The following is a 57671-nucleotide window of genomic DNA, read 5'->3' on the forward strand; positions in this document are numbered from 1 at the left end:
GCAACAGTGGGGCATACAACTGGCATTTAACTGGAAAGGAGCTGTGCTAGCAGCGATGATCGTGGCTTTCCCACTTATGGTACAGCCCATCCGTTTATCTTTTCAGATGATGAATCCACAACTGGAGCAGGTCGCCAGTTCCTTAGGGGTTCACCCCTTCAAAGCCTTCTGCAGTATCAGTCTGCCACTGGCTTTCCCCGGTATTCTGATTGGTAGCATTCTCTGTTTTAGCCGCAGTCTGGGTGAATTTGGTGCCACCATTACTTTTGTAGGCAATATTCCAGATGAAACCCGAACTATTCCCATTGCAATCTATTCATTGTTACAACAACCGGATAGTGAGCAGATGGCGTTGCGACTGGTATTGTTGTCTCTTGGGCTGGCTTTTGTAGCCTTGCTGGCAAATTACTGGATCATGCAGAAATACCAGCGAAAAATTCAGGAGCGCTAATGCTGCAGTGTGAGTTTCATTATCAAAACAAAAACTTTAGTTTGGATGCAGCCATCCAGATGCAGCGGTCAGTATTGGGGATTATCGGGCCATCCGGTGCAGGTAAAACGACCTTCTTGAAACTGCTACTTGGACTCTATCAACCACAAACAGGCTTTATTCATTTAGATCAGCAGATCCTGACAGATACAAACCAGAAAATTCATCTTCCAGGACATCAGCGCAAAATCGCTTTGGTATTTCAGCAAGCGATGTTATTTCCACACATGAATGTGCAACAGAACCTGCTCTATGCCAAAAACTGGGGCAAACTGGAACAGGAAAAATTCCATTTAAATGAGATTACCGAAATACTGGAAATCGATCATCTGCTACATCGCCGAGTTCAACAATTATCAGGTGGTGAAGCACAGCGTGTTTCTATTGGACGGGCACTGTTATCCAGTCCTGAATTACTGCTTCTTGATGAACCACTCACAGGATTAGATAGCAAACTGAAACAGCAAATCTTGCCTTTTTTGACTCGGATTAGGAATGAAATACAAGTACCCATGATTTATGCGACCCATCATCATGAGGAGTTAGATCAGCTAGATGCAGAAATGATTGAATTAAAAGATCATCGGCTGAGTAATTTACCGTAATGGTTGATCTGAAAATGATAAAAAATAGAAAATAAAATAAATTTCAAATAATTTTGCTGGCGTATAATCATCAGCCATTATCGGATGCTACATGGAAGAAGATGACTGATACCACACAGGCCGAAATAACACGGTCTGCCCCAAAAATGGTTTTACCTATAGTCTTTGCTGTTGCTCTTGCACATTTTCTCAATGACCTGATCCAAGCCTGTTTGCCAGCGATCTATCCTTTGCTGAAAACCAACTATGACCTAAGTTTCGGTCAGATCGGCTTAATTTCTCTTGTGTACCAATTGACGGCTTCTTTATTGCAACCTTGGGTCGGCTTCTATACCGATAAATATCCAAAACCTTATCTTTTACCGATTGGTATGGGCTTTACTTTGTTTGGGATTCTGCTGTTAGCATTATCACAGAGTTTTGCAATGTTGCTGGCTGCCGCTGCAATTATCGGGATTGGTTCCTCGACCTTTCATCCGGAAGCTTCTCGCGTTGCACGTATGGCCTCCGGTGGCAAGCTTGGTACTGCACAATCAGCCTTTCAGGTGGGGGGTAATAGTGGTTCTGCGGTAGGACCTTTATTGGCTGCACTGATTATTATTCCAAATGGACAGGCATCCTCGGCATGGCTGATGCTGTTTGCCGCTTTCGGGATATTTGTCCTGTTTAAGGTCAGCCGCTGGACCATTACAAATAGTCAGACACAACTGAAAAAGATGGGTGGTGCAGCTGCGGCCAAACTGCAGGGAACCACATTAGTACGTGCGCTTGGTGTCATTGGTATCCTGATGATCGCCAAGTTTACCTATACGGTGAGCATCAGTAACTATTTTACTTTCTATCTTATTGATAAATTTGGTATCTCAATTCGAGATGCACAGCTCTATCTATTTGCCTTTTTAGGCGCCGTAGCAATGGGCACTTTCTTTGGTGGACCCATTGGTGATCGGATTGGCCGAAATGCAGTGATCTGGTTTTCCTTCTTGGGCATGGCACCATTTGCCTTACTCATGCCGTATGCCAACTTATTCTGGACTTGTATCTTTTCAATTTTTGCCGGCCTGATTTTGTCTTCAGCATTTTCGGCGATGGTGGTCTATGCTCAGGAAGCCGTACCAGGCCGCGTTGGAACGATTGCAGGACTGATGTTTGGGGTAATGTTTGGCATTAGCGGGATCGCAGCAGCTGGATTAGGTTATGTGGCAGATCATACCAGTATCGCATGGGTCTTTCAGTTGTGTTCATACCTGCCATTATTGGGTGTATTAAGCTTTTTCCTTCCTAAGACGCAAAAATAAAAATAGCATCAAAAGCTATCTTTAAAATTGAGAATAGCGCCTTTTTCAAACCTCAAAGATCACTCATCTTTGAGGTTTTTTATTATTTCATCTAAATCTTATAAAGGGGGAAATAGATAAAAATATGTGATTGATATTGCATTGTTTTACTGAGTAAATAATATGCTAGAGTGTGGTAAATAAAATATAATCAGATTTAAGAATTGGAATAATAATTGCTTGATATAAAGTAAAAAAATCAATTCAGTAGTACAAAGTTGGAGGGTGAGCGATGAAAGTAAGAATAATATCTACTCTCGCATTATTAGGTAGCATTTTCATATTCACGACCGCCAGTATAGCGGGTGAGGGCGGTTTGCATTTTGCTGAAAAGAATATTGCCAAAGCTGCAGAATACCGGGAGAAAAAGAAAGTAACGGTAGCAGATAGTGAAGTCCTACAGGCAAAAGCTGTCGAGGCTAAAATTCAAAACTAAATACTTAATCGATTTAGTTTTTCGTATATCCATAATAAAGCTCACCACATCATGAGATGAGTGAGCTTTTATCATTTATAGACCACTAATTGAAATTTATTTATATCGTTTCTTGCGTCACACTTAAGTGAAAATATATTTTTACGTTTAAACAAACATCTTAAAGTGCTGCTACGCCAGTTTCACTAGTCCTGATTCGTACTACCTGTTCTAGCGGAGTAACAAAAATCTTGCCATCACCAATTTTATCAGTACATGCCGCTTTAAGAATGCCTTCGATCACTTGATCGACTTTTTCATCTGGAACGGCTACTTCTACTTTTACTTTAGGAAGGAATTCAACACTATATTCAGCGCCACGATACATTTCAGAATGGCCCTTCTGGCGTCCGACTCCTTTGACTTCAGTGACCGTCAAACCATGGATATCCTGATGAGAAAGCTCAGTACGTACGTCATCGAGTTTGAATGGTTTAATAATTGCTGTTATTAATTTCATCTCGATCTCCTCGTCTTCTTTTAATAATTTAAAAATAGGGGATGGATGGAGAATAAGCAATGCTATTATTTTTCACTTCATATGAAATTCAATGGATTTATGTAGTGGCTTTACAACTTCATATTCTAAAAAAATTAAATCATCAGACTTTAAAATGAGCGTGTCTTGGACGATTATATATTACTTAAAGCAAGTCAGCTTTGGACCTCAAATTTTCATTTACCAGACTTCAACAGCACATGAACTAGAGTGTTTTTAAACTGAAATCTAATATTTGATGATATGTTGAAATGAATGAGAGTAAATACCAAAAAATTAACTGCTAAATTGCTCACGGCACATTGGACACGTGAGCAGGATATTATCCTAATCGAAAATAATCATCTGCCGATTGAACAGCTCAGTGAAATGCTGAAATGTAGCCAAGAAGATATTATGGCGCGCCGAAAAGTCTTGGGACTAGTAACGCGCAATAAACAATTAAGACGGCTTTTATAAAGATTGGATTAACCTTCCAGAATTCCACTGACGCCCGTTACAATCATATCAATGGCAATCGTACCGATTAACAGTGCGGCGACGCGACCCACGATATCGACATAGAGGTCAATATAATTGGAATATTTGTGCTGCAAATGATCATGCAGATATTTCATTAAGATGAGTAAGCTGCAGGTCAAAAATAAAGTGAAAAAAATCACCAGGATAGTCTGCATTAAACTGAGCTGTACGCCAGTAATAACCGAGGCTGAAATAGTCCCGGGGCCAATCATAAAAGGCATGGCAATCGTACCCGCCAGATGATTCGGCGCACCTCGCATCACCCCAATGGTATCGGCACCTTCAAAGACATAACGGTAGCCAATCACCAGAAAGATAATACCGCCAAAAATCTGGAAGGACTCAAACCGGGCATGCAGCACTTCATTAAAGAAAGCTTCGCCGGTTTTGGCAAAAATGATGAAGACAATAAAGCTGATCAGGCTACCCTGAATTAATGCCATATTGAAGACCTTTGCATCAGAATTACGGATAATTCCGAGCATATAGATACTCATCAAAAATGGATTGAGCAGCGAAAAAAACAGGGCAAAAGCATTTAAACTTTCTGACATCATTCAGTCCTTCCTTAGTTGAGTGATTCTAGACCTCACGATCCGGGAAAAGCGGACGTTTACCTGGGCTGATCCGGTTGATGTGCAGATACATCATATGGCGTTCATATTTATCCAGGATGTCATTAATCACTTGTTCCTTGCTATAACCAACCAGGTCATTACCCTGCGATCCTTCAAACAGGTAGCTTTCCAGGCGATAGTAATAGCGTTTGGTCCGCTTGCCGCGTGAACTAAAGTTTGGCGTGGCATAACGCACTGGCCAAATTTCATAAACAAAGTTTTCTTCTTCATCCAGCTGTATGGTCAGATCCAGATGATAAAGTTCAGGTTCTTCCTCAAGTGGTCTTTCCTGAATGTTCACATGAATGCCTTTATCAATTAATTCGGTCGCGACAGCCTCTATGGCTGGTTTACATACTTCATCCAGCATGGCCCGAGTCTGTGACAGACTTGGATGCAACATGACCCGGCTGAGACGTTTCTTCCAGTTAAAGATATCGACATTACCGACCACAGGCGCAGCATTCATGCTGGTACTTGCCTGACGGAAATCCTCAAGTCGCAAGGACTTATATAAACCGGCCATCACAAAGAAGATCACGAAGCTAAAAGGCAGACCCATGATAATCGTGGTATTTTGCAAGGCAGTAACACCGTTAGCCATTAGCATAGCTAGCGTCAACAGGCCAATTGCTATCGCCCAGAACACACTTAGCCAGCGCGGTGAGTCATGCTCAATATTGGTAAATTTAGTGGTAAAATTCCCCAATACTAGTGCTCCTGAATCCGCTGATGTCACATAGAACAACAAGCCTGTGATTGTGGCTACACCGGCAATAAACATAAAGCCAGGATATTGTGCCAGCAGGTCATAAAAACCATGTGCTGGATTTTCTAAAACAGTTGTCGCAAGCTGAGTATTACCATCAAAAATCACGCTGTATAAAGCACTGTTACCGAAAATAGACAACCAGGTCAGCGTAAATAACAGAGGAATAACCAAAGTCCCGGTGACAAATTCACGAATGGTACGACCACGAGAAATACGTGCCAGGAACAGACCTACAAACGGCGACCAGGCAATCCACCATGCCCAGAAGAACAGCGTCCAGCTATTCATCCATTCTTTAGGCTGCTCAAAAGGGAAACTGCTTAAAGAGAGTTTCGGAAACTGACTGAGATAATCACCAAAGTTCTGAATTAAAGCCGCTAATAAAAACTCGGTATTTCCCATAAAGAGAATAAAGAGCAGCAACCCAATTGATACGTAGATATTAATTTCGGATAAAACCCGGATACCTTTATTGACACCCGCAGTGACCGAAATAATGGTAATAATGACTGCAACAGCGATTAACGCCGTTTGTATCCAGATATTTTCTGGTAAACCAAACAAGATATGCAGACCGTAGTTCAGCTGAACCACACCAATACCACAGGTTGTGGCAATACCGAAAATCGTACCGAGTACCGCAGCTGTATCTACCGTATGGCCAATCGGGCCATTAATTCTTTTTCCAAAAATAGGATAAAGCGCAGAGCGAATTGTCAGCGGTAAATTATAACGATAACTGAAATAACCCAACGCAACCCCAATCAGTGCATACATGCTCCAGCCGGTTAGACCATAGTGAAACAGGGTCCAGACCATAGACTGACGTGCGGCTTCAAAGGTTTCAGCTTCACCGACTGGAGGACTCATATAATGCGACAGGGGTTCAGCGACCGAGAAGAACATCAAGTCAATCCCGATCCCGGCTGAGAACAGCATGGCCGACCAGCTCAGAAGGCTGAATTCGGGTTTAGAATGTTTTGGACCAAGCTTGATTTCGCCATAACGTGAGCAGGCGATAAAGACAATAAAAACTAGATACAGCGTTGCCGCCAGCAGGTAATACCAGCTAAAAGTACTACTCACCCAGTTTAAAATATTAATAATGACTAGATTGGCTTGTTCATTAAATAAAATCGTGATGATAGAAAACAGCAGAATAAGCGTCGCCGAACAATAAAAGACTACCTTATTCAGACTATCTTGCACCTCTTCGTTTTTCTTTTGCATAAATCTCTGACCATCGTTTTTGTTGCCGGATGATCTACAGTGCAGTGTGATTTAAAAGCAAAAGCCTGCCGTAAAGCTTCCTTGTTTTCGTGAATTACAAACATTTGCAAATCCAAAACAAACTGCGCTGTACATCAAGGGTGAGCTAGCACTATAATTTTTATTAATTGAACGTTCAATAAAAAAAGCGTTTATGAATTGTTACATCATTCAGCTATTTACTTTAGCTAAATGAATGTTTATTGCTTTATCCGTTATTCAGGTTAGTCCTATGCCAAAAGTTGGTATGCAATCGATTCGTCGTCAGCAACTGATCGACGCCACCTTAGCTGCAGTGAATGAGCTAGGTTTTGCAGATGCTTCAATTATTCAGATTGCCCAAAGAGCAGGTGTCTCAACCGGCATCATAAGCCATTATTTTCAAGGTAAAAATGGGTTAATTGAAGCCACAATGCGTTACTTATTGCAGCAGTTAGGTAAGTCAGTTGCGGAAATGCAGTCGCAAGTTGACGATGTGCCTGAACAACGTTTGCTGGCTATTGTGCGTGGCAACTTCGCTGCACCGCAAACAGATAAGGCGGCCAGGAAAGTATGGTTAGCTTTTTGGGCTAGTAGCTTGCATCAGCCTGAGTTACATCGTTTACAACAGATTAATCACTACCGTCTGCATTCCAATTTAAAGCATGAATTCATGAAAAAACTGGGTAAAGATCAAGCTGAAAAAGCGGCACAAGGTCTGGCCGCCCTGATTGATGGTTTCTGGTTAAGGGGCGCTTTGATCAGTGGCGAAATTGATCCAAAACTGCCGATTGAACTGTGTAGTGAATATATCCGGCAACAACTCAAATAACCAATCTGCGAGGGAATTCCATTGACAACATTTAAACTGCAACGTCCTTATATCCATGGACAATATGTCGATGCAACGTCCAATAGCACGTTTCAAACTATTAACCCTGCCACCGGTGAAGTCCTGGCTGAAGTGCAGGTATGTTCAAAAAATGATATTGATCGTGCGGTTGAATCTGCACAGCAAGGACAGAAAGGCTGGGCAGAAATGACGGCGATTCAACGTTCGCGTATCTTGAACAAGGCAGTCGCCATTTTACGTGAACGCAATGATGAACTGGCAAAGATAGAAAGTCTGGACAGTGGCAAAGCCTTTAGCGAAACATCAACCGTGGATATCGCCACGGGCGCCGATGTCCTCGAATATTATGCTGGGATTCTACCGGTTCTTGAAGGCCAGCAAATCCCGCTGAGAAGTAGCTCCTTTGTCTATACCCGTCGTGAACCTTTGGGTGTCGTCGCTGGAATTGGCGCATGGAATTATCCGATTCAAATTGCTTTATGGAAGTCCGCACCAGCACTGGCTGCAGGCAATGCCATGATTTTCAAAGCCAGTGAAGTTACGCCTTTAACTGCGCTGAAACTGGCAGAAATTTATACTGAAGCTGGTGTACCGCATGGTGTATTTAATGTGGTTACCGGCAGTGGTGAAATTGGTGGTTATCTGACTTCGCATCCTGAAATTGCCAAAGTATCGTTTACTGGTGGCGTTTCCACCGGCAAAAAAGTTATGGCGCAAGCAGCAAATTCTAGTCTAAAAGAAGTCACGATGGAGCTGGGTGGGAAATCTCCGCTGATTATCTGTGAAGATGCCGATCTGGATTTGGCAGCCGACATTGCCATGATGGCTAACTTTTATAGTTCCGGTCAGGTGTGTACCAACGGTACTCGCGTATTTGTGCCTTTGGCATTAAAAGCAGAATTTGAAGAGAAAGTTCTGCAGCGTATTCCTTATATCCGTATGGGTGATCCTTTGGATTATGAAACTAATTTCGGTCCGGTTTCCAGCTTCACTCATATGGAAAAAGTACTGGGCTATATTGAGCAGGGTAAGAAAGAAGGTGCGCGTTTACTGTGTGGCGGTGGCCGTGCTGAAGAGGAACAATTTGCCCAAGGGGCTTATGTCCTGCCAACCGTATTTACCGACTGCCGTGATGACATGACAATTGTACGTGAAGAAATCTTCGGTCCTGTCATGAGCATCCTCAGTTATGACACCGAGCAAGAAGCCATTCGTCGTGCCAATGATACTGATTATGGTCTGGCCGCAGGTGTCGTCACACCAGACTTAGCCCGTGCACACCGAATTATTCATCAGGTCGAAGCCGGTATCTGCTGGATCAATACCTGGGGTGAATCACCTGCAGAAATGCCTGTCGGTGGTTATAAACATTCGGGTGTTGGTCGTGAAAATGGTCTAGTCACTTTGCAGCAATACACCCAGACCAAATCGGTTCAGGTCGAACTCAGTCCTTTCCAGTCTGTATTTAGCGCATAAGGAGGACTTGATGAATTACGACTATATTATTATCGGTGCGGGTTCTGCGGGTAATGTTCTGGCCGCACGATTAACGGAAGATCCTGACACCAAAGTATTGTTACTTGAAGCCGGTGGCCCGGACTATCGTTTGGATTTTAGAACCCAGATGCCGGCTGCTTTGGCTTATCCGTTGCAAGGGCGTCGTTATAACTGGGCTTATCTGACCGATCCTGAACCCTATATGAATAATCGCCGTATGGAATGCGGTCGTGGTAAAGGTCTGGGCGGATCTTCACTGATTAATGGCATGTGCTATATCCGTGGTAATGCTATGGATCTGGAACAGTGGGCCAGCTTCAAGGGCCTGGAACACTGGAACTATGCGCAGTGTCTGCCGTATTATAAAAAAGCTGAAACTCGTGATATTGGCGGTAATGACTACCATGGCGATTCAGGCCCGGTTTCAGTTGCAACACCTAAGAATGGTAATAATGAGCTGTTCCATGCCATGGTCGAAGCTGGAGTACAAGCGGGTTATCCGCGTACCGATGATCTGAATGGCTACCAGCAGGAAGGCTTCGGGCCGATGGATCGTACCGTGACACCGCAAGGTCGCCGATCTAGTACGGCACGTGGTTACCTGGATATGGCCAAAGGTCGGGATAATCTCGCCATTATTACCCATGCCATGACCAACCGGATTTTATTTAATCGCAATCAAGCAATCGGTGTGGAATATTTTGAAGGTCAAAATACCTTGCAGCCGATTCAGGTCTTTGCGGATCGTGAAGTCCTGTTATGTGGCGGTGCAATTGCATCTCCTCAAATTCTGCAACGTTCTGGTGTAGGTCCGGCTGAGTTATTAAAAAGTCTGGATATTCCCGTGGTACAAGATCTGCCCGGTGTGGGTGAAAACCTGCAAGATCATCTGGAAATGTACTTACAATATAAGTGCAAAAAACCGGTCAGCTTATATCCAGCATTGAAATGGTATAACCAGCCGATGATTGGTGCTGAATGGCTGTTTTTAGGCCAAGGAATTGGCGCCAGCAATCAGTTTGAAGCAGGGGGCTTCATCCGTTCTTCAGATGAATTTGACTGGCCAAATATCCAGTATCACTTCCTGCCAGTTGCGATTAACTATAATGGGACCAATGCCATTCATGAGCACGGTTTTCAAGCCCATGTGGGTTCCATGCGCTCGCCATCCCGAGGTCGAGTTCGCTTAAAATCCAAAGATCCATTTGAGCATCCAAGTATTCTATTTAACTACATGAGTGCCGAACAGGATTGGCGTGAATTCCGTGATGCCATCCGTATTACCCGGGAAATTATGCATCAGCCAGCGCTTGATCCTTATCGCGGTGAAGAAATTAGTCCAGGTAAACATCTTCAGAGCGACGCAGAACTGAATGAATTCGTGCGCAATCATGCAGAAACTGCTTACCATCCATCCTGTAGCTGCAAAATGGGAGAAGATAATATGGCGGTCGTTGATGGTTACGGCCGTGTGCATGAAATGCAGGGTCTACGTGTCATCGATGCATCTATCATGCCGCTCATTATTACCGGCAACCTGAATGCCACCACTATTATGATTGCCGAAAAGCTAGCTGATCATATTCGTGGCAAAACACCATTAGCACCTTCTGATGCACCTTTTTATCGAGCAGCACATGCCTGATCTTAAATTCTCGGCATTACAAAGATTTAAAGAAAAGTCATTGTCATGGGCTATTGCAGTTTCAACAAAAAATCGCAATGCCAAAACTTATTTTGAAGAAAACGAATTAATAATTTTATGAAGATTTTAAAACAGGCTGTAGTTTTAGGGTGTACGGCTGCTTGTAGCCTGTCCATTTTCGCATATGAGCCTGAATCCAAGCAGATCACGACCAGTGGTAATTTAAGTGTTGTTTCCAAATATGTGTCTCGTGGCTTGACCAATGCACCTGAAGATGATGATCTGGCGATTCAGGCTGGATTGAATGTGGCTTATGGCAATTTCTATGTAGGATATTGGGGCTCAACGCTGGGCTATTCTTATGCTGAAGCCCAAGGCCGGAAAGAGCACAGTTCAGATAAATTCGAACATGACTTTCTGCTCGGATATACGCATAGCAGCCAGAATTATGATTTCGACCTGTGGAATGCAACCTACTATTATCCAGGCGGGAAAAATACCACAGGTAATGAGCTAGGTTTGAATGTCAGTCGGGCGTTAAATGAAAAAACCACAGTTTCAGGCAGTGTTTCAACCTATCTCTATGACGTAGCTTATGCAAATCAGGGCGATACCTTTTATACCCTAAATGTAAGTCATCAACTGAATGAACGCTTGACTGCCAATGCAACGGCTGCAGGAAGTTATTTCCGTGATGAAGGCAAATATGAAGGTGGTGAGCTGGGAGATACCGAAAAGAATCATGCTTTCCGTTATGCCTCTGCCGGGCTAAGTTATGTACTGTTACCTAAGTTGAGCCTATCCGGGGAATACATTTTCGGCGGCTATGACCGCTATGCGGATAAGCAGCGTGATCTGGCTGTCTTTGGCTTGTCTTATGATTTCTAGTCAATGGGCTTTCAACCCGGATTAAAGTCACCAATCATTTAGAAAATTACGCTAAAGGGATTATCTGACAATTTAATTCCCATTGTTCACAGGACAAAGTTTAGTAATTTTCTAAAATGAATCTATAATGGCAGCCATTCAGACCTCATTGCGCCGTAGGACAAAGTACCTTCGTGCTCAGTGCAGGTCATTTTCATTTGTTAAGTCAATTTCTCCTCCGTGATTCGGCTTATTTATTAATATTTGGATTGTTTATGTGTGCGTTGACACATAAGAACTTTAGGTGCCAACATGGAAATTAAAGTCAATTATCTTGACAACCTTCGCCAAGAGGCGAAGTTTGATGACTTTACTGTCATCGCTGACCAACCGATTCGCTACAAAGGCGACGGTTCTGCGCCAGGCCCATTTGATTATTTTCTGGCATCTTCAGCCTTATGTGCGGCTTACTTCGTCAAGGTATATTGCCTGGCACGTGATATTCCAACAGACAATATTCGCCTGTCTCAAAACAATATTGTCGATCCTGAAAACCGCTACAAACAGATCTTTAAAATTCAGGTTGAGCTTCCAGCCGATATTTCTGAAAAAGACCGTCAAGGGATCCTGCGTTCGATCGACCGCTGTACCGTGAAAAAGGTGATTCAAACTGGTCCTGAATTTGTCATTGAGGAAGTCGAAAGCATTGATGCCGATGCCCAAGCTTTATTGATGCCAAATCTGGCATCTGAAAAGAGCACCATGATTCCAGGTAAGGATCTGCCACTAGAAGAAACTATTGCTAATATGTCTTCAATTCTGGCAGGCCTTGGCATGAAGATTGAGATTGCATCTTGGCGTAATATCGTACCGAATGTCTGGTCGCTGCATATTCGTGATGCACAGTCACCAATGTGCTTTACCAATGGTAAAGGTTCTACCAAGGAAAGCGCACTGGCATCTGCACTGGGTGAATTCATTGAGCGTCTGAACTGCAACTTCTTCTATAACGACCAGTTCTGGGGTGAAGATATTGCCAATGCAGAATTTGTGCATTATCCAGATGAAAAATGGTTCCAGCCAGGTCCAAATGGCGAATTACCAGTTGAAGTGCTCGATGACTACACTCGTGAAATCTATGACCCTGAAGATGAGTTATTAGGTACGCATTTATATGATACCAACTCGGGGAACAAAGCTCGTGGCATTTGCTCACTGCCATTTGTACGTCATTCCGACGGCGAAACTGTGTATTTCCCATCGAATCTGATAGAAAACTTATACCTGAGTAATGGTATGAGTGCCGGTAATACGCTGGCAGAAGCACAGGTTCAATGTTTGTCAGAAATCTTTGAACGCGCGGTTAAACGTGAAATTCTGGAAGGTGAACTGACACTTCCGGATGTACCTGAACATGTTCTCGCGAAATATCCGAAGATTGTGGAAGGCATTAAAGGTCTGGAAGAGCAAGGATTCCCGGTACTGGTCAAAGATGCCTCACTAGGTGGTCAATTCCCAGTCATGTGTGTCACCCTGATGAACCCACGTACTGGTGGTGTTTTTGCTTCATTTGGTGCCCATCCAAACTTCGAAGTAGCATTGGAACGCAGTCTAACTGAATTGTTGCAAGGTCGTAGTTTCGAAGGTCTGAATGACTTGCCTAAACCAACTTTCAGTTCAAATGCGGTGACTGAGCCAAATAACTTCGTAGAGCACTTTATCGATTCAAGCGGTGTGGTGTCTTGGCGTTTCTTTAGCAGCAAAGCGGATTATGAATTCGTGGAGTGGGACTTCACCAATGAAGGCCAAAATTCCAATGCTGAAGAAGCTGAAGCCCTGTTCAATATCCTGCATGACATGGATAAAGAAGTGTATATGGCGGTTTATACGCACCTTGGTGCGACGGCGTGCCGTATTCTGGTACCGGGCTATTCAGAAATTTATCTGGTTGAAGATCTGGTTTGGGACAATACCAATAAAGCCCTGCAATACCGTGAAGACATTCTGAATATTCACCGTCTGAGCGATGAACAGTTAGAAGCTTTAGTGGAACGTCTGGAAGAAGCAGATGAAGATGACTACACGGAAATCCGCACCCTGATTGGTATTGAGTTTGATGAAAATACTGTCTGGGGTCAGCTGACTATTCTTGAGCTGAAATTGCTGATCTATCTGGCATTGGAGCAATTTGAAGAAGCCAAGGATCTGGTAGAACAGTTCCTGCAATACAACACCAATACTGTTGAACGTGGCTTGTTCTATCAATGCATGGACGTAGTCCTAGAAGTATTGCTCGATAACGAAATGGAACTGAAAGACTTTGAACCGAACTTCCGTCGTATGTTTAGTGATGAACGTATGGATGCAGTGATCGGTTCAGTGGAAGGTGATATCCGTTTCTATGGCTTGACTGAAACCAATATGCAACTAAAAGGTCTGGATCGTCATTTACGTCTGATTGATAGCTACAAGAAACTGCATACAGCACGTGCCAAGTTTGTTGCTCAGCAATAATCCTAGATGAATCAAAAAACCGCCTCAAGTTAGGCGGTTTTTTTATCGTTCTCAATTCTTAAGATTTACAATTCAGACAAATTCCTGACAAAAAGCTACAGTATTTCTCGCCAATACTGGGCATAAAATAATTCATAAAACAGTGACTTACATCATGAATAGTTAAATACCCAATTTGCTATTCATTTTTAATAATTCAATGAAAGCAACATAATGATATTTAATGAGGAAGATGAATGTATCTCAAACAGCTGATCGAACAATTAAAAATAGAATTTGATCCTACAGCAGCAGATCTTGAGCAGCAGATTGATTATGTTTTACATCAGCTGATTCAGCACAGCTTTGAGGTTCCATATCCGGGTGAAGGGCAGACCTTAAAACGCTGGCAAATCCTGAGTCGGGTTGCGGAAATAGACCTGAGCCTGGCCAAACTATATGAATCACATCTGGATGTACTGGCGATCCTGCATGAACTGCATGCAGATCCTGAACAGATTGTCGGATTGACGGCTATCTGGGCAGCAGAGGGAAGTTCAGAGCCTTTTCAACTGGAACATGGCCTGCTTTCTGGGATTAAACCTTGGTGTTCAGCTGCTGGTCAGGTGCAGCAGGCTTTATTGACCTATCGTGATGAAGAAGAACGTTCCCAACTACTGCTGGTCGATATGACCCAAGACGGAATTCATATTAATACCAGTGCCTGGTACGCCGTTGGGATGCAATATACACGAACAGCTGAAGTCAACTTTAATCAGGTCAAAGTCAAAACCATCAGCAAGCCGAATTATTATCTGGAACGTCATGGGTTCTGGCATGGTGCTGCTGGCGTCGCTGCCTGCTGGTTTGGGGCAACGCTCAAGCTGGCGCGTTTTCTAAAACATGCCATCCATCATAAATCCAATCCTTTTAAGGAAATGTATCTGGGTGAGGTCAGCAGCAAGCTGTATGCGACTCGTGCATTATTTCATGAAACTGCGAAACTGATTGATGCGGACCCTAAGCATAATCATGAACTGATGATCCGAGCTTTACGCGCTCAGGTCGAAGATACAGCATTGGCTGTACTGGAACTTTGTGGAAAAGCCTTGGGCGCAGCACCTTATTGTCAGCAGGCAGATTTTGCCCGTTGTGCTGCCGATCTGCCGGTATTTATCCGTCAAAGTCATGCTGCATTTGATTTGCAACGTATCGGTCAACTAACCATGGAGGATGAACAGGCATGGGCACTTTGAATCATCCGATTGTTGAAGACCGTATTATTCAGGGAGAAGGCACAGCACTGGAAACATGGCAACAAAGTCAGCGCCTTGATCATTTAAAAGTCCTTGCATTAAATGAAGTATTTCCTCTCAGTAGCCGCATTTGCATTGTTGCGCCACATCCGGATGATGAAATACTCGGCTGTGGTGGGCTAATCCAGCAGCTAGACGCAGCGGGCTATGAAATTGTTCTATTTGCAGTCACCAATGGCACGGCCAGCCATCCTGATTCCACCCTATATACACCGGACCAGCTGGATCATATCCGACCACAGGAAACGGCAAATGCTTTAGGTATTCTTGACCTAAAACAGACGATAAAACGAATTGCTTTAAATATTCAGGATGGTGAAGTTGCTCAACAACATGACCAATTGGCGGATGCTTTAAAACCGTATTTGCAAGCAAAAGATATTCTTGTGACGACCTTTGAACATGATGGGCATCCAGATCATGAAATTACCGGGCAGGTAAGCAGACAAATTGCAGCAGAACTTTCTTTAAAATGCTTACAGGTTTTGATCTGGACCTGGCATTGGGCCAGTCCTGAAGATACGCGTATCCCTTGGAATAAAGCGCTGAAACTGGAACTAAGCCCCGAACAATTAAAACTCAAATCAGAAGCCATGCAATGCTTTGAAAGCCAGCTTGAACCTGATCCAAGCACAGGTAAAGCTGCAATTGTATCAAGCAGTGCGTTAGAACGCTTATTACAGCCATGGGAGGTCTATATTGATGACGAAAGCCATCTATAACCATGACTATTTTGACGAGCTATATCGCGTGAATAATGGCGATCCCTGGCAATATGAACAGCGCTGGTATGAGAAGCGTAAACGCGACATAACCTTGGCAATATTGCCTTATTCAAAATTTAAAAATGGTATTGAGATTGGCTGTAGCAATGGGGTGCTCAGCGCGGAGCTTGCTGAACGATGTGAATATTTAATGTGTATGGATGCCAATCCAACCGCAGTACAGCTAGCGAATCAAAGACTGGTCCATGATCATGTTGAAGTGGTGCAGGGGATTGTGCCACTGGATCTGCCAACCCAGCAGTTTGATCTGATCGTTGCCAGTGAAATGCTGTACTACCTTGAAGAAAATATCTTGCTGCAATTGATTGAATGGATGAATACCCATCTCAGTCCACAAGGCTGTATCGTGGCTTGCCACTGGCGACATGCCATTGAAGGCTTCAGCCTGAATGGTGAACGTGTCCATCAGATCTTAAAACAGCGACTACCTTATTATCACTACGCACAATTACAGGATGCTGACTTCTTTCTGGATGTCTGGACACATGACACAAATTCAGTCGCCGCACAGGAAGGACTATTATGAAAAAAATTGGTGTCGTGATTCCGGCCTGTAACGAAGAAGAAGAAATCGCACATTGTCTGCAAGCGCTAGAACTGGCACGCCAAAAGTTTTATCAGGACATGCCACAAAGTCAGACTATAGAGATTCAGGTCTTGGTGGTGATGGATAGCTGCACCGATGCTACAGCAGAAAAGGTCAACACTTATAATGTTTTAACTATAAGTTGTGACTATCGTTGTGTAGGAAAAACCCGTGATCTCGGCATTCAGCATTTGATTGAACAAGGCTGTGATTGGATTTGCTGTACCGATGCCGATTCCAGAGTTCATCCGGACTGGTTTAAAAACATGCTGTTACATCAGCCGACACATGTGATTTGTGGGGTGGTTGAAATTGCCCAATGGGAGCATTTAAGCATAGATACTCGACAAGATTATCTACGTCATTATCAGGATCGAATGGGACATCGGCATATTCATGGCGCCAATCTCTGCTTTCGGGCATCGAGTTATAAGGTTCTTGGGGGATTTAAGCCTATGCCATGTCATGAGGATGTGGATCTGGTCAAACGCGCAGAAAAAATGGGATTACATATTACCTGGTCGAATCAGTTAAGAGTAATGACTAGCAGTCGACTGATTTCACGAGTTTGTGAAGGATTTTCACAGTTTCTATGGAGCATAGAACGGCAAAATCAGGATAACAAATCATCTACAAAATACCTGCGAAAAATTATTTGAAAATTTTTGAAACTATATTTTTTAACGAATCATAGGCTTAACAATTTGGCCGATTTTTTTGATAAAAACCTATTCCATTTAAAATAAAACTGCTTATAATTCATCCAAATCAAGCCCTGTGTTCTAATACATTTCACGTATAAGTTCATGGGGTTTTTCTATGGATCAACGGTTAGGGATGCCGCACCGAATTTTATACTGGGTCTTACTATGTACGCTCCGTTATTACCTGCTTCTCTTCGTGCGCTTCCACGTAGTCATTGGCAACGTATTGCCACTGCATTATGTTTTTTCGCTCTAGGTTTTAGTACTGCTGCCTGGGCACCGTTGATTCCATTGGTGCAACAGCGCCTGAATTTAAGCCATTCAGATTTTGGTGTGTTATTGCTTGCTGCAGGTGTAGGTTCAATGATCGCGATGCCATTGGCAGGGCGTTTGGCGCATCGTTACGGCTGTCGTTCTGTCATTGCGGCTGTGCTGGCTGCATTTATTGTGATTCTACCTGCATTAGCCTTTAGCCCGACTAAACTACTATTAGCAGCTGCTTTATTCTGCTTCGGTTCTAGCGCTGGCGCATTGGGTGTATCAGTTAACCTGCAGGCAATTAAACTGGAAAGCCAGCAACGTAAAAGCATGATGTCATTATTCCACGGCGTATGTAGCCTAGGCGGTTTGGCAGGTGTTTTAGGTATGACCAGCATGCTGGCATTGGGTTTAGCTATGCCTTTCAGTGTATTGGCAATCAGTCTAAGCATTTTACTGATCATGGTACTTGCTGTGCCATTCTGTCTAAGAGCAGATGCTACGACTGAGGCAACAGAAGCTGAAAACTCAACTCAGAAAGCTGTTCACAAACCTCGTCCAACATTTGCAATTCTTTGCATGGGCTTGATCTGTTTTATCGCTTTCCTGTCGGAAGGTGCAGCAATGGACTGGAGTGGTATTTACCTGAATACTCAATTTAAAGTTCAAGCATCTCAAGCTGGTCTAGCATATAGTTGCTTTGCAGCGTTGATGGTTGCAGGACGTTTAAGCGGCCACCTGATCATTCGTTTCTTTGGTGAAAAAAATACTATTCTGTACAGTGCAACTTTGGCAGGCTTAGGTCTTCTAACTGTGGTGATTGCACCAGTTTGGTATGTGGCTTTGATTGGTTATGCGATCTTGGGTCTGGGTAGCGCTAACATTGTTCCATTGATGTTTTCACGTGCAGGGCGTCAAACTGAATTACCAAAACATGTTGCTTTATCTTACGTATCTGTATTTGCTTACACCGGTTCTTTGCTTGGGCCAGCATTAGTGGGCTTCGGTAGTGAGATGATGGGGTTGAGCCATGTGTTCTTTATTATTGCAGTTGGTCTGATCGGCATCACTGTACTCAACCAAATGGCTTCCGCTCCAGCAACTGTGGCAGAAGCAGAAAAAACACAAACACCAGCTTAAAGCTGGTGTTTTGCATTTAGATCAAAGCAATTTAATGCTGTAAATATAGGTCGTGAGATGCTGACTTGCTCAGTGGCTGGTAAATATACTGACTAGTAACATGTTTAAGATCTTTTAAGAAACAATCTCGCCAATGCACAATGTCATAATTCGTTAAACCTTTATACAGCGCTTGGTAACGTGCAATACGTTCAGACTTCGGCATTTTTACTGCTAGTTTTAAGGCTTTGATCATGCTGTTGTTGTCATGTGGATCGACTATTAAAGCTTCTCGCATCTGTTCAGCAGCGCCGGCATATTTAGACAGAATCAAAATACCCGGATTTTCTGGATCCTGAGCAGCAATATATTCTTTTGCCACCAGGTTCATGCCGTCACGTACTGAATTGACCCAGCAGATTTCGGATTTACGGTATAGGCGCATTAAGGCATGATGACCTAAAGCTTCATAATGACAGTCAAAGACAGGCTGATCCGTATTTGGGAAATCATGATTCAGCTGATCCACACCTTGCTTTAAATCCCGATATAGATTGGCATAAGTCGGTACTTCCAGTCGGCACGGACAAGCAATCTGGAACTGGCGTATCTTTGACAGCATTTCAGGGCTTTCCTGGAAACACTGACGCATTGCGTCCACCTTCTGTAATAAGCCTTTGCTATAGTCAATTCGGTCTACTGAAATGATATGTTTAACATCAGGCGTTGAACTAAAATCAAATGGCAGTTCTGTTTCAGTCAGTTGTCCAGCACGACGCTGAATAGCGGTTGGATGCACACTGATTGGATAAGCTTTAATTTCCACCTGGCGATGACCATTACGCAGCGTATTAGGAGAATGAGCACTCAAGGAAAGGGTCGTCTTCAGAAATTCATAACAGTTTCTCTGATCCTGCTGCGTTTGCATACCCAACAGGTCATACTGAGCCAAATGTGCTGCAAGATGCTGACTACAAGCTAAATCATGCCATTTCTCTGTAGTAGGAAATGGAATATGAAGGAAGAAACCGATGCGATTACGCATGCCCAATTGACGGCAGTAATGTGCAACACTCAAGAAATGATAATCATGAATCCATATCATGTCACCTGGTTGAATAATTTTCTGTAACTGGCGGGCAAACTTGAAATTGACATTCTGATAAATCCGGTAATCCTGATCTGAGTAATCAATATATTGATTTTGATCATGCATCAGGGGCCACAGTGCGCCATTGGCGAAACCACAGTAAAAACCCTGATATTCAGCTTCGGAGAAGCTACAGGTATGATATTCAATCTGCTGATCTTTCAGGACGTCAAAGGAATTTTGCCTATGCGCCGTCTTTTTGCCATTCCATCCCATCCAGATGCCGCCTATACCATTGAGGGCATCTTCCAGAGCAACCGCAAGACCACCTGCCTGAGTAGCATTGGGGTTCGGTAGTGTTACACGGTTGGATAATACAATGAGTCGGGACACGTTTTTTCTCCTTTCATTTCTTGTTTTAACGCTTGTAGTGATGTTAAAAATTCATGTAAGAAAAAACCGACATCTGCCACGTCGTCTAAACGAGCTTTGGCTGCGCTTTCTCCTGGGCCAACTTTGATTGACATACCTCCATAGTCATTAATGATGTGAAAACCAGCTTCATCTGTTAAATCATCCCCAATGAAAATGGGGTAAAACTGTTCAGCTTCGAGATCTTCTAAAATATGCTGGATTGCCGCACCTTTATTGCAACCGCGGGGAACCAGTTCATAAACACATTTGCCGCTTTTCAATTCAAAACTTGAAAATTGTTTCAGATAACCGTCAATAATGGCTTTCGCTTGAGCCTCACATTCAGGATGTTCACGAAAATGCAGTGCAACAGAATAGGTTTTGGTTTCTACACGGATCGGCTGCCATTGATCTTGCTGATCAAGCACGCTGGACTTGAGTTGTTCGAGTTCTTTGTTATTGATATAGACAAGTTTCTGACGTATACCGTCTTGCTGAAGCAGCTCTATGCCATGCGATCCGACAATATTCCAGCGATAAGGCTGAATCAGTTTTTGTGCTTGCTCAATAGAACGGCCAGTGACCAAATATAGGGGTAAAAATTGCTGGATTTGTGCAATATTATTTAGGGTAGAAGAAGGGATAAAACTCTGTTCAGGATCTGGATGAAATTCTGAAAGTGTGCCGTCAATATCTAAAAATAAAATACAGGGTAAGGAATTATACTTGGTCCTCCGATCCAGCTTTTTCGCTATCTCGGTATAAATATTATCTAGAACAGTATTTGTAGTTTTCATTGTTAGGGTGTAATAAATTACAGTCTCTTGATGCATTGATTATTTTTATAACATGCATACATATGCGATCCGCTTATTCCCATAATGAATAATACATTTCACCTATCTACTGTAACGTTGCAATATCTTGTAAAAATCTCTTGAAAATCACATTTATATAAAATCCTCTCTCAGACTTAATTTTTAATAATTGATCAAGATATGAATAAGCAGGGTTTTGTATAAGAATCTTTATAATAGACAAGGAGCGTTGTCAGTTTTTAATCGCAGTGTTAAGAAGTGATGCTAAAGGGATAAATAAAGCAAAGGAGATCACCTCTTTAAAATTAGAATGAATAAAAATGAAGAATATAAGAAAAACGCATAGCTCATTGATCGAGGAATGCATCATTAAAATAATCAGGATATAAATAATGAATCTTCTGAATAAACTTTATGCTGCTATAGCAGCAACGGTCACTGTGGTCGCAGTGACCGTGGGGGTGGTCAATAAAATCACCACACCCACCCAACAGGTCAGTGCGGATTTGAAATATCTGGAACTGCAGTCTTTTACCGACACTACAGCCACTACTCAACCGACTATTACATTAAAAAATACCAAATTAGGCACACGCCAGTTTGAGAGCCAGATTCAACGACAATTACTTACCAATGCAGATGCTAAATGGAGTAATTACACACGTAAGTATGATTATCCCAATATGGTGACCTTACCGGTACAGTGGATCAAGATGCGTGATGGCACCAAAATCGCAATTCGTGTCACGCTACCTGCGGATGAACATAAACAACCTGTTTATAGTAAGCGCCATCCCGTAATTTTAATTCAAACTGCATATAATACAGGCCTGGCAGGCCAGATTGCGGATATGGCAGGAGGGCCGAATCCTGAGTTTGTACGCCGTGGTTATGCCACAGTGGTTGCCGATGTGCGTGGTACCGGTTCTTCAGAAGGGGTATGGCAGGCATTTGACAGTACTGAACAGCAGGACAGTTATGAAATTATTGACTGGGCCAGCAAACAGTCCTGGTCAGATGGCAATATTGGTCTCTATGGTGTTTCATATCTAGGCATCACCAGTCTGCTTGGTGCATCTACCCAGCATCCAGCAGTAAAAGCAGCCTTCCCAATGGTGCCAATTGGTGATGGTTACCGTGATATTTTATTCAATGGCGGACAGCTCAATACCAACTTTATCCCATTGTGGATGAGTCTGGTCGGCCTACTCGGCGCATTACCAGTGGATGCGATTCAAAACGATCCGGTGAATGGTATTACTTTGGGGCTGGATAAAATCCAGAACTTGCTGTTTGAATTTCAGTTGCCATTAACTTTCCAGGCATTACAAGGTACGGACACTTCATTTGACAGCGATTTCTGGTTACAGCGTTCACCTTTAGAATATGCACCAAAAATCAAAGTGCCCACCTTTGTCGTGGGTGGTACCCGAGACCTGTTCCAGCGCAGTGAACCTCTATGGCTGGAAGCTTTAAAAGACCAGACAACGGCGAAAATCCTAATCGGGCCTTGGAACCATATTCAGGCTGCTTTAGGTTCTTCTGAACCAAGTCATGGTGTACCTGCAATGAATAATATTGCCTTGCAATGGTTTGACCAGTATGTCAAAGGTGAAAAGAATGGGGCTGAGCAACTGCCAAATGTAACGCAATGGGTATATGGTCATGAAAAGTTTGTCATTTCAACAGACTGGCCACATACCGCCATTCAGCCGGATCGTTTGTACTTGAATACCCTAGGTAAATTGGTTGCAAACAAGTCAAGCTCCAGTATCGGTGAAAACTTCCTTTTAGAAGCACCCACTTTCGGGATTTGTTCGAATACAGTTGAGACAGTGACCATCGGTGTTGCTGCAATATTACCATTCCCATGCCTGCAAAATAATAATATGTCCAATATTCCTGCAGCTGTATTCAATACTGAAACCTTGCAGAGTGATTATTATTTAAATGGACCCATTCAGGCTGATCTTTGGGTTTCTTCGAGTTCAGCAGATATGGGCCTAGTGGTTCGTGTAGCAGCTGTCGATCCGAAGACAGGCAATGCAAAAGCCCTGAGTACTGGCATTCTGACTGCTTCTTTACGTAAGGTGGATGAAACGCGTTCTCGGTATATCAACGGCGTCATGATGCAGCCGTGGCATAGCTTCAAGAAAACAGATGTTCAACCCCTTGAGAAGAACAAACCAGTGCTGATGAATATTGAAATTGCCCCGGTTGCTGCATTAATTCCAAAAGGTCACCAGCTGCAGATTTCTGTGGTGGCGAGTGATATCTGGAAAGGCGTTGCACCATTACCGACCTTGGCTGCAAGTTTAAATGGTTCAATTTCGATTTATTCGAACTCCAAGTATCCATCCAGCGTGGTATTGCCAAAAGTGCCAACACAATATCTGAATCCTTAACTTCTTGAAAGATAAAAAGCCCCAGCGTCAGTTCTGGGGCTTTGTTTTGGAAATAAGTTTAAATCAAGCTGCAAATAACGGACTAAAACCATGCTTACGCAATAATTTCCTGTACATGCTGGAACTACGGTCGGCGGGGAAATGTGCTTCCAACGATAAGTCGAGAGGCAAATACTCTGGCTTTTGATTTTCGACAATCATACGGTCTTCTTCAAAGATTTTTAAGTTAAAGTCATACGCATCTTCAACCGGTAGATCTTTGTCATAATTCCGACAGATAGGAGCAAACAGGCGAGTGGTACTTGCAGTCATCGGTGAAGCCGCATTCATAATCACCTGTTTGGCATCTTCTGGGAAATGAATGGTGAGTGTTGCCGTAAATGGCACACTGATTTCAAAATGTCGTAGCCATTTAAAATTTTCTGCACCCCGTTGATCTAGCCCAATCGGGTAACGTCCAACAGTACTGACATAATCTGCTGCAAAACCGTAATCCGTTTCATAGGTTTTATAATCAGGTACTTCAGCATTATCTGGATCACCAAAAGTATCTGGATGGACCCAGGCAAAATGTGCGACATCAATAAAACCTTCCAGCTGACGACCCGCAAAGCATTTAATGTCCACGATTGGGCAGACCAGTTGCTGATAATCAGGATCTTCCCAATAAGGCATATACGGAATATTCGGTTCCGCATTTTTATCCGCCAGTAGAGAACACCAGATCAAGCCATATTTTTCTACTGAGGCATAGGTTTTTAGATGGAATCGATCAGAGATCTTGTGGTCAGGATGGGCGGGAATACGGTTGCATTTTCCTTCGGCACCGAAGCGCAAACCATGATAAGGACAGACCACACCTTGGCCGTCATTTTTGCCCAGACTCAGCGCCACCCCACGATGCGGACAGGCATCTTTGGCAACAATCACTTCATCGCCCATTTTATAAATCACTAAGGGCATATCCAAAAGCATAGTGCCCATCGGCTGCTCTGTGACTTCACGTGCCAGTGCGACTGGATACCAGTATTTTGCCAGCAAGTGCCAGTCATGTTCAGAAAATGTCATATGAACTGGCAAGTCTGGGTTATGGGTGAGGATCGTTTTGCTATTCATCATGGCCTCAAATTAGTCTGCTTTTAATGACTATAGAACAAGGACCCATTCACTGAAATTAGAGAAATCTGGACAATGTATTAAGAAAATTAGAACAGCTAAACGGCATGCCCAGTCACAAGCGTGTTTTCGCTTAAACCTGAGATTTAGGTGATCTAAGCCATCATTTATCCCGCCAATTCCTGATAGAGTTGATTTTTAAGTTGTTCCATCTGCTCAATAATGTGTTTAATCATGAGTTGTGATGCACGGGAAATCTGGCGTTTCGGTGCCACGCAAAGTGCGATAGTCAAAGGACGTACACCTTTTTCGGTAATGGGTTTGAAAATCAGTTCATCACGCTGTAGCTCGGGATAGACATCCAGATAACTTAAGATGCCAATCCCAGTATTGGCCTTAATCATACTGTTCATCAAACGAATATCATTCGATTCTGTTTTTCGTGCAGGTATAAATTTGTGGTGTTTATAAATTGCCTGTACATAGTCATGCACAATCAGCGGTTCTGAGGGAATAAAGTGGTTGTCATTGAGCGTATCCGAAAAATAAATCTTTTCAGCATATGCCAGTGGATGTTGTTTGGACATCACAAAACCCAATGGCAATTCAAGGAAATGTAATACCTCAAGCTGATGATGGGCTTTTGGATTCATAATGAGTCCAAAATCCAGTTCGGCATCCATGATTTTTCGGGCAACCACTTCACTGTCAGCCACCCGAATATTGAAATTGATCCAGGGATACTGTTCATACATATGCTGCAGCGACTGCATGACAAAACCCTCACTCAAAGCAGCAATCAGCCCGAATTCGATACTGCCACGCTTTAGCCCCTGAATTTCATCAAAGCGGATACAGGTCTGCTGGAATTCCTTTTGCCATTTCAGAATATCAGCATACAGCATCTCACCCGCCAAAGTCAGTTTCAGCCCATTCGGCAAGCGCTCGAACAGATCAATGCCCAGTTCTTCTTCAGCCAGGGCAATTTGACGATGTACTGCGGATACCGAGATAAACAGCTGATCCGCGGCCTTACGCAAACTGCCGCTTTTCGCTACCGCAATAAAGTATTCGGAAAAACGTGAGAAAGGAGTATTCAACAATTTGCTCAAGCCAGATCTACCTGTATTTAAAATTCACTCAATCGCTTTATGCGAGTTTTATGCCAAAGCAGTAAGATGAAGCTCAATAAAATCAGGTGTTTCAGCCATACGTTCTAATTTTTAGAATGATTTATACCAAACATTCTAATAGACGAAATATCAAAAAAACCAGTAATTTCAATCCTAAATAAGTGGGACGTTAACTCAACTCGGTCACGTTCCAAGGCATTAAAACGATTCAGAATTTTGCAGAAAAAGGTTTGATATGAACGCTATTCCAATGATCAATGTATTTAGCAAACCATGCTACAGCCAGTTTGACGATCAGGATTGGGAGATTCTGGCGCATCATTGGTATCCGGTTGCACGTATTCAGGACGTCACCGAAAAGCCGCAGCAAGTCACTTTGCTGGACGTCAAACTGGCAATCTATAAAACTGAAAGTGGTGCGATTCATCTGGTCCGTGATATCTGTCCGCACCGCGGGGTCCCACTGAGTAAGGGATGGGTTTCTGGAGAAAGCATCGTCTGTCCATATCATGGCCTCGAATATAATGAGCGCGGGAAGTGCGTCAAAATTCCGGCACAACCTGAACTGACCAAAATTTCTGACCGTTTTTCACTGACCAAATTCCCAGTGGTAGAAAAATACGGTCTGGTGTGGACCAGCCTGTTTAGTCGTGATGAAAGCACAGCGAATTTCCCCGTACTGGAAACTTGGGATACAACAGAGCATCAATCCATCCTGCCGCCGTTTGTAGATATTGCTGGTTCCAGCGGTCGTCAATTAGAAGGCTTTATCGATGTCGCACATTTTGCTTTTGTGCATCACAATGCCTTTGCCGATCGAGACAATCCGGTGGTGCCAAAATACAGTACCGAACGTACACCGTATGGCCTGCATACCGAATATGTCAGCAATGTCAGCAACTATCCGCATGGCTTGCAACATCTGGCACCAGAAGGCTTTTTATGGAAACGTGTGTTTGATGTCTATCCGCCATTTTCAGCGACTTTAACTGTACATTTTCCAAATGACGGCATCTTAAAAATTCTGAATGCTTGCTGTCCGGTGTCACATAACAAAACCCGACTGTTTGTACCACTGACCCGTAATTTTGATACCACGGGTGATTTACAGGCGGTTTACGATTTCAATGCGCAAATCTTTGCTGAAGATCAGGAAATGGTAGAAAGCCAAAAACCGGAAGAACTTCCGCTGGATATTTCTATGGAAGCACATTTTGAAGCTGACCGTTCATCGACGACTTATCGACGTATATTAGCCGAAATGGGATTAAGTAAACGCTATGTTGTTTAATGTAAGCGAGTGAGTTCAATTTAATATAGGCTGCATTTAAATAATATGATTTTAAGTGCAGTTTATGTTTTTAATATGATTTTATTTAAAATAAATTTTGGAATGATTAAATGAGTCGTCCGAATCAGGAACAGATATTAAATTTTTTGAAACTCTCCAATGAGGTTGGACGTCGTGCGACCGAGCTAGGGCATCATCCTTTTGGAGCTGTACTGGTCGCGCCAGATCATGAAACGGTACTGTTGACCCAGTGCAATATCGATACGGTCAATCATGCCGAATCAACTTTAGCCCGTATAGCAGCGACCAATTATCCCGCGGATTATTTATGGCAATGTACGCTATATACCGCTGTAGAACCTTGCTGCATGTGTGCTGGAACCATTTATTGGGCCAATATTGGCCGTGTGGTGTATGGCATGTTGGAAGAACGACTGCTGGAATATACCGGCAATCATCAGGAAAACCCGACCATGAGTGTCAGCTCAGAATATGTGTTTAGTCATGGACAAAAGGATATTGATCTGATTGGTCCAGTACCTGAGATTGAAGCGGAAATCATCAACTTACAGCAGCAGTTCTGGCAAAATCGATAAATATTTATCTAAACTAAAATCCCATTTTTATAATGGGATTTTTTATTTTATAGCGTAATAATTTTAAATATAAACGCCCAATTTAATTGCATCAAATATTAAAAATTGCACTTATTTAAAACATATTTATTTAATATTAAAAAGCAATCTATGTTTATAAATTTAAAAATACGAAATCTGAGCTTTTATTTAAAAGGAATAAATTAAATCCATGGTTTCTTAAACAAGTTGGAATAGTTATTGCTAATTATAAATAGAACCGACTGAACTCATCTGAGCCAAGTTTTAATGAATGTGCATGTGCACACGTACAAAAAGAGCGGAAAAAAAATGAAAGATAAAAAGACCTTTAAAACTGGATTCAAAACACTCATGGGGATGTTGCTTGCAGGTGGTCTGATGGCAACATCAATGACTCATGCACAGGATAAAGCCGCGTTTGTATATATTGGTCCAACAAGTGACCATGGCTGGACCTATTCACATGATCAGGGTCGAATCAAAACTGAGAAAGCGCTGGCAGGCAAGTATAAAACTTCTTATATCGAGAATGTCCCTGAAACTGCCGATGCAGAGCGTGTGATCCGTAACCTTGCGCAGCAGGGCAATAAAGTCATTTTTGCGACTTCATTCGGCTATATGAATGCCATGGAGAAAGTGTCCAAGCAATTCCCGAATACAGTTTTTATGCATGCGACAGGTTATAAGCAAAGTAAAAACCTAGGCGTCTATGACGTACGTACCTATGAGGGTGCCTATATGCTGGGTGTGGTTGCAGGCCAGAAAACCAAAAACAATACACTCGGCGTTGTAGCATCATTCCCAATTCCAGAAGTGGTGCGTAACATCAATGCCTATACCTTGGGTGCACAAAGCGTGAATCCAAAAGTAAAAACCAAAGTGATCTGGGTCAATTCTTGGTTTAACCCAGGCAAAGAGCGTGATGCGGCTTTAGCACTCATTGCACAAGGTGCAGATGTGCTCATGCAAAATACTGACTCTCCAGCTGTAGTACAAGCTGCTGAGCAGAAAGGTGTTTACGCTTTTGGCTGGGATTCAGATATGAGCAAGTTTGGTCCTAAAGCGCATCTGGCGGCTTCGGTACTACATTGGGAAAAAATCTATACACCAGTAATGACGCAAGTCAGCAATAAAACCTGGAAACCAAGTGCACTCTGGTATGGCGTAAAACAAAAAGCGGTTGATATTGAAAACTTTGGTCCAATGGTTACTGCGGATGAGAAGAAAAAAGCTTTAGCTGCACGTGATGCGCTTCTAAAAGGCACTATCCATCCATTTAGCGGTCCACTCTACAAGCAAGATGGTTCATTGGTGATTGCTAAAGGTAAGCTGGATGATGCGACATTAGGCAAAATGAACTACTACGTGAAAGGTGTAGAAGGCGCATTACCAAAATAATGACAACAATAAGCGGCACTTTGATCTAAAAACAGGTTTGGAGACTCATCTGACACCTTACCTCAAGTGAGATGAGTCATCCAGCCACATAAAACAGGGCACTGACAATGAACCAAACACAAAATCTGTCTGCGCATTCGCCCAAGCTGAATACAGTTTCAAATCGAGAAGTTCCACGTCTGGAACTGATTAATATCTGCAAAAGCTATAATTCTCTTAAGGCCAATGACCAGATTCATTTAACTGTTTATCCAGGACAGATTCACGCCATTTTAGGTGAAAACGGTGCAGGCAAAAGTACCCTGATGAAAATCATCTATGGCGCGGTCAAAGCAGATCAGGGCCAAATAATCTGGAATGGTAAAGAAGTTAAAATTGACAGTCCCTCGATGGCGAGAAAACTCGGGATCGGCATGGTCTATCAGCATTTCTCCCTGTTTGAGACACTGACTGTCGTTGAAAATATTTTATTGGGACTCGATGAAAAAATAGATCGATCTGAACTCAGTAAAAAGATTATTGATGTTTCTGAACAATACGGTTTACCTGTCGATCCACGACGAGAAGTGCATTCCTTATCTGTGGGTGAACGCCAGCGTGTCGAAATCATTCGTTGCCTGTTACAGCATCCTAAGCTGATTATTCTGGATGAACCCACTTCTGTGCTAACACCACAGGCCGTACGACAATTATTTAAAACCTTACGACTGCTGTCATCTCAAGGCGTATCCATTCTCTATATCAGCCATAAGCTGCATGAAATCAAAGAACTCTGTGATGAAGCAACCATTTTGCGTAATGGATGCGTGACTGGCAATGTCGATCCACGAGAAAAATCCATCAGTGAACTGGCACGGCTGATGATTGGTCGGGATTTACCAACCTATGTACGCGCAGAATATCAAGGTACGCCTGAAACCTGCTTCGAAGTGAAAAACCTCAGCTTTCAATCCGATGATCCTTTTAGCGTTTCTTTAAAAAATATCAATCTCAGCGTGCAAGCTGGGGAAATTATGGGCATTGCCGGTATTTCAGGAAATGGTCAGGCTGAACTGCTGTCTTTGCTTTCAGGTGAAGCACTGACCAAAAACGGCATGCTGTATCTGGAACAGCAGGACATTACTGCACTGAGTGCTGGTCAACGCCGCGATGTTGGACTGGGCTTTGTTCCAGAAGAACGTTTAGGTCGTGGTGCCGTACCGAATATGACCCTGTCACAAAATGCGCTACTAACGGCCTATCGCCAAAAATTTACCCAATGGGGGCTGATTAAATTTCAGAATATTCAGTCTTTCGCAGAAAAAATTATCGAAAAATTTGGCGTGAAAGCCAGTGGTGCATCAGCAGAAGCCCGCTCTTTATCAGGCGGTAATCTACAGAAATTTATTGTCGGCCGTGAAATTCTACAAAACCCGAAATTTCTGATCGTGGCTCAGCCTACCTGGGGTGTGGACGTCGGTGCTTCCATGTTTATCCGCCAGACACTCATTGACCTATCCCGTCAGGGGGTCGGTATTTTGGTAATTTCTGAAGAACTGGAAGAGCTGTTTGAGATGAGCGATCGCATTTGTGTACTTGCCAATGGGGAATTATCCGATCCTGTACCGACTCATGAAACCAATGCGGAAAGCATCGGTTTACTCATGTCGGGTATCCAGCAGCATGCAACACCCTCTGCAACAACAGAAGAGGAACGTATTCATGCTTAAAACCGTATTCAAACAATTAATACCTTTGGGAGGATGAGCACATGCATTTACTCGAACCGCGTGAACATCCATCACAATTGATGAAATGGTTATCACCAGTTATTGCCTTGGCGGCTATGCTGGTCGTTGGCAGTATTTTATTTTTAATGCTGGGGATTAGCCCCGCAAAAGCCATGTATGTGTTTTTTATTGAACCGCTGATGACCTCTTATGGCTGGAGTGAACTGGCAGTTAAAGCTGGACCATTAATTCTGATCGCACTGGGCTTAGCCGTTGGCTTCCGTGCCAAATTATTCAATATCGGAGCTGAAGGTCAGCTGATCATGGGTGCCATTTTTGGTGGTGGGATCGCACTATTATTTCATGAGCAAACAGGCTGGTGGATTCTCCCGCTGATGATTGTTATGGGTGCCATTGGCGGTGCTGTATGGGGTGCAATTCCTGCTTTATTAAAGACTCATTTTAATGCTGAAGAAACGCTAACCACCTTGATGATGAATTATGTGGCGCTGTTTGTATTGCTGTATCTGGTCAATGGGCCATGGCGCGATGCTGAAGGCATGAATTTCCCGCAAACCGTGATGTTTAGTGATGGTGCGCTGTTGTCAATGATTCTGGAAGGGACACGCGTCAATGCTTCGATTTTTATTACGATTGTGGCTGTGATTCTATTTTGGGTGTTTATGCGTAAAAGCCTGACAGCATTCAAACTGGAAGTCAGCGGGCAGGCACCTTTAGCCGCTAAATATGCAGGCTTTTCATCTTCCAAAGCGATTTGGCTCAGTTTGGTTATTTCCGGAATGATGGCAGGCATTGCCGGGATTTGTGAAGTGGCAGGTCCGATTGGACAGCTCAATCCAAACCTGTCACCAGGTTATGGTTATGCCGCGATTATTGTAGCTTATCTCGGACGTTTAAACCCAATTGGGATCGTACTTTCTGGTTCCTTCATGGCGCTCATCTACCTAGGTGGGGAAATGGCACAAATGCAATTACAACTCCCAGTTGCGATTACCGGAATTTTCCAAGGTTTATTACTGTTTTTCCTGTTGGCATCTGATGCCTTGATTGAAAACCGCTACCGCTTTGCCAAAAAACGTGTGATCCCTGCAGTTGAAACTGCCTCGACTCATGCTTAATAGAATAAGAGGAAGAAAAAAATGGCTATAGAAATCACTGCAATACTTGCAGGAACAATCGCCGCAGCAACGCCTCTGATCTTTGCAGGCTTAGGGGAGTTGGTATCACAACGGACTGGTGTGATTAATTTAGGTGTGGAAGGCATGATGCTGGTCGGCGCGATTGCTGGTTTTGCTTTCGCTGCCCAATATGAGGCCAGTGTGTTTAGCGCTTTATTGATCGGTGGACTGGCGGGGATGCTCATGGCATTGCTGTTTGCTTTTTTCACTTTATCCCTGAGCACTAATCAGTCCGCATGCGGTTTAGCTTTAACTATTTTTGGTCTCGGTATTTCTGCTTTCTTGGGACAAAACTATGTCAGCATGGCTTTACCAGGGTTAAGCAACTGGAATATTCCTGTATTAGCCGATATTCCATTCATTGGTCCAATCTTGTTCCAACAAAACTATGTGGTTTATCTGTCGATACTGGCATTTTTCGCGATCTGGTTTGTGCTGACTAAAACCCGTTTAGGTCTGCTCTTAAAGGCAGTCGGAGAGTCGCCTGAAAGTGCCCATGCCATGGGATATAACGTGCTCGCAATCCGCTACGGCGCTGTACTATTTGGCGGACTCATGGCAGGGATTGGTGGTGCCTTCTTATCGACGGTTTATACCCCGATGTGGATTGAAAATATGGTCGCAGGTCGTGGCTGGATCGCAATTGCTTTAGTAGTTTTTGCTGTGTGGAAGCCAACCCGACTTATGCTGGGTGCTTATCTGTTTGGTGGGGTGACGATTCTACAATTTCATGCACAAGCACTTGGGATTAAAGTCCCCAATGAATTCTTAGCAGCGCTGCCGTATCTGGCAACTATTGTGGTTCTGGTGGTGATTTCCCGCGACAAGAAACTTTTAAAGATGAATTTGCCAGCGTCATTAGGCAAAACTTTCGTGCCTTAAAGCGCATTAATGAAAAGATGATGTAGAGCAAAATGAAAATATTAGCAGCAGCCTATGTGCTGACCATGAATCATCAAAATGAATGTATCAAAAATGGGGCAGTGTTGCTTGATGGAGACAAAATCAAAGCCGTTGGCACCAAAGCTGAACTGACCCAGCAATATCCCAATGTGATGGTACATGATTATCCTAAAGCCTTGCTCATGCCTGGCTTGATCAATACGCACTGTCATTCTGGGCTCTTAAGGGGTACTGCGGAAGGACTGCCTGTCTGGGACTGGTTGCAGCAGTTTATTGATCCTATGCATCGTGTTCTGCTACCCGGAGATGCCAAGGCTGCATCCTATCTCTGTTATGCAGAAGCATTACTCTCCGGTACCACAACCATCGTAGATATGTGGCGTTATATGGATGGCAGTGCTGAGGCGGTAAAAGACTTAGGAATTCGTGCTGTTCTGGTGCCTTATGTAGCTGAGCATCCAGACCATGACTATTTTGAAACCCTAAAAAGCAATGAGGCATTGATTAATCGCTGGCATCAACAAAATCATGGGCAAATTCAGGTTTGGGTCGGTTTAGAACATTTATTTTATGCAGAACCGCATGCGCTAAAACGGATTCAAAGCTTATGTCAGGATTATCAGACGGGTTTTCATACTCACAGTAATGAGAGTCAGTTTGATGTTCAGGAAAACTTACGCCGTCATGGGGCACGTCCCATCCAAACCCTGGAACACCTAGGTTTGTTAGATTTACCGCAAACCCTCCTTGCACATTGTGTCTGGGCAGATTCGACTGAAATTCAAATTATGAAACAACACAATGTCGGCGTTGCCCATAATCCAATTTCCAATATGAAACTGGCTTCGGGTGCAGCGCCTGTGCTGGAGATGCTCAAACAGGGAATTGCAGTAGGCTTGGGTACAGATGGTGAAAAGGAAAATAATAATCTGGATATGTTTGAAGAAATGAAAACGGCGTCCTTATTGGCGAAATTCTCTACTTTAGATGCCGCAGCGTTGGATTCATTATCTATTTGTCAGATGGCGACGCGCACTGGTGCAAAAGCCTTAGGTATGCAGAATCAGATTGGCAGTCTTGAATTAGGTAAATTAGCAGACATCATTGCTGTGAATATAGCGACACCACGTATGACCCCATTGGTCGATGAAGGTCGACTCTTCAATTTATATACCAATCTGGTGCATGCGGTTCAGGGACAGGATGTGGTGATGACCATGGTCGGCGGTAAAATTGTGGTTGAAGATGGAAAATTGCTGAATGCAGATTTGCAAAGCTTAATTGATGAAGTGAATCGAGTGACGCCTTTACTCTTTGAACGTCGTGACACATGGATGGCGCAAAAAGGAAAAGCCGTCAATGAGTTAAATCGGAATACTGTTGAGGAAACTGAATAAATAGATTAAAAATAAAATTCGCTATGTTGTAGTAAATATAAAGAAAAACTAAGACGATTGGACTTATCATTGATGAATAAGTCCAATTTCAATAACCAAAGATTCAGATCTCATGACAGCGCTTTGTAGAACTATTCAAGGAACAGATTACACCGCCATTTATGTGGTCGGGGACCTGCACGGTTGCTATAACTTACTCATGCAAGAGTTAGAAAAAGTCTGCTTTAATTTTGAGACCGACTTACTGATTTGCACCGGTGATCTGGTGGATCGTGGCCGTGAAAACCTGGAATGTGTATCACTGTTGGATCAACCCTGGTTTTGCAGCGTTCGCGGCAATCATGAGGAAATGTGCATCAAAGGTCGCGATGATGTCTGGATGCAGGAGATGCATGCTCGTAATGGCGGCGAGTGGTTTTATCTCTTGCCAATAGAAAAACAGGATCAATTAAGCGATATTTTCTTGGCACTTCCCTTAGTGATTGAAGTCCAGCTAGAAGATAAAAAGATTGGCATTCTGCACGCTGATATTGATATCCATGAATGGAACCGGTTTAAGAAAAAAATTGACAAAGGTGAGCGGAAACTTCCGGGTTTAACTTCAGCCTATGCCAATGCTTTATGGGGCAGAGGGCGCATCAGGAATCATTCTTATCGCTATAGAACAGTCAAAAACATTGATGAAATTTATTTAGGGCATACTATTGTGAATAGACATACCCAGATTGATAACTGCCACTATATTGATGTCGGTTCTTCTTATACGCAGAGGCTGTGTATCGTCAAAATTAAATAAGTTTAAGCACGATAAGAAAGAAAGTTTTCATTCGAAATATAAAGCCATCTCATTCGATGGCTTTATCACATGCTGATTAATAGGTTTTATAAGGCAGGAATTTGCCAGACAATACCACATTGACTCGGTCACCATTCGGATTTTCCTCACGCTGAATGTCCATGCTGAAGTCAATCGCACTCATAATGCCGTCACCAAATTCTTCATGAATCAGCTCCTTAATGGTGGAGCCATATACATTCACCACTTCATACCAGCGGTAAATCAGAGGATCTGTAGGAACGCTGGTTGGTAAAGAGCCTTTATAAGGCACAATTTGCAGCCATGCGACAGCTTCATCACTCAGGTCAAAAATCTGACCAATTTTCTCTGCCTGTTCTTTATTAAATGCCATTTGCCCAAGACATGCAGCCGTTACCCATTCTTTAGAAAGACCAATTTCCTTGGCGACATCTGCCCATTTAATTGACTTTAAAACTTTCGCTGAAATGATCATGTCAGTTACTTGTTGACGATGGGTAATCATAAAAAATCTCCAGAATATTTTTAAAATAGATTTATGTGAAATTTCAACAATGCAGTTCTCATGCCAACAATAGCTTTGGCATGAGGGTTAAATAAAAAATAAAGAATTGAATGATTTTTATATTATTTGTGGCACAGCTTTTGCTTCATTAACCACAAACGTGGCAATGGCGCCATAACACAAATTACCTGTTCTAATATTTAAGGCAACGACGCCTAAGGTTTAAAGGACCTTAGGCGTCGTTTTGTTTAAAGAACGGGTTCAGATTTAGAAATAATGAGGACGACCATATGGCATATCTTGCTCCTGCAGAATTTGCAAAAAAAGTAGTAGATGCTGGTGAAGCCAAGCTTCATATGGCAACGCGTGATGTTTTGATCCGTGCATTTATGGCGGGCGCGATTTTGGCCTTGGCAGCAGTATTTGCCATCACTATCGCCGTTCAAACCGGGTCACCATTAATTGGTGCATTACTGTTCCCAGTCGGCTTCTGTATGTTGTATCTATTGGGCTATGACTTACTAACAGGGGTATTTGTACTAACACCACTGGCTTGGTTAGATAAACGACCTGGTGTCACATGGGCGCGTATTCTAAAGAATTGGGGTTTAGTATTTGCGGGTAACTTCACCGGTTGTTTAGTGGTAGCAGTACTGATGGCCGTGGTTTATACCATGGGTTTTGCAGCAGATCCGAATCCAGTCGGTGAAAAAATTGCCCATATTGGTGAAGATCGTACACTAGGTTATGCAGCTTATGGGTTGTCAGGCTGGATGACCATTTTTATCCGTGGCATGTTGTGTAACTGGATGGTGTCATTGGGCGTGATTGGCGCCATGATGTCGACTACAGTGAGCGGTAAATTTATCGCGATGTGGATGCCAGTAATGCTGTTCTTTGCGATGGGCTTTGAACACTCTGTCGTGAATATGTTCCTGTTCCCATTCGCCATGATGATGGGTGGTGACTTCTCGATTGCTGACTACTTCTTATGGAATGAACTTCCTGTCGCTTTGGGTAACTTAGTGGGCGGTTTATCTTTAACTGGTCTAGCGCTCTATACGACTCATGTTCGTACTGGTGCAAAAAAAGAATTTTAATCATTCACCATTTTTAAAGGGATCAATTTGATCCCTTTTTGAGTTTTTAGCATGAAAAAAATATTAAAAGTCAGTATTGGGCAATATTCTACTGCCGGGATTAAAGAGCAGAACCAGGATTTCTATGGCATATATCTGCCTGAAGGCCATGTGCTGAAGCAAAAAGGCATTGCTTGCGTCATGGCTGATGGGATTGGTAGCAGTAATGTCAGTCATATTGCCGCAGAAACCGCTGTCGGCGGTTTTTTATCTGACTATTATTCTACTTCGGATGCCTGGAGCATGCAGACTTCCGCAGAACGGGTAATCCGCGCAACTAACTCATGGTTGTATGCGCAGACCCAGCAAAGTCAGGGACGTTTTGATAAAGACCGGGGCTATGTATGCACCTTATCTGCACTGATTTTAAAACAGCAACAAGCTCATATTTTTCATGTGGGGGACAGCCGGATCTACCGAATCCGTAATGGAGAAATTGAATTACTCACCCACGACCATCGGGTCTGGTTATCTTCAAGAGAGCATTATCTTAGCCGTGCTTTAGGTGCCGATTATCGGATAGAGATCGATTACCAGAGCATTGAACTAAAAGAAAAAGATATCTTTTTACTCATGACTGATGGGGTTTATGAATTTGTCACAGATCAGCAATTATTAGATCTAACTTTAGCAGATGAAGATTTAAATCATCTTGCCAAAACTTTAGTTGAACAGGCCTTAAAACAGGGCAGTGATGATAACTTAAGTCTTCAGGTGCTCCATGTAGAGCAATTACCTGAACTAGATCAGTTTTATATTCAGCAGGATTATGTATTTCCACAACAGCTCAGCAAAGGTGAAGTTTTTGAAGACTATGTGATTGATAAAATATTGCACCAAAATCATCGCAGCTGCCTGTATTTGGCACATGATTGCCAGCAGCAGCCATTGGTCATAAAAACTTTGGGGGTTGATTTACAGCAAGATGAAAATGCCGTAGAGCAGTTTCAACTCGAAGATTGGGTATCTAAACGTCTAAAACATGAAAATCTGATGCAGTGTTACGGACATAACACAGAGAAAAAATATTTATTCCAATGCTATGAATATTTACAGGGAGAAACCCTGGATCGCTGGCTGCATCGCCAGAAAAAACCTTTACAACTCGAAGACATTTTACCCATTCTGCAACAAACGGCTTTGGCTTTAAATGCAATGCATCGACTGGAGATGCTGCACCAAGATGTTCGTCCAGAAAATATCATGGTCTTAAACAATGAAAACAGCATTAAAATTAAGTTGATTGATTATGGTTCAACGGCGGTACGTGGCCTGGCAGAAGTTAATCCACAGCATGCCAATCGTCCCTTAGGCACATTAGCCTTTATGGCACCGGAGTATTTTATTGATGCTGCACCTTCAGTTCGCTCTGATCAGTTTTCTCTGGCAGTGATGAGTTATTATTTGCTTACTCGACAATTACCGTATGGTACCGATCTGGTGCGTTGCCAAAGCTTAAGCCAACAGAAAAAAGTTCAATATCATTCTATTCAGAAATATCGGCCTGATTTACCCATATGGTTAGATAAAATCTTAGGCCAAGCGCTGAGTATTGAACCGACACATCGTTTTGAGGCATTGTCTGAACTCATTCATAATCTGGCGCATCCTTCCAAACAGTTATTGAAGACTAAACCAGCAGCCATCATCGAACGTGATCCTTTACGTTTTTGGCAAATAAGTTGCGCCGTATTAGGGCTATTATTTCTTTTGAGTATTGCTTGGCCATTTATTTAAGTAGATAAGATAAAACCCTACTAAAAGTTAAAAGTAAATAGCTATGTTTTATGCCAAATAGACTATTAGATTGAATGTCAAAATTACCGCAATCAATCAACAACCAGAAAAAACAAGAACAGTATGTTCGTTGCTTAAATGAGCTTTTATGATAAGGCAATAATGACAAGAAAGCAGGGAACCAAGATGTCTGCTCAAATTTTACGGTCTATCGTGAGTACTGTAATGATATTGGTATTCACTGGATGCATGTCATCTTCTAAGTCTCTGATTATAGACAGTTATGGTCCTCAACCTCATCTGCCTGAACCCAAATCAAGCCTGTTTCCTGTCGTCAATATCGCACCTGCCAAAGGCTGGCCCGTAAATACAATGCCTACACCGGCTGCAGGTTTAAAAGTACAAGCATTTGCCAAAGATCTTCAGCATCCGCGTTGGCTTTATGTCCTGCCGAATGGAGATGTATTAGTGGCTGAAACCGATGCACCGCCTAAGCCTGAGGATAGCAAGGGAATTAAAGGTAAAATTATGAAACTGGTGATGCAAAGGGCGGGATCATCTTATCCAAGTGCCAACCGTATCAGCCTGCTACGAGACAGCAATCATGACGGTGTCGCGGATCAAAAAACCATATTTCTGCAAAATTTAAATTCTCCCTTTGGTATGACACTTGTAGGGAATACGCTGTATGTGGCTAATACTGATGCTTTAGTGAGCTTTCCTTATCAATCAGGTATGACCCAAATTAAATCAAGTGGTCGTAAAGTATTGGATTTACCCGCTGGTCCTTTAAATCATCACTGGACTAAAAACGTAATTGCCAATCCTCATGGTACTAAACTTTATATTACAGTCGGTTCAAACAGTAATGTGGCAGAAAATGGACTGGATCAGGAAAAAGGACGAGCGCTGATCATGGAATATGATATTGCCAGTTTTCAAGCTCGGCCATTTGCGACTGGCTTACGCAATCCGAATGGAATGGATTGGCAACCTCAAAGTGCAGCGTTATGGACCGTCGTCAATGAACGAGATGAAATCGGCAATGATCTGGTACCTGATTATATGACCTCTGTAAAAGACGGCGCTTTTTATGGCTGGCCATATAGTTATTATGGACAACATGTCGATTCACGGGTAAAACCGCAAAATCCTGAGCTGGTTGCACGTGCGATAAAACCGGATTATGCATTGGGCAACCATACGGCATCACTGGGTTTGGCCTTTTATAAGGCTGCATTAATACCTCAATATCGCGGTGGTGCACTGATTGGCCAGCATGGTTCCTGGAACAGAAAACCCCATAGTGGCTATAAAGTGGTTTTTATCCCGTTTAGAAATGGGCAACCTTCTGGTCAGCCACAAGATGTGCTGACTGGTTTTTTAAGCAAGAATGGAGAGGCATTTGGAAGACCCGTTGGTGTAACTGTGGATTTATTAGGCGCAATATTGGTCGCTGATGATGTAGGGAATGTGATTTGGCGCGTATCACCGAGTGAAAGCACTCATTGATAATCAAAAAAAGGGCTAAAGATACTCGTCTGCAGATTTTGAGAAATAAATATAATGATGGAAAGGGGATGGAAAGGGTTTGAATTTGAAAAATAATGAGTAAAATAAAAGCCTTATAGTCTCTCCCAAAACTATAAGGCTTAGCGGCTGTAGTCTCTTCTTTTATCACTTACCATCCGAGTAAGTTCGCTGTCTTTCGACTTTATTATCGTTATTATGCGGTTATTATCAGCTTTCCTTGCTGACTCTTTATGTGAAAGATAATGTCAAAAATATTGATATTAGGAAATAGGGTAATTGCTCTAATCTGTGTAAGTAATATCTTACAAAAAATAACACTTTTAAACAAAAGTAAACATTAAATGAAAGTTCTTGTAAAAAAGCTCTGTTTCAAGCCATATTTCGGTTAGCATGTTGGTGATTTTTATTAATTTATCCTAAACTAAATTCAAAACTTTTAAGATACAATTTCTTGATCAAACAATCAGAATTGCTATCTTATATACGGAATCACTTAACAAATTAATAGCAGTCTATACTCATTGTTTTCAACCGGTGCTCGATGCACACACGGTAAAACCTGTTGTGTTGGATGATCAACAGCCAGTCGCCAGAGGTGTCCTAGACCTAAATTTACAGGATGTGCATCTGGTTTAGGCTGATAATGCAGATCAAAGAAATATTCTGCGAGAAAGGCTTCGAAATCAGCTTCAGGTCCATCATGTAATTGTTTGAGTTGTGCTCTAATTTCTGGAATCAAAACTTTTTGCTCAACCTGGTCATTGGGCAAAATGTCACTTGCAGCCCCATGATAGGTACATAAAAATGTATCCGTTTCGATGGGCGAACGGTCCACATGATAGGAATAGACATCGGTTGAAATGAAGTCGAGCTCATCATCCCGTTCATAGCATTTCAGCAAATTCAAAGAAGGAGAAGCGCCGTAGTCAGTTAATAACTGCATATCTTTTAAAATAATTTCTCTGGCTAGATGACCATTTTCAGAAAGCTGAAGTGCCAAAAGATCCTCAATAGACACTTCGGTCATGTTTTCTTTTAACTCTAATTTAGCGACAATTTCTTTAAAATCACCCAGCAAATTTCTAGACCAACAAATGGCGTTCATCTCACCTTGAAAATTTGTATGAACAAGTTCAAAAAAATTTGAAACTACGCCAATTTGATTATTGCCAGCAAATGTATTCGCCATCTGAGAATGAAGTCACTTTTAAACCGTGCCCAATAATACACTTAGATGTTGAGAAGGGAAGAATGATGCACGACATAAATTAGAAACTTAATCTTCCTATTTGCTTCTAGAGAACCTTCATATATTGAGCATTGTCAGCAGATTTGGTATTTCCGGCACTGTATCGCAAGATGAATAATCATATACAAAATTTTAAATTAGAAACAGAATAATCATTTTAAAATTAAGTAAATACGCGCAGTATAATTTTGAGACAGATCGTCCAGTGTATTTCTAAGCAAGGAATGCCTCATGAGTGAATCACATCAGCACGACCATAGTCATTTTGAAGTATCAGAAAAAAATGCAAAAAAACTATATCTGGCACTGGGGTTAACAACAACGTTTTTAATTATTGAAGTGATTGCAGCAGTCATTACCCAGAGCCTGGCGTTACTTTCAGATGCTGCACATATGCTGACAGATACAGCGGCATTGGCTATTGCCCTGGCTGCAATAAAAATTGGGCAAAAACCTGCAGATGACAAACGCACTTTTGGTTATCAACGCTTTGAAATCCTGGCAGCATTATTTAATGCCGTCATGCTATTTGCGGTCGCGATCTATATTCTGTTTGAAGCCTATCAACGATTTCAGCATCCCCCTGAGATCCAGAGTATTGGCATGCTGATCGTGGCAATATGTGGTTTGGCAATTAACCTGATTTCAATGAGTATTTTAGCCTCAGGAAGTAAAGAAAGCCTGAATGTCAAAGGTGCTTATCTTGAGGTATTGAGTGATGCCATAGGATCTGTCGGTGTCATTATTGGCGCCATTCTGATTTATTACACCGACTGGATGTGGATTGATACGGTGATTGCAGTATTGATTGGATTCTGGGTGCTGCCAAGAACCTGGATTTTGTTAAAGCAAAGTACCAATATTTTACTAGAAGGCGTACCAAAAGAGATTGATATTGAAAAATTAAGAAATGATTTACTCAGTCTGGAAGGTGTACAAGATATTCATGAGTTAAAAGTTTGGGCGATCACATCGAAAAAGATTATTTTAACGGTACATTTGATTGCACCCCATGCAGATCCAAAAAGATTACATGATGAGGCTTTTCACATGCTGCAGGATAAACATCATATTCATGAAATCACATTACAGATTGAAGATGAACATTGGCATGATCACCACCATCAGCATTAGGCGTATTAATCATTAAAAGCATTAAGCAAGCCACTCGAGAGAAACCCCTTAAAGTGAATTTTACTCAGCTTTAACTGAATTTATATCGTTTTACTCATGTTTTGATTCACGCTTAAATACAGCCATACAGAAATTTAGTCTTTATGTTAAAAATTTAGGGTTGTGAATCTCCATGAGTAATAAATTTGCATGTTCAATAAAACGTATTCGTTTTGATGAGAACTACGAGCCAGCAAACAATACACGCTTAACCACTAACTTTGCCAATTTGGCGCGTGGCGAAAGTCGTCAAGAAAACCTTCGTCGTACTCTAACGATGATCAATAATCGCTTTAATAGCTTGGCGACTGTCGATAACCCTAAAGGTGATCGCTATTCACTTGAGATCGATATCATCTCTGCTGAAATTGATATTGAAGGGAATGGTCAAACCTTCCCATTTATTGAGACCCTCAAAAGCACCATTATCGATCATAAAACGGGGGAACGTATTGAAGGTATGATCGGTAATAGCTTTTCTTCCTACGTACGTGATTATGACTTTAGTGTGGTGCTTCCTGCATTGGGCTGTAAGTTTAATGAAATGCCTGAAGACTTTGGTGACTTGCATGGCAAGCTGTATTTGCATTTGGTGAACTCTAATGTGTTTAAAGCAGAATTTAAAAAGCAGCCAGTAATTTGTCTGAGTATTTCAACCACTAAAACTTATTACCAAACTGCAAATGTACATCCGATCTTAGGTGTGGAATACACCAATGATGATTACTCTCGTACAGATGCATATTTCGCCAAAATGGGTTTAAGTGTACGTTACTTCAAACCTCAAGGTGCTAACGCACCACTGGCATTCTACTGTGCAGGTGACTTGCTACGTGACTACACCGATTTTGAACTGATCAGTGCCATTAGTACTATGGAAAGCTTCCAACGCATCTATCGTCCTGAAATCTATAACACGAATTCACCTGCAGGTGTTGTGTACCAACCCAGCTTGAGCTATGGCGATTATTCATTGACGCGTGTTGTCTATGACCGTGTTGAACGTGGTGAATTGGCTGTGAAACAAGGGAAATGGACAGAAGAAAACTTTATCAAGCCATATAAAAACATTCTTGATGAATGGGCTACAAATTTTAAAGTAGAAAAAGCTCAGCCAGACCAAGCTGCTTAATACACCAGATTAATTAAAGATTTACGAAATTAAAGAAAGAAGATTAGATATGGCACTTTTACTCCCGACATCGACAGCAGGCAGCTTACCGAAACCCTCTTGGTTAGCAGAACCTGAAAAATTGTGGTCAGCATGGAAACTTGAAGGCGAAGAACTGCTTGAGGCGAAACGTGATGCATTGAAATTGTCTTTACACGAACAAGTATGTGCAGGCATTGATATTGTGAGCGATGGTGAACAAACTCGTCAGCACTTTGTAACCACCTTTATTGAGCATCTTGAAGGAGTGGATTTTAACAAGCGTGAAACCGTGCGAATCCGAAACCGTTACGATGCCAGCGTGCCATCTGTGGTTGGTGAAGTGTCGCGTAAAAAAGCAGTCTTTGTCGATGATGCCAAATTCTTACGTAGCCAAACCAATCGACCGATCAAATGGGCATTACCTGGTCCAATGACTATGATTGATACACTGTACGATGGTTATTACAAGAGCCGTGAAAAACTGGCGTGGGAATTTGCCAAGATCCTGAATCAGGAAGCGTTGGAACTCGAAGCGGCAGGGGTTGATATCATCCAGTTCGATGAACCTGCATTCAATGTGTTCTTTGATGAAGTAAATGATTGGGGCGTGGCAACTTTAGAACGTGCACTTGAAGGTCTGAAATGTGAAACAGCCGTGCATATTTGCTACGGTTATGGCATTAAAGCCAACACAGACTGGAAAAAGACCTTGGGTTCAGAATGGCGCCAGTACGAAGAAGTTTTCCCGAAACTGCAAAAATCCAAGATTGATATCGTGTCCTTAGAATGCCAAAACTCACGTGTGCCGATGGATCTGATCGAGCTGATTCGTGGCAAGAAAGTGATGGTCGGCGCCATTGATGTCGCAACTAATCAAATCGAAACAGCTGACGAAGTGGCCGATACATTGCGTAAAGCACTGCAATTTGTTGATGCAGATAAACTCTATCCTTCCACCAACTGTGGTATGACACCTTTATCCCGCAATGTTGCACGTGGCAAGCTTGAGGCCTTAAGTGCAGGTGCTGCCATTGTTCGTCAAGAGCTGAGTGCTTGACACAAAGTGGGGCTAAAGCAAAGTAACGCGAATGATTCATGCTTCATTCGCCCACACTTGAATCCAAGCACGTCCTATATACATTTGAGATCAAAGAGATGATTGAAGCAACAGATTTTAGAAATGCAATGTCTTTATTGACGACTGCCGTGAATGTTATTACCACACACAGTACAGCAGGGATGCATGGCTTTACTGCATCAGCGGTATGTAGTGTCACCGATACACCGCCGACATTGCTGGTCTGCATGAATCAATCCTCTCGTTCTCATGCACATTTTATTGAAAATAAAGTGCTATCCGTGAATGTACTCAGTACACAGCACGAACAGCTCTCCAATGCTTTTGCTTCAAGCAAATTCAGTTCGAAAGAGCGCTTTAAACTAGGTAATTGGACTACACTTGAAACAGGTTCACCTGTATTAGAAGATGCTCTAGCGAGTTTTGACTGTCAGATAGAAGAGATTCAAAACGTCGGCACACACAGTATTTTTTTATGTCGTGTTGTAGCGATTAAACAAAGTCAGCAAGAGGAAAGCTTAGTTTACTTTAATCGCGCCTATCATCAGGTTGGTGCGTTAGAGACAGTTTAATGAGAGCAAGCGAGCTGTATGGTAGATTTAAGTGAATTTAATTCACTTTGATGAAATAAAAATGAAATTTTCACATCTTTCATGCTCAATCTTGTATTCTCGTAAGACAGGTATTGCTTCTCCTAATAGTTTGGAACCTTCATGATTGAACTACGACACTTAAAGACACTTAGTGCAATCCGTGAACATGGCTCTTTAGTCGCGGCAGCAAGTGATTTATGTTTAACGCCGTCTGCAATATCACATCAACTGCGTGAGTTGGATCAGTGGTTTGGTGTGGAAGTGGTGAATCGTAAGACACGTCCGATTAGTTTTTCCAATGTAGGATTACGCTTATTGAAGTTGGCAGATGAAATCTTGCCTCAAGTTCAAATTGCGCAAAGTGATATCACCCGTATTGTTCATGGTCAAACAGGACGCATTATTTTTTCTTCAGAGTGTCATAGTTGTTTTGACTGGCTGATGCCACTTTTGAATCAATACCGTAGCCAGTATCCTGATGTGGATCTGGACTTTGCCTCTGGCTTTGAAGCGAATCCACATGAACTTCTACAAACAGGCGAATTTGATCTGCTGATTACTGCTGATCCAATTGCGCTTAAAAGTATCGAATATTTCCCAATTTTTGAGTATGAATCACGATTAGTATTATCGAATACTCATCCATTGGTGCGTGCCAAAGATATTACAGTGCAGGAATTGGCTGAAGAAACTCTGATTACCTATCCTGTAGACAAACATCGTTTGGATATCATGTCACGTTTATTTATTCCGGCGAACATTCTACCTAAGAAAATTCGTACCACTGATTTAACCCAAATGTTGATCCAGCTGGTTGCAAGTGGAAGAGGGATTGCAGCATTGCCAGATTGGGTGGTAAATGAATATGAGCAGAAAGGGTGGGTGACTTCACGTCGTCTGAAATGTGTTTCACCTGAAGGGTTGCGCCGTACTTTATATGCGGGCTATAGAACTGAAGAAAAACAAAAAGACTATTTTGAAGGATTCTTGAAGCAGTTGGATCGGTTCTCTAAGAAACGGAATCATTATTACGCTTAAGGTCATCTCTGGAATAACGATTTATCTATTTATAAAAAATTAAAACAGCCATTTGCTGTTTTAATTTTCAATATTTCCATTAACTTAAATTGATATAATGAATCATTCTGACTGTAGAAAGTCATGAATTTATTGTAAGAAACGAGTTCGCAGCTAATGTATTAGATCGTAAAAGATAAATTGCCATTTGGCACTAAAGCACATTCATGACTGATATAACTAGCTCAATCGATTCATTTTTATAAAATAAATGAATATACATATAAAAAAACTTGATTAAATAACTTTTTAGTGTATAGTTAACTTAACTAGAAAAAAGTCTTGTTTCGGTAAATCTTCTTTAAGTATCGTAGTTTTAGTCATAATCCTCCGTTTTTTCAGATTTTAAGTCTCATTCTTTATTATTTCAAAGTTACAACCATTCAATAAATTGGCTAAAAATTATTAAAAATTAGTAGGATATATTATGTCAAACTCAAATGTTGTTAAAGGTACTGTAAAGTGGTTCAACGAAACTAAAGGTTTTGGTTTCATTCAACAAGAATCAGGTCCAGATGTTTTTGCTCATTTCAGCGAAATCGCGAGTTCAGGTTTCAAAACCTTAATTGAAGGTCAACAGGTTGAATTTAGTGTCGCTCAAGGTCAGAAAGGACCAAATGCTGTAAATATTGTTGCTATCTAAGTAAGAATAAGCAGTAACAAAAAGCACTTTCGAGTGCTTTTTTAAACTTTAAAATTTGGTTTTCAAATTAAAAATTATCTAAAAATAGGATGTAAGTTGTTAAAAATAAATGATTTAATTGCAAAATCTAAAAATGGTACTGAAATTATTGTTTCATTAATTCCTCTCAATAAAATGCAAAATACACGTCAAGGTTTTAAACGAGTCGAAGTAGGTAAGAGAGTTCTTCTTGAGTCTGGCATCGAAGTTGATTTAAATCTGGACGGTCGTACATTTTATACTTCTCTCAATCAGTTATTTAAATTAAATCATAAAGTGATTTAGATCTTAAATTTATAAATATCAATAAATTATGTTGGTTTTTCTACTTAAATTTTATTCAGGGTATATTTATGCTTAAACACAGTCTCAGCGTGAAAGATCAGTTTGGGGTTAAACACACGATTCAGGCAACGGTGGATCAACAGTTTGTTAACACGCAATCTCATTCTAATATCAAACATATCACCGTTGATGGTGAAGATATTCGACCTAGTTTTGAAATGTTTTTCCAAAGCACCTTGAGTGGGAAAATTTTTAAAATCTTATAAATAATAGTTTGTATTAAACCATTACTTGTTCGCTGAGGTTGTTGTGAAGACGATATCTAGCGATGGCAGCAAGTGGAAAAAGGAAGAGATTTTAAAAACTAAAATCTCTTCTTTTTTATTAATTTTCAACTTGCGCTTTAGCTGCAATATTACTTTTATAAATAAAAAACAGCGCAATGGCTAACAATATAATTGCCGCTAGTCTTGATCCATCTAAAGGGATCACTGGGTTATTCAACCATCCGAAATGGTCGATGAGCAGACTCATTAATAACTGGCCACTAATAACAGCGACAGTGGTGGCAGCAGCACCCAGTCTAGGCATCGCAAATACAATAGTGAGCATATAGGCTACGCCAAAAAATGCACCTGTTAATTGCCATCTTGGGGCGGTGAATAAATTCAATGCATGGTTTGGCTCAAGAAAGAAAGCAATTAGAAAACTGACTAGAGCACCTAAGACAAATGTCAGCCATGAACTTTCCAGCACACCAACTGTTGCACCCAAACGACCATTAATTGAAGATTGAGCACATAAAACAGCTCCGCCAAACATAACGACGAATAACATTAGATAAATCATGGGGAAGCTTCCTTATTGAATAAGCCATAATGCAGCGAGAATAGCCACCAGTGCGCCAATACGATATTTATCTACAGCCCGTTTTCGACTGCCTAATAAACCCCAATGATCAATAATGAGACTGGTCAAAACCTGGCCAAACAAAATACCGACCATGGTAAGACCAACACCAATATGCGGCGTCGCTACCGTTAAAGCTACGACATATATAGGTCCTAATATACCGCCAGTCAGTTGCCACCGGGGTTGCTTGAACATCAGGGAGAGTTTTGGACGGCTAAAGATTAGCCCCAAGGTTAAGAGCAGTGAGCCTATGGCGAAAATTCCTAAGGTCGCCCAGAAATGGCCAATTTCTTCTCCGAGTGGACCCAGTAGGCCTGCTTCAACAGATAACCCCATACCTGCAAGCACGACCAATGGGAAAATCCACAACTGTTTCATACATGATTTCCAAAGAAACAAAGCAGGAAATTATATTCTTTTATTTAAAAGCTACAATTCAGCAATTTTTCAAAACATAATTGCTATTATGACAATAATAAAATGATTCAACGTACATTCAGGGACAGATCGGATATGCAACTCAATGCGCTACGCTATTTTGTGATGGTGGCAACCACAGGCAGTTTTTCTGCTACAGCAAAACATTTTCAGGTGCCATCCTCTTCAGTATCCCGATTTATTTCTAAACTTGAACAGGAAGTCGGGCAGCAGTTGTTTTATCGCAATACTCGCTCTGTTCGGCTGACTGAAATAGGGGAAAAGTACTTTGTGCAAATTAAGGAAATACTGGATACACTGGATTTGGCCAATGAAGAAATTTCAGGCAAAAATGCAATCAGAGGATTAATTCGTATCAATACGGCGGTTGCACTGGGAAGGCTGCATATCGCGCGTATTGTAAATAAACTGTATGAGCTCTATCCCGATCTTACAGTCGAGTTGATTTTGACGGATACCTTTATTGATCCGGTACAAGAAGGCGTTGATATTGCCATACGCATTGGTTCCTTACAGGATTCAGCATTAATTGCACGAAAGATCTGTGATCAGCACTACGTCCTGTGTGCGAGTCCTGCATATCTTGAGAAATATGGAACCCCGCAATCCCCAGCAGAGATTCAGAATCATCAGTGTCTTGTATATAAGGGCGTCTCTGGAACTCAACGCTGGTATTTCCGTCAGCAGGATCAGGACAAGCCAATTTTGATAGAGCCACAAGGTCCTTTGATGAGTAATAACGCAGAAGTCCTGGTAGATGCTGCATTGGAAGGACGGGGGATTGTATTATTTCCAACCTGGATTTTTACAGAGAATTACTTCAAAACCCATCAACTGGTTCAACTTCTTCCTGACTGGATCAGTACAGTAGAGCCTTATTCTATAGGGATCCATCTTGTTTCTCCGGAAAATAGAATTCGTTCACAAAAAGTAAGAGTAGTCCTAGATTTCATTTTAAAAGAAATTGGAGACCCACCTTACTGGGATAATATTCTTAAGCTTTAAATTTTTATGTTTCAGTTATATCCATTACTTGACTAATGTCAGTCTCTTAATCCCCGATTACAATTGTTTGGTTTAGGAAACAGGCTGACGACTGATTAATTCAGAGCACTAATCCGTTTATTTTCTTAAGGAAGCAATAGTTTGTGGAATAAACGGTTGTTTTTTTTGAATATAATAAATATATGATCATGATATTGATAACAAAAAAGAGATTTTACCTTTTAAATGATGATCAAGAGCTATTCGCAACCAAGTCATCCTACTTGCTTATAATTAAGTTTAAGCTCAGCAAGGGGAGCCGGTTTAGCAAAATAAAACCCTTGAAAATAATCACATTCATATTCTCTAAGAAACTGGGCTTGAGCAGGGGTTTCAATACCTTCAGCGACCACTTCTAGTCCGAGTTTATGTGCCATCACAATAATGGCGGCAACAATAGCACCATCCTTTTCATTTTCCGGTAATTGTTCGATAAAGCAGCGATCAAGTTTTATCTCATCAACAGGTAAAGTGCGTAAGTAACTTAGACTGGAGTATCCGGTTCCAAAATCATCGACAGAAACTTTGATACCTAATTCTCGAATTGCTTTTAGTATTTCTAATGAACGGTCAGCACCCGCTATTAACATCGTTTCAGTGACTTCAATTTTTAATAATTCAGCCTGTAGTTGAGTGTTTTTCAACGTTTCTTGTAATTCATGCAAGAAGCCTGTGCGCTTAAACTGTAAAGGGGAAAGGTTGACGGCTACACTCAGGTCAGCTGCATTTTCCTTATTCCACGCGACAAGATCCTGACACGCTTGTTGTAAAACCCATTGACCAATCGCTACAATTTGACCGGTTTTTTCAGCGAAGGGAATGAACTCTGCTGGAGATATAAAACCTCTTTCTGGATGCTGCCAACGGATTAAAGCTTCTACACTTTTTAATTGGCCTGAGTTTGCATCAATCACTGGTTGATAGAACAACCTAAACTGTTTTTCTTCCAGGGCAACCATGAGTTCATGGCGCATCTGCACGTAATCAATTTTTGGTGTGTTAGCAGAATGAGAAGCATACCAATTCCAAGTATTGCCACCTTCTTTTTTCGCTTCATTCATGGCATGGATCGCATGATGAAGAAATTGGGTAGACTTCTCTATCTCAGGGTCATCATCTGCAATACCAATACTCGCACTCATATGGATTTTATGACCGTCGATATCAAATGGAACTGATAGACTTTTTAATATTTTTTCTGCAATGACCGCGACTTGTTTTAAATCCTGATATTTATTCAGAAGAATGCCAAATTCATCCGCTGAAAAATGAGAAATGATATCTTCTTCCTGAAAGATCTGACGCAGACGATGTGCTACAGCCATTAGAAGTTGATCACCAATGAGGTATCCCAAACTGTGATTTAAAGGCTGGAAACCATCTAAATCAATATACATGACAATAAGGGAACGATCATTCTCATGTTGGATACAGAAAGCAGCCTCCAGTTGTTTTTCAAAGGTATTACGATTAATTAACCCTGTTAAACTATCATGGGTTTGCTGACGGGCGATATATTCACTATCTGCGCGCTGTTGCGTAATATCTTGCTGAATCCCAAGAAAATGGGTGCAAAAATTTTGATCATCAAAAACCGGTCCTACTATCAGATGGTTCCAGAACCAGCTTCCGTCTTTACGATAGTTTTTTAAGGTGGTTTGAATTTCTTGTTTTTCTTGCAGCGCGTTTCGTATTTTATCCACTGCTTCAGGATCAGTATCCGGACCTTGTAGAAAACGACAATTTTTACCGATAATTTCTTCTTTTTTATACCCAGTCAAATCTTCAAAAGCTGGATTCACATATTCAATTGCTTGGTCTGAGGTGGCATTCGTTAACATAATACCAAGAGGATTCGCGTCGACACTGCGTTTTAGTAAACGTAGCATTTCTTCGCTTTCACGCCGTTCGGTAATATCACGCGCAATACCAAATACGCCAACGACTTGTTGTGCCTGTTTGATTGGTAAATAGGTGAGGTCTAACCAATAACGTTCACCAGAAAAAGTGAGAGCCTGAATTTCCAGATACTGACTATTTCCCTTGGATGCTTGTTCAAATGCTGCTTGAGTTCTTTCTATAAATTCAGCACATATAAATTTTGAAAAATGAGCACCTAAAGTCTGTTCAAGATTAAATTTAGTCATACCTTCAGCAGCGAGATTGGCATCAAGGATAACCCCTTGAAGATTATGCTCAAATATCACATCTGGATGGTAATTAAAGAAAGAACCGTATTTATCATTAAGTGCCAGTTTTTGTTGTCGTTCTACATACAAATCCATACTGAGGGCAATTAAAGATGCTGCATGACGAATTAATTGAATATGTGTAGATGTTGGGCGTTTAGGAGAACGATAATAGGTCGCAAAGGTGCCATAGAGTTTCCCTAAGGCATTAATAATAGGAGCAGACCAACATGCGTGTATATTTTCGTCTTGAACCAGATATTGGAACGCTTGCCAGTTCGGATCAGTCGCTAAATTTTCACAAATCACCAGTTCTCGATGAAAAGCTGCTGCCCCACATGCACCCACATGTGGACCTATTTTAATATTAGCAATCCCTTCCTGATAGCGATTTGAAAAATGTTGCGCACCACTGACTAAATTTAAAGTTTGTTCTGTTTCCGAATACGACATGATGGATACCATTGAGTCAGGTATTCGGTTTTCTAGCCATTCACTAATCTTCTGAAATATGAGGTGTAAATCAGCATGTTGCCCAATTAAATTAAAGATTGATTGGGTGTCTAAATAACTTGCTGTTTGACTCATATGGCAAACTATCCTTGAGCTGTGCTATCTATTTGGACGGAATCTAAACAAAAATTACGTAAAAACTAGCCAAATATGAATTATCAATTCTACTTAAATAATATAACAGAAATACAATAATCATCGCCTATACTTATCTTAAAGTCTTATAAATAACAGGCTGTAAAATGAGCAATAAAGTCTTATAGTTACTCGGTATACTTGCTTTCACTTAATATTCAATATTTAACTTTTTTAAGTCTTGAAATTAAGTTATTCAGATTAATTCCTATTAATCTGCTAGCGCCGTCTTTACTAGAGATCTTTTCATCACAATAAAGGATAGTTCGTTTCAGTTTTTCAATTTGAAATCATTAATAGTAAGAATATCTAGAGGGTTATTCTCAGCAAAGAATATATTTCTGGTTAAAACAGGGAAGGGACTTTGCAGTTTTGATTAATCCATTTTCTATACTTAAGAGATTATAAATTCCATATTAGTAATATTTGAATTTCCTTCTATGTGTCCATTTAAAGATCTCTACTATGTCAATGTAGAGATCTGGGAAAATAATAAGTTAGAATTTAGTCTGTAAATATTCGATAAAGTCCTCAATTTTCTTAATGACATATAAGCAGACATGCAACGGACTTTGGCCATATTGTTGATATTTTTCTACTCTATATTTTGCTCTTTCTAAGAGAGCTATTAGGTAATCTATCGAACTCTTTAGAACTTTCTTAGGTTCTCGTTTAGAGTACAAGTAACTATTGATTTTTTCAAAAGGTTCATCATTTACCACTATCTCCAATATAGTGCGATTGATCTCTTTGCTTATTGATTCCTCAATATGTTCCAATTCATAGGAATGTAGAGCATCTGCTATCACTATTTGAAGGTTTTTCATTTTTTCTGATCAAATTTATTTAGATTGTGAAATTAATTTATCGCACGTTATAAGAAGTTAAGGAATTGATTGTACGGACTATTTTTATGTATTTTTGTAACTTTTAAAGCTTGGATGTGTTTTTTATTAAAAACACTCTAAATCTCAGAAATATTGGAATGATGTTTATAAAGAAAAATTAATTGGGATACATGGAAAAACTTAAGAAAAGATGATTTACCTACATAACGTAGAAGTTATGGCTACAGCAGAGATTCGTTCTTGGGATTCTCGGCGTGAAGACGATCGGTATAACTTTTTAGAGACATTTAATTTCCTTGTTCATCTTTTCCTAGATTTTTTAGTTTGGAAGTACCAAAAAGTAAAATCACGACGATTGCAAAAATCAGTACATGCCAGATAGATAGTCCTGCCATTTTTTTATTCCTTATTGAATCCATTTAAATTGACAGGCTTATATCAATATTAATAAATGACAAAATCATGAAACTTTGATGTCAATTTTATGACAAGGGTAGACAAGGAATATTTATTATTAAGTGTTTATGAAATATATATTTAAGCAGCTTTTTTAAGTTCAGATGATGCAGTCATCGGCTTAAACAGAATTCGAGTTATTTAATATTTTTGCAATATTTTCTTAATATTACTGACATATTTGAAATCAATACTGAGCTCCAAAAGAGATGTGGTGATCCTCATCACTACAGCATTTAAAAACGACGATAAGTCTTTATTGGAGCAAAAATGAAAAAAACTGCTATCGCACTTACCATTGGGGCAAGCATTTTAACACCTATGATTGCGTCAGCTGCAGACGTTAAATTATATGGGCGAGCACATGTCTCTCTCGACTACTTAGATGATGGTCAAGACTACCAGGAAGTTGGACTATCCTCTAACTCATCACGTTTAGGTTTTAAAGTTGAACAAAAAATTAATGATGATTTAAATGTTTTTGCACAAATTGAACAGGAAATCAGTTTCGCGAGTGGTGATCAAGACTCAAAAGCCATTAATTTTTCTACACGCGATACTTTCGTAGGGCTTAAAAATGATCAATATGGTCAACTACGTGTAGGTCGATTTGATAGCCCATTTAAAACTACACGTAGTCCAGTCAATCAATTTGGCGATATGATTGGCGATATTCGAAATGTGACACGTGTTGGTGACTTAAAATTCGATGAGCGAAATGAAAATACACTGGAGTATAAATCACCCAAATTTGCAGATGGCTTTAATGTACTCGCTGCAATTTCTATGAACAGTGGTAAAGAAAATTCCAAAACCGCAGATGATTCTGGTAAGGACGACAGTAAAGCATACGACCTTGCGCTGACCTATAAAAAAGATCGCATTGACTTTGCAGCCGCTTACCAGAATTTTGGTAAAAATTCAGCCAACACAGCAGCACCTACAGAAGAGACAGACTCGGAGCGAGATGCTTTCCGTATCGCAGGTTCTTATCAATTTACTGAAAGTTTAAACTTAGGTGCCTTATATCAAAAAGCGCAGTTTGAAGATACAGATCGCGGTCTAGATGCACAAGTTTGGGGAGTTTCAGGTGAATATAAATTCACACCTAAAACACTGCTACGCACTGAGTATTTTTACCGAGATGTCGACAGAGAGGATGCGAACACGAGTTTAATCGCCTTAGGCATGGAACACAAACTTGATCCTGCACTACGCTTATACGGTAATGTCGCAACCACACTGAATGATAAAAACGCCAACTTAACCCCTTGGAAAGAAGGTCGAAGTTTAGGTAATGGCGTTAGTGGATCAGCAGGTCAAGATGCGCTCGCGCTATCACTAGGTATGCGCTACGATTTCTAAACAACTAATACTGATATAAAAGGATACCCATCTAAGGTGTCCTTTTTTTTATTTAATAAATCATGGCATTGGACAGGTTCTTAGGCAGTCTTGTACCAGACATAGCGACTAGTAAAACTGCGTCTGATGATTTGATTTACTAACACATTATTTTCTGTACTACAGACTCAAAATATGACCTAATATTTTGAAAATATTGATTATTTATAATTAATTTCTTGCTGCAATAACTTTCATAAAACTTTAATAAATCTGCAACCTGCTTGTCATATTCAAAAATCAAAATGTTGGTATCGAAACAAGTCACACGCTAAAGGCGTAGCTAAATATAAAGAGAGATACTAAATGCGTTTAACAACAGCAATGACAACAGTGGCATTAATGGGAACTGTAGCGGCATGTGCAGCGAATGCCGCACGCGATACGATCCAGATTGCAGGTTCTTCAACTGTCTTACCTTATGCCAGTATCGTGGCTGAAGAATTTGGCAACACATTCCCACAGTTTAAAACCCCAGTAGTCGGTTCAGGTGGTTCATCTGCAGGGTTAAAGCAGTTCTGTCGTGGTGTGGGTGATAACACGATTGATATTGCCAATGCTTCCCGCCAGATCAAAAGTGCCGAACTCGCCGAATGTAAGAAAAATGGTGTCAATAAAGTTCTGGAAATCAAGATCGGTTATGACGGCATTGTCTTTGCCTCGAATGCCAAGAAAGCAGCTTATAAACTGCACCCACAACATGTCTTTGCCGCACTCGCTGCTGAAGTACCATCTAATGGCAAAATGGTAGCTAATCCATATACCCGCTGGAACCAGATTGATCCAGCACTTCCGAATGAACTGATCACGCTGGTCATCCCGGCTTCTAATCATGGAACGCGCGAAGTCTTCCAGGAGAAGATGGTGGATGCAGGTTGTGAAACGTACGCTGCAATTAAGTCTCTAGACAAAGATGCCCAGAAAAAAGCGTGTAGTACCTTCCGTAAAGATGGTCGGGTGATTGAAATATCCGGTGACTATACCGAAACCCTGGCACGCCTGAAAACATCACCAAATGCAGTCGGGGTCTTTGGGCTTGGTTTCTATGATCAGAACCGTGACAAGCTACGTGTAGCGACGGTAAACAATGTTGCTCCATCCGAGAAAACGATCCTGAATGGAACTTATCCGGTTTCTCGTCCATTGTACTTCTATGTCAAAGGTGAACACCTGAAATCAATTAAAGGTCTGCAACAGTTCACTGAATATTTCCTGAATAAAAAAGTATCGGGCAAAGGATCAAAACTGGAAAGAGCAGGGCTGATTGCCATGTCTGACAAGGAGCGGTCAGTGGTGCTGACAAACTTCAAAGCAAATAAGGCAGTTGTACTGAAGTAGGTAATGAAATGGCTGGGAGCAGGAAACTGTGACCAGCTTTTTTTTCAACGATAAAGATTGAAAAAACAGTGGAGCATCAATGAATCTGCTACTACTCGGTGTATTACTGGCGATCATCGCGATTGCTTATCAGCTCGGATTAAGCCAAAGTCAGCAGCTGGCTGGTCAGGGTAAAAATACCGCTATGCTGAATTCACGTCCTGGCTACTATGGTGCGATGGTGGCTTTATGGTGTGGGATTCCAGCATTTTTTATTTTTCTACTCTGGAGTCTGGTAGAGCCTGTCATCCTGAAACAGTTGGTTGTGAACCATTTGCCAGAACAGATGGTGGCAGACATGGATCAGGCAAGCTTAAGCATCATGGTGGATCGGGTACAGGCACTGGCTTCCGGTTTTGGCATCAGCGATACGCCCCAAGCCTATGAACTGTCTGCAGCAGAACAGATGGCACGCATGCTGAGCATCAGCAGCTATGCCAAGCTGGTGGTGGTCATCTCAGCTGCGGTTGCCGGACTAGTCTGGGCAAAACGACGCATCACCAAACAGTTACGTGCCCGCCATCAGGTCGAAAAAGTGATCAATATTAGTCTGGCACTCTGTTCTGGTGTGGCCATCCTGACCACACTGGGTATTGTCATGTCGATGTTTGGCGAAGCCATGCGCTTCTTCAGCTTTGTCAGCCCGATGAACTTCTTCTTTGGTACTGAATGGAATCCGGGATTTAGCAGTTCAGGCGATGCTGAAGGCAGTTATGGTCTGTTGCCACTACTGTGGGGCACAGTCATGGTCAGTGCAATTGCACTGCTGGTTGCTGTACCTATCGGTTTGATGATTGCAATCTATCTGGCGGAATATGCTTCTCTACGATTTAGAACTTGGGCCAAGCCGATCATTGAGGTACTTGCCGGAATACCAACCATTGTCTATGGCGTATTTGCCTTGATGATTCTCGGTCCATTTCTTAAAAGTGTAGGTGCCATGTTGGGCGTTGATATCAATGCCACCAGTGCCCTGACAGCGGGTGTGGTGATGGGAATCATGATCATTCCATTTGTCTCATCACTTTCAGATGACATCATTACCCAGGTACCACGTGCACTTCGCGATGGTTCGCTAGGACTGGGCGCAACCAAATCGGAAACCATCCGTCAGGTGGTGCTTCCAGCTGCCTTACCCGGCATTATGGGTGCCTTT

The 57671-nt window shown here is 41.6% G+C and carries 52 protein-coding genes and 1 pseudogene (2 of these 53 only partly in view); 39 read left to right on the plus strand and 14 right to left on the minus strand.

The annotated features are described in order from the left end of the window. From modB to BS636_RS12835, 4 genes are all read left to right on the plus strand, one after another. A protein-coding gene (modB, locus tag BS636_RS12820) for a molybdate ABC transporter permease subunit (protein WP_099339123.1) crosses the window boundary here: on the plus strand, positions 1-451 show its 3' portion. It extends 236 nt beyond the left edge of the window; 451 of the gene's 687 nt are visible here — the last part of the coding sequence; the start codon falls outside the window, past its left edge; it ends in the stop codon at positions 449-451. Beyond that, a complete protein-coding gene (locus BS636_RS12825; protein WP_099339124.1) occupies positions 451-1095 on the plus strand; it encodes an ATP-binding cassette domain-containing protein in 645 nt (214 codons plus the stop codon). The genes modB and BS636_RS12825 overlap by 1 nt, the downstream gene beginning before the upstream one ends. Positions 1096-1196: 101 nt before the next feature. Then, entirely contained in the window at positions 1197-2393 is a 1197-nt protein-coding gene (locus BS636_RS12830) for an MFS transporter (RefSeq protein ID WP_099339125.1), read from the plus strand. Between the two features lie 271 nt (positions 2394-2664). Continuing rightward, positions 2665-2868, plus strand: coding sequence for a hypothetical protein (locus BS636_RS12835; RefSeq protein WP_099339126.1), 204 nt, complete (start codon positions 2665-2667; stop codon positions 2866-2868). A 160-nt stretch (positions 2869-3028) separates the two neighbouring features. On the opposite strand, the gene BS636_RS12840 is transcribed toward BS636_RS12835, so the two are convergent. After that, positions 3029-3367 carry a P-II family nitrogen regulator gene (locus BS636_RS12840; RefSeq protein WP_099339127.1) on the minus strand — a complete coding sequence of 113 codons (339 nt, stop codon included), beginning with the start codon at positions 3365-3367 and terminating at the stop codon, positions 3029-3031. 294 nt (positions 3368-3661) lie between these two features. Here BS636_RS12840 and BS636_RS12845 point away from each other — a divergent pair, with 294 nt between their 5' ends. Next, the gene (locus BS636_RS12845; RefSeq protein WP_034585199.1) at positions 3662-3865 is read left to right on the plus strand and encodes a hypothetical protein; all 204 of its coding nucleotides are present in this window, start codon (positions 3662-3664) and stop codon (positions 3863-3865) included. Positions 3866-3873: 8 nt separating this feature from the next. On the opposite strand, the gene BS636_RS12850 is transcribed toward BS636_RS12845, so the two are convergent. Together BS636_RS12850 and BS636_RS12855 are read right to left on the minus strand one after the other, a co-directional pair. Continuing rightward, on the minus strand, positions 3874-4482 hold the full coding sequence (locus tag BS636_RS12850; RefSeq protein ID WP_099339669.1) for a MarC family protein: 609 nt from the start codon (positions 4480-4482) through the stop codon (positions 3874-3876). A gap of 28 nt (positions 4483-4510) precedes the next feature. Next, positions 4511-6547, minus strand: coding sequence for a choline transporter (locus BS636_RS12855; protein WP_099339128.1), 2037 nt, complete (start codon positions 6545-6547; stop codon positions 4511-4513). A gap of 271 nt (positions 6548-6818) precedes the next feature. Between BS636_RS12855 and betI the strand changes: the two genes are divergently transcribed. The 10 genes from betI to BS636_RS12905 all read left to right on the plus strand — a co-directional run bounded on the left by betI (position 6819) and on the right by BS636_RS12905 (position 18709). Beyond that, a complete protein-coding gene (gene betI / locus BS636_RS12860) occupies positions 6819-7397 on the plus strand; it encodes a transcriptional regulator BetI (RefSeq protein ID WP_099339129.1) in 579 nt (192 codons plus the stop codon). A gap of 21 nt (positions 7398-7418) precedes the next feature. Next, positions 7419-8894 (plus strand): betaine-aldehyde dehydrogenase, encoded by a 1476-nt coding sequence (gene betB / locus BS636_RS12865; protein ID WP_099339130.1) that lies wholly within the window; start codon positions 7419-7421, stop codon positions 8892-8894. A gap of 10 nt (positions 8895-8904) precedes the next feature. After that, positions 8905-10560 carry a choline dehydrogenase gene (betA, locus tag BS636_RS12870; RefSeq protein ID WP_099339131.1) on the plus strand — a complete coding sequence of 552 codons (1656 nt, stop codon included), beginning with the start codon at positions 8905-8907 and terminating at the stop codon, positions 10558-10560. Positions 10561-10677: 117 nt separating this feature from the next. Then, positions 10678-11448, plus strand: a complete 771-nt coding sequence (locus BS636_RS12875) for a hypothetical protein (protein ID WP_099339132.1) — start codon at positions 10678-10680, stop codon at positions 11446-11448. Positions 11449-11739: 291 nt separating this feature from the next. Next, positions 11740-13941 (plus strand): OsmC domain/YcaO domain-containing protein, encoded by a 2202-nt coding sequence (locus BS636_RS12880; RefSeq protein ID WP_099339133.1) that lies wholly within the window; start codon positions 11740-11742, stop codon positions 13939-13941. A gap of 236 nt (positions 13942-14177) precedes the next feature. Then, a complete protein-coding gene (locus tag BS636_RS12885) occupies positions 14178-15176 on the plus strand; it encodes an acyl-CoA dehydrogenase (protein ID WP_099339134.1) in 999 nt (332 codons plus the stop codon). Then, positions 15164-15958 carry a PIG-L deacetylase family protein gene (locus tag BS636_RS12890; protein ID WP_099339135.1) on the plus strand — a complete coding sequence of 265 codons (795 nt, stop codon included), beginning with the start codon at positions 15164-15166 and terminating at the stop codon, positions 15956-15958. The genes BS636_RS12885 and BS636_RS12890 overlap by 13 nt, the downstream gene beginning before the upstream one ends. Then, positions 15939-16547 carry a class I SAM-dependent DNA methyltransferase gene (locus BS636_RS12895; RefSeq protein WP_099339136.1) on the plus strand — a complete coding sequence of 203 codons (609 nt, stop codon included), beginning with the start codon at positions 15939-15941 and terminating at the stop codon, positions 16545-16547. The genes BS636_RS12890 and BS636_RS12895 overlap by 20 nt, the downstream gene beginning before the upstream one ends. Further along, entirely contained in the window at positions 16544-17266 is a 723-nt protein-coding gene (locus tag BS636_RS12900; protein ID WP_099339137.1) for a glycosyltransferase, read from the plus strand. The genes BS636_RS12895 and BS636_RS12900 overlap by 4 nt, the downstream gene beginning before the upstream one ends. Positions 17267-17476: 210 nt before the next feature. Then, positions 17477-18709 carry an MFS transporter gene (locus BS636_RS12905; RefSeq protein WP_171266023.1) on the plus strand — a complete coding sequence of 411 codons (1233 nt, stop codon included), beginning with the start codon at positions 17477-17479 and terminating at the stop codon, positions 18707-18709. Positions 18710-18740: 31 nt separating this feature from the next. On the opposite strand, the gene BS636_RS12910 is transcribed toward BS636_RS12905, so the two are convergent. Continuing rightward, entirely contained in the window at positions 18741-20171 is a 1431-nt protein-coding gene (locus tag BS636_RS12910) for a trehalose-6-phosphate synthase (RefSeq protein ID WP_099339139.1), read from the minus strand. Then, entirely contained in the window at positions 20138-20989 is an 852-nt protein-coding gene (otsB, locus tag BS636_RS12915; RefSeq protein WP_228206905.1) for a trehalose-phosphatase, read from the minus strand. The genes BS636_RS12910 and otsB overlap by 34 nt, the downstream gene beginning before the upstream one ends. Positions 20990-21402: 413 nt before the next feature. Here otsB and BS636_RS12920 point away from each other — a divergent pair, with 413 nt between their 5' ends. After that, positions 21403-23415: a CocE/NonD family hydrolase gene (locus tag BS636_RS12920; RefSeq protein WP_099339141.1), complete on the plus strand. Its 2013-nt coding sequence runs from the start codon at positions 21403-21405 to the stop codon at positions 23413-23415. Between the two features lie 63 nt (positions 23416-23478). On the opposite strand, the gene BS636_RS12925 is transcribed toward BS636_RS12920, so the two are convergent. Together BS636_RS12925 and BS636_RS12930 are read right to left on the minus strand one after the other, a co-directional pair. Beyond that, a complete protein-coding gene (locus BS636_RS12925) occupies positions 23479-24531 on the minus strand; it encodes an aromatic ring-hydroxylating oxygenase subunit alpha (RefSeq protein WP_099339670.1) in 1053 nt (350 codons plus the stop codon). Positions 24532-24698: 167 nt separating this feature from the next. Beyond that, complete coding sequence (locus BS636_RS12930) at positions 24699-25631, minus strand: LysR family transcriptional regulator (protein ID WP_099339671.1); 933 nt, start codon at positions 25629-25631, stop codon at positions 24699-24701. A gap of 268 nt (positions 25632-25899) precedes the next feature. On the opposite strand from BS636_RS12930, the gene BS636_RS12935 reads away from it, so the two are divergent. The 8 genes from BS636_RS12935 to BS636_RS12970 all read left to right on the plus strand — a co-directional run bounded on the left by BS636_RS12935 (position 25900) and on the right by BS636_RS12970 (position 34974). After that, positions 25900-26955 (plus strand): aromatic ring-hydroxylating oxygenase subunit alpha, encoded by a 1056-nt coding sequence (locus BS636_RS12935; RefSeq protein ID WP_099339142.1) that lies wholly within the window; start codon positions 25900-25902, stop codon positions 26953-26955. 110 nt (positions 26956-27065) lie between these two features. Next, a complete protein-coding gene (locus tag BS636_RS12940; protein ID WP_099339143.1) occupies positions 27066-27551 on the plus strand; it encodes a nucleoside deaminase in 486 nt (161 codons plus the stop codon). A gap of 330 nt (positions 27552-27881) precedes the next feature. Further along, on the plus strand, positions 27882-28970 hold the full coding sequence (locus tag BS636_RS12945; RefSeq protein ID WP_099339144.1) for a BMP family ABC transporter substrate-binding protein: 1089 nt from the start codon (positions 27882-27884) through the stop codon (positions 28968-28970). Between the two features lie 107 nt (positions 28971-29077). Further along, on the plus strand, positions 29078-30679 hold the full coding sequence (locus BS636_RS12950) for an ABC transporter ATP-binding protein (protein ID WP_099339145.1): 1602 nt from the start codon (positions 29078-29080) through the stop codon (positions 30677-30679). Between the two features lie 41 nt (positions 30680-30720). Beyond that, positions 30721-31818, plus strand: coding sequence for an ABC transporter permease (locus BS636_RS12955; protein ID WP_099339146.1), 1098 nt, complete (start codon positions 30721-30723; stop codon positions 31816-31818). 21 nt (positions 31819-31839) lie between these two features. Beyond that, positions 31840-32760, plus strand: a complete 921-nt coding sequence (locus BS636_RS12960; RefSeq protein WP_099339147.1) for an ABC transporter permease — start codon at positions 31840-31842, stop codon at positions 32758-32760. Between the two features lie 32 nt (positions 32761-32792). Next, on the plus strand, positions 32793-34178 hold the full coding sequence (locus BS636_RS12965) for an amidohydrolase family protein (RefSeq protein ID WP_099339148.1): 1386 nt from the start codon (positions 32793-32795) through the stop codon (positions 34176-34178). A 112-nt stretch (positions 34179-34290) separates the two neighbouring features. Then, entirely contained in the window at positions 34291-34974 is a 684-nt protein-coding gene (locus tag BS636_RS12970) for a metallophosphoesterase (RefSeq protein WP_099339149.1), read from the plus strand. Between the two features lie 76 nt (positions 34975-35050). Here BS636_RS12970 and cynS read toward each other — a convergent pair whose 3' ends face one another. Further along, complete coding sequence (gene cynS, locus BS636_RS12975) at positions 35051-35500, minus strand: cyanase (protein WP_099339150.1); 450 nt, start codon at positions 35498-35500, stop codon at positions 35051-35053. Positions 35501-35790: 290 nt separating this feature from the next. On the opposite strand from cynS, the gene BS636_RS12980 reads away from it, so the two are divergent. The 3 genes from BS636_RS12980 to BS636_RS12990 all read left to right on the plus strand — a co-directional run bounded on the left by BS636_RS12980 (position 35791) and on the right by BS636_RS12990 (position 39888). After that, entirely contained in the window at positions 35791-36600 is an 810-nt protein-coding gene (locus BS636_RS12980) for a formate/nitrite transporter family protein (protein WP_099339151.1), read from the plus strand. A gap of 51 nt (positions 36601-36651) precedes the next feature. Beyond that, positions 36652-38376, plus strand: coding sequence for a bifunctional protein-serine/threonine kinase/phosphatase (locus tag BS636_RS12985; RefSeq protein WP_099339152.1), 1725 nt, complete (start codon positions 36652-36654; stop codon positions 38374-38376). Positions 38377-38562: 186 nt separating this feature from the next. Then, positions 38563-39888, plus strand: a complete 1326-nt coding sequence (locus BS636_RS12990) for a PQQ-dependent sugar dehydrogenase (protein WP_099339153.1) — start codon at positions 38563-38565, stop codon at positions 39886-39888. Between the two features lie 514 nt (positions 39889-40402). Here BS636_RS12990 and BS636_RS12995 read toward each other — a convergent pair. Beyond that, complete coding sequence (locus BS636_RS12995; protein WP_099339154.1) at positions 40403-41098, minus strand: DUF1826 domain-containing protein; 696 nt, start codon at positions 41096-41098, stop codon at positions 40403-40405. Between the two features lie 291 nt (positions 41099-41389). Between BS636_RS12995 and BS636_RS13000 the strand changes: the two genes are divergently transcribed. The 8 genes from BS636_RS13000 to BS636_RS13035 all read left to right on the plus strand — a co-directional run bounded on the left by BS636_RS13000 (position 41390) and on the right by BS636_RS13035 (position 47465). Then, positions 41390-42292: a cation diffusion facilitator family transporter gene (locus tag BS636_RS13000; protein WP_099339155.1), complete on the plus strand. Its 903-nt coding sequence runs from the start codon at positions 41390-41392 to the stop codon at positions 42290-42292. Positions 42293-42464: 172 nt separating this feature from the next. After that, on the plus strand, positions 42465-43463 hold the full coding sequence (locus BS636_RS13005; RefSeq protein WP_099339156.1) for a putative oxygenase MesX: 999 nt from the start codon (positions 42465-42467) through the stop codon (positions 43461-43463). A gap of 49 nt (positions 43464-43512) precedes the next feature. Next, complete coding sequence (locus BS636_RS13010; RefSeq protein WP_099339157.1) at positions 43513-44541, plus strand: methionine synthase; 1029 nt, start codon at positions 43513-43515, stop codon at positions 44539-44541. 98 nt (positions 44542-44639) lie between these two features. Beyond that, a complete protein-coding gene (locus tag BS636_RS13015) occupies positions 44640-45134 on the plus strand; it encodes a flavin reductase (RefSeq protein WP_099339158.1) in 495 nt (164 codons plus the stop codon). 141 nt (positions 45135-45275) lie between these two features. Further along, on the plus strand, positions 45276-46193 hold the full coding sequence (locus tag BS636_RS13020; protein WP_099339159.1) for a LysR family transcriptional regulator: 918 nt from the start codon (positions 45276-45278) through the stop codon (positions 46191-46193). 466 nt (positions 46194-46659) lie between these two features. Further along, positions 46660-46875, plus strand: coding sequence for a cold-shock protein (locus BS636_RS13025; protein ID WP_099339160.1), 216 nt, complete (start codon positions 46660-46662; stop codon positions 46873-46875). A 96-nt stretch (positions 46876-46971) separates the two neighbouring features. Further along, positions 46972-47199 carry a hypothetical protein gene (locus BS636_RS13030; protein ID WP_099339161.1) on the plus strand — a complete coding sequence of 76 codons (228 nt, stop codon included), beginning with the start codon at positions 46972-46974 and terminating at the stop codon, positions 47197-47199. Positions 47200-47267: 68 nt separating this feature from the next. Next, entirely contained in the window at positions 47268-47465 is a 198-nt protein-coding gene (locus tag BS636_RS13035; protein WP_099339162.1) for a hypothetical protein, read from the plus strand. A gap of 118 nt (positions 47466-47583) precedes the next feature. Here the strand turns inward: BS636_RS13035 and BS636_RS13040 are convergent, their stop codons facing one another. Beyond that, the gene (locus tag BS636_RS13040; RefSeq protein WP_099339163.1) at positions 47584-48048 is read right to left on the minus strand and encodes a DMT family transporter; all 465 of its coding nucleotides are present in this window, start codon (positions 48046-48048) and stop codon (positions 47584-47586) included. A 12-nt stretch (positions 48049-48060) separates the two neighbouring features. Continuing rightward, positions 48061-48489 (minus strand): DMT family transporter, encoded by a 429-nt coding sequence (locus BS636_RS13045; protein ID WP_099339164.1) that lies wholly within the window; start codon positions 48487-48489, stop codon positions 48061-48063. Positions 48490-48624: 135 nt separating this feature from the next. Between BS636_RS13045 and BS636_RS13050 the strand changes: the two genes are divergently transcribed. Next, on the plus strand, positions 48625-49554 hold the full coding sequence (locus tag BS636_RS13050; RefSeq protein WP_099339165.1) for a LysR family transcriptional regulator: 930 nt from the start codon (positions 48625-48627) through the stop codon (positions 49552-49554). Positions 49555-49808: 254 nt separating this feature from the next. Here the strand turns inward: BS636_RS13050 and BS636_RS13055 are convergent, their stop codons facing one another. From BS636_RS13055 to BS636_RS13065, 3 genes and pseudogenes are all read right to left on the minus strand, one after another. Further along, on the minus strand, positions 49809-52370 hold the full coding sequence (locus BS636_RS13055; protein ID WP_099339166.1) for an EAL domain-containing protein: 2562 nt from the start codon (positions 52368-52370) through the stop codon (positions 49809-49811). A gap of 557 nt (positions 52371-52927) precedes the next feature. Then, a complete protein-coding gene (locus tag BS636_RS16490; RefSeq protein ID WP_099339167.1) occupies positions 52928-53257 on the minus strand; it encodes a hypothetical protein in 330 nt (109 codons plus the stop codon). A 314-nt stretch (positions 53258-53571) separates the two neighbouring features. Beyond that, a pseudogene (locus BS636_RS13065) lies at positions 53572-53673 on the minus strand (twin-arginine translocase TatA/TatE family subunit); the annotation flags it as partial. A gap of 331 nt (positions 53674-54004) precedes the next feature. Between BS636_RS13065 and BS636_RS13070 the strand changes: the two are divergent. From BS636_RS13070 to pstC, 3 genes are all read left to right on the plus strand, one after another. Beyond that, positions 54005-55099 (plus strand): porin, encoded by a 1095-nt coding sequence (locus BS636_RS13070; RefSeq protein WP_099339168.1) that lies wholly within the window; start codon positions 54005-54007, stop codon positions 55097-55099. 345 nt (positions 55100-55444) lie between these two features. After that, on the plus strand, positions 55445-56476 hold the full coding sequence (locus BS636_RS13075; RefSeq protein ID WP_099339169.1) for a substrate-binding domain-containing protein: 1032 nt from the start codon (positions 55445-55447) through the stop codon (positions 56474-56476). Positions 56477-56555: 79 nt separating this feature from the next. Then, on the plus strand, positions 56556-57671 hold the 5' portion of the coding sequence (gene pstC / locus BS636_RS13080) for a phosphate ABC transporter permease subunit PstC (protein ID WP_099339170.1). It continues 264 nt past the right edge of the window; 1116 of the gene's 1380 nt are visible here — the first part of the coding sequence; its start codon is at positions 56556-56558; its stop codon lies beyond the right edge, outside the window.

The organism is Acinetobacter sp. LoGeW2-3, from assembly GCF_002688565.1.
Lineage (GTDB): Bacteria > Pseudomonadota > Gammaproteobacteria > Pseudomonadales > Moraxellaceae > Acinetobacter.

Excerpts from the sequence above, each read along its gene's own strand:
- BS636_RS13015 (WP_099339158.1), top strand. The coding sequence starts at position 44,640 with ATGATTGAAGCAACAGATTTTAGAAATGCAATGTCTTTATTGACGACT.
- BS636_RS13000 (WP_099339155.1), top strand. The coding sequence starts at position 41,390 with ATGAGTGAATCACATCAGCACGACCATAGTCATTTTGAAGTATCAGAA.
- BS636_RS12885 (WP_099339134.1), top strand. The coding sequence starts at position 14,178 with ATGTATCTCAAACAGCTGATCGAACAATTAAAAATAGAATTTGATCCT.
- BS636_RS12850 (WP_099339669.1), bottom strand. The coding sequence starts at position 4,482 with ATGTCAGAAAGTTTAAATGCTTTTGCCCTGTTTTTTTCGCTGCTCAAT.
- BS636_RS12925 (WP_099339670.1), bottom strand. The coding sequence starts at position 24,531 with ATGAATAGCAAAACGATCCTCACCCATAACCCAGACTTGCCAGTTCAT.
- BS636_RS13010 (WP_099339157.1), top strand. The coding sequence starts at position 43,513 with ATGGCACTTTTACTCCCGACATCGACAGCAGGCAGCTTACCGAAACCC.
- BS636_RS12985 (WP_099339152.1), top strand. The coding sequence starts at position 36,652 with ATGAAAAAAATATTAAAAGTCAGTATTGGGCAATATTCTACTGCCGGG.
- BS636_RS16490 (WP_099339167.1), bottom strand. The coding sequence starts at position 53,257 with ATGAAAAACCTTCAAATAGTGATAGCAGATGCTCTACATTCCTATGAA.
- BS636_RS12935 (WP_099339142.1), top strand. The coding sequence starts at position 25,900 with ATGAACGCTATTCCAATGATCAATGTATTTAGCAAACCATGCTACAGC.
- BS636_RS13035 (WP_099339162.1), top strand. The coding sequence starts at position 47,268 with ATGCTTAAACACAGTCTCAGCGTGAAAGATCAGTTTGGGGTTAAACAC.
- BS636_RS12895 (WP_099339136.1), top strand. The coding sequence starts at position 15,939 with ATGACGAAAGCCATCTATAACCATGACTATTTTGACGAGCTATATCGC.
- BS636_RS13040 (WP_099339163.1), bottom strand. The coding sequence starts at position 48,048 with ATGATTTATCTAATGTTATTCGTCGTTATGTTTGGCGGAGCTGTTTTA.
- BS636_RS12960 (WP_099339147.1), top strand. The coding sequence starts at position 31,840 with ATGGCTATAGAAATCACTGCAATACTTGCAGGAACAATCGCCGCAGCA.
- BS636_RS12970 (WP_099339149.1), top strand. The coding sequence starts at position 34,291 with ATGACAGCGCTTTGTAGAACTATTCAAGGAACAGATTACACCGCCATT.
- cynS (WP_099339150.1), bottom strand. The coding sequence starts at position 35,500 with ATGATTACCCATCGTCAACAAGTAACTGACATGATCATTTCAGCGAAA.
- BS636_RS12840 (WP_099339127.1), bottom strand. The coding sequence starts at position 3,367 with ATGAAATTAATAACAGCAATTATTAAACCATTCAAACTCGATGACGTA.
- BS636_RS13020 (WP_099339159.1), top strand. The coding sequence starts at position 45,276 with ATGATTGAACTACGACACTTAAAGACACTTAGTGCAATCCGTGAACAT.
- BS636_RS13070 (WP_099339168.1), top strand. The coding sequence starts at position 54,005 with ATGAAAAAAACTGCTATCGCACTTACCATTGGGGCAAGCATTTTAACA.
- BS636_RS12955 (WP_099339146.1), top strand. The coding sequence starts at position 30,721 with ATGCATTTACTCGAACCGCGTGAACATCCATCACAATTGATGAAATGG.
- BS636_RS12890 (WP_099339135.1), top strand. The coding sequence starts at position 15,164 with ATGGGCACTTTGAATCATCCGATTGTTGAAGACCGTATTATTCAGGGA.
- BS636_RS12835 (WP_099339126.1), top strand. The coding sequence starts at position 2,665 with ATGAAAGTAAGAATAATATCTACTCTCGCATTATTAGGTAGCATTTTC.
- BS636_RS12945 (WP_099339144.1), top strand. The coding sequence starts at position 27,882 with ATGAAAGATAAAAAGACCTTTAAAACTGGATTCAAAACACTCATGGGG.
- BS636_RS13055 (WP_099339166.1), bottom strand. The coding sequence starts at position 52,370 with ATGAGTCAAACAGCAAGTTATTTAGACACCCAATCAATCTTTAATTTA.
- BS636_RS12990 (WP_099339153.1), top strand. The coding sequence starts at position 38,563 with ATGTCTGCTCAAATTTTACGGTCTATCGTGAGTACTGTAATGATATTG.
- BS636_RS12845 (WP_034585199.1), top strand. The coding sequence starts at position 3,662 with ATGAGAGTAAATACCAAAAAATTAACTGCTAAATTGCTCACGGCACAT.
- otsB (WP_228206905.1), bottom strand. The coding sequence starts at position 20,989 with ATGAAAACTACAAATACTGTTCTAGATAATATTTATACCGAGATAGCG.
- BS636_RS12905 (WP_171266023.1), top strand. The coding sequence starts at position 17,477 with ATGTACGCTCCGTTATTACCTGCTTCTCTTCGTGCGCTTCCACGTAGT.
- BS636_RS12855 (WP_099339128.1), bottom strand. The coding sequence starts at position 6,547 with ATGCAAAAGAAAAACGAAGAGGTGCAAGATAGTCTGAATAAGGTAGTC.
- BS636_RS12830 (WP_099339125.1), top strand. The coding sequence starts at position 1,197 with ATGACTGATACCACACAGGCCGAAATAACACGGTCTGCCCCAAAAATG.
- BS636_RS13050 (WP_099339165.1), top strand. The coding sequence starts at position 48,625 with ATGCAACTCAATGCGCTACGCTATTTTGTGATGGTGGCAACCACAGGC.
- BS636_RS12995 (WP_099339154.1), bottom strand. The coding sequence starts at position 41,098 with ATGGCGAATACATTTGCTGGCAATAATCAAATTGGCGTAGTTTCAAAT.
- BS636_RS12880 (WP_099339133.1), top strand. The coding sequence starts at position 11,740 with ATGGAAATTAAAGTCAATTATCTTGACAACCTTCGCCAAGAGGCGAAG.
- BS636_RS13025 (WP_099339160.1), top strand. The coding sequence starts at position 46,660 with ATGTCAAACTCAAATGTTGTTAAAGGTACTGTAAAGTGGTTCAACGAA.
- betA (WP_099339131.1), top strand. The coding sequence starts at position 8,905 with ATGAATTACGACTATATTATTATCGGTGCGGGTTCTGCGGGTAATGTT.
- BS636_RS13045 (WP_099339164.1), bottom strand. The coding sequence starts at position 48,489 with ATGAAACAGTTGTGGATTTTCCCATTGGTCGTGCTTGCAGGTATGGGG.
- BS636_RS12965 (WP_099339148.1), top strand. The coding sequence starts at position 32,793 with ATGAAAATATTAGCAGCAGCCTATGTGCTGACCATGAATCATCAAAAT.
- BS636_RS12900 (WP_099339137.1), top strand. The coding sequence starts at position 16,544 with ATGAAAAAAATTGGTGTCGTGATTCCGGCCTGTAACGAAGAAGAAGAA.
- betI (WP_099339129.1), top strand. The coding sequence starts at position 6,819 with ATGCCAAAAGTTGGTATGCAATCGATTCGTCGTCAGCAACTGATCGAC.
- BS636_RS12980 (WP_099339151.1), top strand. The coding sequence starts at position 35,791 with ATGGCATATCTTGCTCCTGCAGAATTTGCAAAAAAAGTAGTAGATGCT.
- BS636_RS13075 (WP_099339169.1), top strand. The coding sequence starts at position 55,445 with ATGCGTTTAACAACAGCAATGACAACAGTGGCATTAATGGGAACTGTA.
- BS636_RS12950 (WP_099339145.1), top strand. The coding sequence starts at position 29,078 with ATGAACCAAACACAAAATCTGTCTGCGCATTCGCCCAAGCTGAATACA.
- BS636_RS12920 (WP_099339141.1), top strand. The coding sequence starts at position 21,403 with ATGAATCTTCTGAATAAACTTTATGCTGCTATAGCAGCAACGGTCACT.
- BS636_RS12940 (WP_099339143.1), top strand. The coding sequence starts at position 27,066 with ATGAGTCGTCCGAATCAGGAACAGATATTAAATTTTTTGAAACTCTCC.
- BS636_RS12825 (WP_099339124.1), top strand. The coding sequence starts at position 451 with ATGCTGCAGTGTGAGTTTCATTATCAAAACAAAAACTTTAGTTTGGAT.
- BS636_RS13005 (WP_099339156.1), top strand. The coding sequence starts at position 42,465 with ATGAGTAATAAATTTGCATGTTCAATAAAACGTATTCGTTTTGATGAG.
- BS636_RS12875 (WP_099339132.1), top strand. The coding sequence starts at position 10,678 with ATGAAGATTTTAAAACAGGCTGTAGTTTTAGGGTGTACGGCTGCTTGT.